This is a genomic window from Kitasatospora sp. NPDC091207, from assembly GCF_044768625.1.
In the GTDB taxonomy this organism is placed as follows: Bacteria; Actinomycetota; Actinomycetes; order Streptomycetales; family Streptomycetaceae; genus Kitasatospora.
Window position 1 is genome coordinate 113,276 of sequence record NZ_JBIVVS010000013.1, and the last position, 57,671, is coordinate 170,946.

The 57,671-nt window shown below is 72.6% G+C and carries 49 protein-coding genes and 1 pseudogene (2 of these 50 running past the window's edge); 32 read left to right on the forward strand and 18 right to left on the reverse strand.

Going from position 1 to position 57,671, the window contains the following annotated elements:
* Together dxs and ACIQTO_RS21980 are read left to right on the forward strand one after the other, a co-directional pair.
* Positions 1–1,709: the 3' portion of a 1-deoxy-D-xylulose-5-phosphate synthase gene (gene dxs / locus ACIQTO_RS21975; RefSeq protein WP_402390488.1), read on the forward strand. The gene continues 199 nt to the left of window position 1, outside the view; 1,709 of the gene's 1,908 nt are visible here — the last part of the coding sequence; the start codon falls outside the window, past its left edge; its stop codon occupies positions 1,707–1,709.
* A gap of 158 nt (positions 1,710–1,867) precedes the next feature.
* The gene (locus tag ACIQTO_RS21980; RefSeq protein WP_402390491.1) at positions 1,868–3,382 is read left to right on the forward strand and encodes an ArnT family glycosyltransferase; all 1,515 of its coding nucleotides are present in this window, start codon (positions 1,868–1,870) and stop codon (positions 3,380–3,382) included.
* Positions 3,383–3,489: 107 nt separating this feature from the next.
* Here the strand turns inward: ACIQTO_RS21980 and ACIQTO_RS21985 are convergent, their stop codons facing one another.
* The 5 genes from ACIQTO_RS21985 to ACIQTO_RS22005 all read right to left on the reverse strand — a co-directional run bounded on the left by ACIQTO_RS21985 (position 3,490) and on the right by ACIQTO_RS22005 (position 10,346).
* A complete protein-coding gene (locus tag ACIQTO_RS21985) occupies positions 3,490–5,619 on the reverse strand; it encodes a 3-hydroxyacyl-CoA dehydrogenase NAD-binding domain-containing protein (RefSeq protein ID WP_402390494.1) in 2,130 nt (709 codons plus the stop codon).
* 2 nt (positions 5,620–5,621) lie between these two features.
* Positions 5,622–6,866: a thiolase family protein gene (locus ACIQTO_RS21990; RefSeq protein WP_402390497.1), complete on the reverse strand. Its 1,245-nt coding sequence runs from the start codon at positions 6,864–6,866 to the stop codon at positions 5,622–5,624.
* A gap of 334 nt (positions 6,867–7,200) precedes the next feature.
* Positions 7,201–8,451, reverse strand: a complete 1,251-nt coding sequence (locus ACIQTO_RS21995; protein WP_402390499.1) for an HRDC domain-containing protein — start codon at positions 8,449–8,451, stop codon at positions 7,201–7,203.
* 185 nt (positions 8,452–8,636) lie between these two features.
* Positions 8,637–9,362: a LuxR C-terminal-related transcriptional regulator gene (locus tag ACIQTO_RS22000; protein ID WP_402390501.1), complete on the reverse strand. Its 726-nt coding sequence runs from the start codon at positions 9,360–9,362 to the stop codon at positions 8,637–8,639.
* Between the two features lie 321 nt (positions 9,363–9,683).
* A complete protein-coding gene (locus ACIQTO_RS22005; RefSeq protein ID WP_402390503.1) occupies positions 9,684–10,346 on the reverse strand; it encodes a DUF3000 domain-containing protein in 663 nt (220 codons plus the stop codon).
* Positions 10,347–10,491: 145 nt separating this feature from the next.
* Between ACIQTO_RS22005 and hemE the strand changes: the two genes are divergently transcribed.
* The gene (hemE, locus tag ACIQTO_RS22010) at positions 10,492–11,595 is read left to right on the forward strand and encodes a uroporphyrinogen decarboxylase (protein WP_402390506.1); all 1,104 of its coding nucleotides are present in this window, start codon (positions 10,492–10,494) and stop codon (positions 11,593–11,595) included.
* A 63-nt stretch (positions 11,596–11,658) separates the two neighbouring features.
* Here the strand turns inward: hemE and ACIQTO_RS22015 are convergent, their stop codons facing one another.
* A complete protein-coding gene (locus ACIQTO_RS22015; RefSeq protein ID WP_402390509.1) occupies positions 11,659–12,726 on the reverse strand; it encodes a DUF4349 domain-containing protein in 1,068 nt (355 codons plus the stop codon).
* Between the two features lie 136 nt (positions 12,727–12,862).
* On the reverse strand, positions 12,863–13,303 hold the full coding sequence (locus tag ACIQTO_RS22020) for a DUF523 domain-containing protein (protein WP_402390512.1): 441 nt from the start codon (positions 13,301–13,303) through the stop codon (positions 12,863–12,865).
* Positions 13,304–13,392: 89 nt separating this feature from the next.
* Here ACIQTO_RS22020 and ACIQTO_RS22025 point away from each other — a divergent pair, with 89 nt between their 5' ends.
* From ACIQTO_RS22025 to hemQ, 3 genes are all read left to right on the forward strand, one after another.
* Positions 13,393–15,765 carry a hypothetical protein gene (locus ACIQTO_RS22025; RefSeq protein WP_402390515.1) on the forward strand — a complete coding sequence of 791 codons (2,373 nt, stop codon included), beginning with the start codon at positions 13,393–13,395 and terminating at the stop codon, positions 15,763–15,765.
* A gap of 90 nt (positions 15,766–15,855) precedes the next feature.
* Complete coding sequence (hemG, locus tag ACIQTO_RS22030; protein WP_402390518.1) at positions 15,856–17,289, forward strand: protoporphyrinogen oxidase; 1,434 nt, start codon at positions 15,856–15,858, stop codon at positions 17,287–17,289.
* Entirely contained in the window at positions 17,286–18,011 is a 726-nt protein-coding gene (gene hemQ, locus ACIQTO_RS22035) for a hydrogen peroxide-dependent heme synthase (RefSeq protein ID WP_380578597.1), read from the forward strand. Before hemG ends, hemQ begins: the two co-directional genes overlap by 4 nt.
* A gap of 115 nt (positions 18,012–18,126) precedes the next feature.
* Here the strand turns inward: hemQ and ACIQTO_RS22040 are convergent, their stop codons facing one another.
* The 4 genes from ACIQTO_RS22040 to ACIQTO_RS22055 all read right to left on the reverse strand — a co-directional run bounded on the left by ACIQTO_RS22040 (position 18,127) and on the right by ACIQTO_RS22055 (position 21,397).
* Positions 18,127–18,909 (reverse strand): TIGR04222 domain-containing membrane protein, encoded by a 783-nt coding sequence (locus ACIQTO_RS22040; RefSeq protein WP_402390522.1) that lies wholly within the window; start codon positions 18,907–18,909, stop codon positions 18,127–18,129.
* An 86-nt stretch (positions 18,910–18,995) separates the two neighbouring features.
* Positions 18,996–20,060, reverse strand: coding sequence for a TIGR04222 domain-containing membrane protein (locus ACIQTO_RS22045; RefSeq protein ID WP_402390525.1), 1,065 nt, complete (start codon positions 20,058–20,060; stop codon positions 18,996–18,998).
* A gap of 36 nt (positions 20,061–20,096) precedes the next feature.
* Positions 20,097–20,573, reverse strand: a complete 477-nt coding sequence (locus tag ACIQTO_RS22050) for a hypothetical protein (protein WP_402390527.1) — start codon at positions 20,571–20,573, stop codon at positions 20,097–20,099.
* Positions 20,570–21,397 carry a DUF692 domain-containing protein gene (locus tag ACIQTO_RS22055; RefSeq protein ID WP_402390529.1) on the reverse strand — a complete coding sequence of 276 codons (828 nt, stop codon included), beginning with the start codon at positions 21,395–21,397 and terminating at the stop codon, positions 20,570–20,572. The genes ACIQTO_RS22050 and ACIQTO_RS22055 overlap by 4 nt, the downstream gene beginning before the upstream one ends.
* Positions 21,398–21,777: 380 nt before the next feature.
* Between ACIQTO_RS22055 and ACIQTO_RS22060 the strand changes: the two genes are divergently transcribed.
* The 8 genes from ACIQTO_RS22060 to ACIQTO_RS22095 all read left to right on the forward strand — a co-directional run bounded on the left by ACIQTO_RS22060 (position 21,778) and on the right by ACIQTO_RS22095 (position 29,653).
* On the forward strand, positions 21,778–22,698 hold the full coding sequence (locus tag ACIQTO_RS22060; protein WP_402390532.1) for a GNAT family N-acetyltransferase: 921 nt from the start codon (positions 21,778–21,780) through the stop codon (positions 22,696–22,698).
* 165 nt (positions 22,699–22,863) lie between these two features.
* Positions 22,864–23,610 (forward strand): hypothetical protein, encoded by a 747-nt coding sequence (locus ACIQTO_RS22065; protein WP_402390535.1) that lies wholly within the window; start codon positions 22,864–22,866, stop codon positions 23,608–23,610.
* A gap of 180 nt (positions 23,611–23,790) precedes the next feature.
* Positions 23,791–24,816: an MBL fold metallo-hydrolase gene (locus ACIQTO_RS22070; RefSeq protein ID WP_402390537.1), complete on the forward strand. Its 1,026-nt coding sequence runs from the start codon at positions 23,791–23,793 to the stop codon at positions 24,814–24,816.
* Between the two features lie 141 nt (positions 24,817–24,957).
* Positions 24,958–26,964: an ATP-binding protein gene (locus ACIQTO_RS22075; RefSeq protein ID WP_402390540.1), complete on the forward strand. Its 2,007-nt coding sequence runs from the start codon at positions 24,958–24,960 to the stop codon at positions 26,962–26,964.
* Positions 26,961–27,389 carry a roadblock/LC7 domain-containing protein gene (locus ACIQTO_RS22080; RefSeq protein WP_402390543.1) on the forward strand — a complete coding sequence of 143 codons (429 nt, stop codon included), beginning with the start codon at positions 26,961–26,963 and terminating at the stop codon, positions 27,387–27,389. The genes ACIQTO_RS22075 and ACIQTO_RS22080 overlap by 4 nt, the downstream gene beginning before the upstream one ends.
* On the forward strand, positions 27,386–27,739 hold the full coding sequence (locus tag ACIQTO_RS22085) for a DUF742 domain-containing protein (protein WP_402390545.1): 354 nt from the start codon (positions 27,386–27,388) through the stop codon (positions 27,737–27,739). The genes ACIQTO_RS22080 and ACIQTO_RS22085 overlap by 4 nt, the downstream gene beginning before the upstream one ends.
* Positions 27,717–28,406 (forward strand): GTP-binding protein, encoded by a 690-nt coding sequence (locus ACIQTO_RS22090; protein WP_402390548.1) that lies wholly within the window; start codon positions 27,717–27,719, stop codon positions 28,404–28,406. Before ACIQTO_RS22085 ends, ACIQTO_RS22090 begins: the two co-directional genes overlap by 23 nt.
* Positions 28,403–29,653, forward strand: coding sequence for a cytochrome P450 (locus tag ACIQTO_RS22095; protein WP_402390551.1), 1,251 nt, complete (start codon positions 28,403–28,405; stop codon positions 29,651–29,653). Before ACIQTO_RS22090 ends, ACIQTO_RS22095 begins: the two co-directional genes overlap by 4 nt.
* Positions 29,654–29,702: 49 nt before the next feature.
* Here ACIQTO_RS22095 and ACIQTO_RS22100 read toward each other — a convergent pair.
* A pseudogene (locus tag ACIQTO_RS22100) lies at positions 29,703–29,855 on the reverse strand (peptide-methionine (R)-S-oxide reductase); the annotation flags it as partial.
* 15 nt (positions 29,856–29,870) lie between these two features.
* Here ACIQTO_RS22100 and ACIQTO_RS22105 point away from each other — a divergent pair.
* From ACIQTO_RS22105 to ACIQTO_RS22125, 5 genes are all read left to right on the forward strand, one after another.
* A complete protein-coding gene (locus ACIQTO_RS22105) occupies positions 29,871–30,212 on the forward strand; it encodes a hypothetical protein (protein ID WP_402390749.1) in 342 nt (113 codons plus the stop codon).
* Positions 30,213–30,240: 28 nt separating this feature from the next.
* Entirely contained in the window at positions 30,241–31,455 is a 1,215-nt protein-coding gene (locus ACIQTO_RS22110; protein ID WP_402390553.1) for a multiprotein-bridging factor 1 family protein, read from the forward strand.
* Positions 31,456–32,173: 718 nt separating this feature from the next.
* Entirely contained in the window at positions 32,174–32,350 is a 177-nt protein-coding gene (locus ACIQTO_RS22115) for a hypothetical protein (protein ID WP_402390555.1), read from the forward strand.
* Positions 32,351–32,996: 646 nt separating this feature from the next.
* On the forward strand, positions 32,997–33,938 hold the full coding sequence (locus ACIQTO_RS22120; RefSeq protein ID WP_402390557.1) for a radical SAM protein: 942 nt from the start codon (positions 32,997–32,999) through the stop codon (positions 33,936–33,938).
* A gap of 12 nt (positions 33,939–33,950) precedes the next feature.
* A complete protein-coding gene (locus ACIQTO_RS22125) occupies positions 33,951–35,084 on the forward strand; it encodes a 50S ribosomal protein L11 methyltransferase (RefSeq protein WP_402390558.1) in 1,134 nt (377 codons plus the stop codon).
* Positions 35,085–35,240: 156 nt separating this feature from the next.
* Here the strand turns inward: ACIQTO_RS22125 and msrB are convergent, their stop codons facing one another.
* The 4 genes from msrB to ACIQTO_RS22145 all read right to left on the reverse strand — a co-directional run bounded on the left by msrB (position 35,241) and on the right by ACIQTO_RS22145 (position 38,598).
* Positions 35,241–35,648 carry a peptide-methionine (R)-S-oxide reductase MsrB gene (gene msrB, locus ACIQTO_RS22130; protein WP_402390561.1) on the reverse strand — a complete coding sequence of 136 codons (408 nt, stop codon included), beginning with the start codon at positions 35,646–35,648 and terminating at the stop codon, positions 35,241–35,243.
* A complete protein-coding gene (murC, locus tag ACIQTO_RS22135; RefSeq protein WP_402390564.1) occupies positions 35,645–37,081 on the reverse strand; it encodes a UDP-N-acetylmuramate--L-alanine ligase in 1,437 nt (478 codons plus the stop codon). Before murC ends, msrB begins: the two co-directional genes overlap by 4 nt.
* Before the next feature lie 127 nt (positions 37,082–37,208).
* Complete coding sequence (locus ACIQTO_RS22140; protein WP_380578573.1) at positions 37,209–37,670, reverse strand: indole-3-glycerol phosphate synthase; 462 nt, start codon at positions 37,668–37,670, stop codon at positions 37,209–37,211.
* Positions 37,671–37,812: 142 nt separating this feature from the next.
* Entirely contained in the window at positions 37,813–38,598 is a 786-nt protein-coding gene (locus ACIQTO_RS22145) for a pyrimidine reductase family protein (RefSeq protein ID WP_402390568.1), read from the reverse strand.
* A gap of 87 nt (positions 38,599–38,685) precedes the next feature.
* On the opposite strand from ACIQTO_RS22145, the gene zapE reads away from it, so the two are divergent.
* From zapE to ACIQTO_RS22165, 4 genes are all read left to right on the forward strand, one after another.
* Positions 38,686–39,795: a cell division protein ZapE gene (zapE, locus tag ACIQTO_RS22150; protein WP_402390570.1), complete on the forward strand. Its 1,110-nt coding sequence runs from the start codon at positions 38,686–38,688 to the stop codon at positions 39,793–39,795.
* Positions 39,796–39,836: 41 nt separating this feature from the next.
* On the forward strand, positions 39,837–41,930 hold the full coding sequence (uvrB, locus tag ACIQTO_RS22155) for an excinuclease ABC subunit UvrB (protein WP_402390574.1): 2,094 nt from the start codon (positions 39,837–39,839) through the stop codon (positions 41,928–41,930).
* 260 nt (positions 41,931–42,190) lie between these two features.
* Complete coding sequence (locus ACIQTO_RS22160) at positions 42,191–42,772, forward strand: TerD family protein (RefSeq protein ID WP_402390577.1); 582 nt, start codon at positions 42,191–42,193, stop codon at positions 42,770–42,772.
* 274 nt (positions 42,773–43,046) lie between these two features.
* Entirely contained in the window at positions 43,047–44,027 is a 981-nt protein-coding gene (locus ACIQTO_RS22165; RefSeq protein ID WP_402390580.1) for a TerC family protein, read from the forward strand.
* A 101-nt stretch (positions 44,028–44,128) separates the two neighbouring features.
* Here ACIQTO_RS22165 and ACIQTO_RS22170 read toward each other — a convergent pair whose 3' ends face one another.
* On the reverse strand, positions 44,129–44,782 hold the full coding sequence (locus ACIQTO_RS22170) for an MBL fold metallo-hydrolase (RefSeq protein ID WP_402390583.1): 654 nt from the start codon (positions 44,780–44,782) through the stop codon (positions 44,129–44,131).
* Positions 44,783–44,904: 122 nt separating this feature from the next.
* Positions 44,905–45,681 carry a maleylpyruvate isomerase family mycothiol-dependent enzyme gene (locus ACIQTO_RS22175; RefSeq protein WP_402390586.1) on the reverse strand — a complete coding sequence of 259 codons (777 nt, stop codon included), beginning with the start codon at positions 45,679–45,681 and terminating at the stop codon, positions 44,905–44,907.
* A gap of 295 nt (positions 45,682–45,976) precedes the next feature.
* Between ACIQTO_RS22175 and uvrA the strand changes: the two genes are divergently transcribed.
* The 9 genes from uvrA to tpiA all read left to right on the forward strand — a co-directional run.
* Complete coding sequence (uvrA, locus tag ACIQTO_RS22180; RefSeq protein ID WP_402390589.1) at positions 45,977–48,880, forward strand: excinuclease ABC subunit UvrA; 2,904 nt, start codon at positions 45,977–45,979, stop codon at positions 48,878–48,880.
* A gap of 128 nt (positions 48,881–49,008) precedes the next feature.
* Positions 49,009–49,461: a Rieske (2Fe-2S) protein gene (locus ACIQTO_RS22185; protein WP_402390592.1), complete on the forward strand. Its 453-nt coding sequence runs from the start codon at positions 49,009–49,011 to the stop codon at positions 49,459–49,461.
* Between the two features lie 66 nt (positions 49,462–49,527).
* The gene (uvrC, locus tag ACIQTO_RS22190; protein WP_402390595.1) at positions 49,528–51,642 is read left to right on the forward strand and encodes an excinuclease ABC subunit UvrC; all 2,115 of its coding nucleotides are present in this window, start codon (positions 49,528–49,530) and stop codon (positions 51,640–51,642) included.
* Positions 51,643–51,766: 124 nt separating this feature from the next.
* Complete coding sequence (gene rapZ / locus ACIQTO_RS22195; protein WP_402390598.1) at positions 51,767–52,672, forward strand: RNase adapter RapZ; 906 nt, start codon at positions 51,767–51,769, stop codon at positions 52,670–52,672.
* 64 nt (positions 52,673–52,736) lie between these two features.
* Entirely contained in the window at positions 52,737–53,867 is a 1,131-nt protein-coding gene (gene yvcK, locus ACIQTO_RS22200; RefSeq protein WP_402390738.1) for a uridine diphosphate-N-acetylglucosamine-binding protein YvcK, read from the forward strand.
* Complete coding sequence (gene whiA / locus ACIQTO_RS22205) at positions 53,858–54,838, forward strand: DNA-binding protein WhiA (RefSeq protein ID WP_329490008.1); 981 nt, start codon at positions 53,858–53,860, stop codon at positions 54,836–54,838. The genes yvcK and whiA overlap by 10 nt, the downstream gene beginning before the upstream one ends.
* Positions 54,839–55,136: 298 nt before the next feature.
* Positions 55,137–56,141 (forward strand): type I glyceraldehyde-3-phosphate dehydrogenase, encoded by a 1,005-nt coding sequence (gap, locus tag ACIQTO_RS22210; protein ID WP_380576967.1) that lies wholly within the window; start codon positions 55,137–55,139, stop codon positions 56,139–56,141.
* 155 nt (positions 56,142–56,296) lie between these two features.
* The gene (locus tag ACIQTO_RS22215; RefSeq protein ID WP_402390601.1) at positions 56,297–57,502 is read left to right on the forward strand and encodes a phosphoglycerate kinase; all 1,206 of its coding nucleotides are present in this window, start codon (positions 56,297–56,299) and stop codon (positions 57,500–57,502) included.
* A gap of 4 nt (positions 57,503–57,506) precedes the next feature.
* Positions 57,507–57,671, forward strand: partial view of a triose-phosphate isomerase gene (tpiA, locus tag ACIQTO_RS22220; protein WP_402390604.1) — the start only. Its footprint extends 621 nt past the window's final position; 165 of the gene's 786 nt are visible here — the first part of the coding sequence; it begins with the start codon at positions 57,507–57,509; its stop codon lies beyond the right edge, outside the window.

A 57,671-nucleotide genomic window follows, 5' to 3' on the forward strand; every position in this document is an offset into this window, starting at 1 on the left:
TCCTCTTCGACACCGGCCACCAGAGCTACGTCCACAAGCTGCTCACCGGCCGCCAGGACTTCTCCCGGCTGCGGATGAAGGACGGCCTCTCCGGCTACCCCTCCCGCGCCGAGTCCGAGCACGACGTGATCGAGAACTCGCACGCCTCCACCGTGCTCTCGTACGCCGACGGCCTGGCCAAGGCCAACCAGCTCCAGGGCCACCTCGACCGCCCGGTCGTCGCCGTGATCGGCGACGGCGCGCTCACCGGCGGCATGGCCTGGGAGGCGCTCAACAACATCGCCGACGCCGGGGACCGCCCGCTGGTCATCGTCGTCAACGACAACGAGCGCTCCTACTCCCCGACCATCGGCGGCATGGCGAACCACCTGGCCACGCTGCGCACCACCCAGGGCTACGAGCGCTTCCTCTCCTGGGGCAAGGACGCCCTGCAGCGCACCCCGGTGGTCGGCCAGCAGCTCTTCGAGACGCTGCACGGCGCCAAGAAGGGCCTCAAGGACTTCATCGCCCCGCAGGGCATGTTCGAGGACCTCGGCCTCAAGTACATCGGCCCGATCGACGGCCACGACCTCACCGCCCTGGAGTCCGCGCTCACCAAGGCGCGCGGCTTCGGCGGCCCGGTGATCGTGCACTGCCTCACCGAGAAGGGCCGCGGCTACCACGCCGCCGAGAACAACGACGAGGACCGCTTCCACGCGGTCGGCGTGATCCACCCGGAGACCGGCCTGCCGATCAAGAGCGCGGGCAAGGACTGGACGTCCGTCTTCGGCGAGGAGATGGTCGCGCTCGGCCGCGAGCGCGAGGACATCGTCGGCATCACCGCCGCGATGCTCCACCCGGTGGGCCTGGCCCCCTTCGCGAAGGCCTTCCCGAACCGGATCTTCGACGTCGGCATCGCCGAGCAGCACGCCGTGACCAGCGCGGCCGGCATGGCCACCAACGGTCTGCACCCGGTGTTCGCGGTCTACGCGACCTTCCTCAACCGGGCCTTCGACCAGGTCCTGATGGACGTGGCCCTGCACAAGCTCGGGGTCACCTTCGTGCTGGACCGGGCCGGCGTCACCGGGACCGACGGCGCCTCGCACAACGGCATGTGGGACATGTCGATCCTGCAGGTCGTCCCCGGTCTGCGGCTGGCCGCCCCGCGCGACGCCGACCAGCTGCGCGCCCAGCTGCGCGAGGCGGTCGAGGTCGACGACGCCCCCACGGTGGTCCGCTACTCCAAGGGCACGGTCGGTCCGGCCGTCCCCGCGGTCGGCCGGATCGGCGGCATGGACGTGCTGCGCGCCCCGGAGGCCCCGGCCGACGAGCGCCGCGCCGACGTCCTGATCGTCTCGGTCGGCGCGATGGCCCCCACCAGCCTGGAGGTCGCCGACCTGCTGGCCGCCCAGGGCATCACCGCCACCGTGGTCGACCCGCGCTGGGTCAAGCCGGTGGACCGGGCCCTGCCCGGCCTGGCGGCCGAGCACCGCGCGGTCGTCACGATCGAGGACAACGGCCGGGTCGGCGGGGTGGGCGCCGCCGTGGCGCAGGCGCTGCGCGACGCCGAGGTGGACGTCCCGGTGCGCGACTTCGGCATCCCGCAGGAGTTCCTGGACCACGCCTCGCGGCCGGAGATCCTCGCCGAGATCGGCCTCACCGCCCCGGACATCGCCCGCAGGGTGACGGCGCTGGTCTCCCGGCTGGACGTGGCGACCGTCCAGGCCTGAGCCGGCCGGCCCGGGTCCGCCCGAGCCGGCCCGCCGCCGCCCGGCTCTCGGCCGTTTGCCACAACCGCGCAACAGTTCACCGCAATACAGGCTGATAATCGCACCGAAAGGCGGGACCGGCGCTGCCCGCGCCGATCCCGCCCGGTAGGTTGTCATCCGTGCCGACCCCCACCCGCCCCCGCCTCGCCGGGCTTGCCGAGCGCCTGCCCGACCGCGTCCGCCAGGGTTACTGGACGAGGCTGGTGCCGGTGCTGGCCCTGGTCGCGCTCGCCACCCACATCCCCTCCTTCGTCCGGCCGGTCTGGAGCCCCGACGAGGGCTTCCTGGCCACCCAGGCCCGGATGCTGGCGGACGGCGGTGTGCTCTACGACACCGTGGTCGACCGCAAGCCGCCCCTGCTGCCCTGGCTCTACCAGGCGTGCTTCGCCGTCTTCGGCTCCGCCTCGCTCTGGCCGCTGCGCACCCTGGCGGTGGTCGCCCACCTGGTCACCGCGATCCTGCTGGCCTCGATCGCCCGCGGCCGCTGGGGCAACCGGGCGGGCGCCGGGGCGGGCCTGCTCTACCTGCTGGTCTCCATCGGCCTCTCCCCGGAGGACACCCAGGCGGCGACCTTCGAGGTCTTCATGCTGCCCGCCATGGTGGCCGCCTTCCGGTACGCCGAGCGGCGCCGCTGGCTGGCCGCGGGCATCGCGGTGGCGCTCTGCTCGCTGACCAAGCAGACCGGCGGCGCGGTCCTGCTGCCGGTGCTCTGGATGCTGTTCCAGGACGCCCGCCGGCGCGGGGTCCGCTGGCCGCCCGCCCTGTTCAAGATCGGGTTCGGCTTCACCCTGCCGATAGCGCTGGTCGCGGTGATCCTCACCAAGCCCAAGGGCTTCCTGTTCTGGGTGGTCACCGGCAGCGGCGACTACGCCTCGGTGGGCGGCGCCTGGCTGCAGATGACCGGCCGCGCGCTCGGCAACTCGGCGATCCTGATCGGCGCCGGCCTGGGCTTCCTGCTGCCGGTCGGCCGCCGGCTCTGGCTGAAGCACCGCCACCGCCCGCTGCCGGTCGCGGGGGAGGAGCACGGCTCCACCACCGACCTCTGGGTCTGGCTGCTCTCCTCGGTGATCGCGGTCAGCGTCGGCTTCCACTTCTTCGGCCACTACTACCTGCAGCTGATGCCCCCGCTGGTGCTGCTGGGCACCGGCGCGGTGGCCACCTCGGCGATCCGCTGGAAGCCCGTCCTGGTGTACACCACGGCCGCCGCCACGGTGTTCTGGGGGCTCGCGCTGGCCTGGCCGGGGGAGCGGCTCAACCGCACCACCGAGGTGGCCACCGCGGTCGCCGCGCAGAGCAAGCCGCAGGACACCGTGCTGGTCTGGGGCATGCACCCGGAGCTGTACTGGCTGGCCGACCGCAAGCCGGCCACCCGCTACCTGACCGCGGGCTTCCTGACCAACTTCAGCGGCGGCAAGGACGGCAACGCCAACGTCGGCGAGCAGTTCAGCGTCAGCGAAGCCTGGCAGACCTTCGACCAGGAGATCGCCAAGGGCCTGCCGGAGATCGTCGTGGACGACTCCGGTCTGGCGCCCTACCAGCCCGGCATGATCCCGAAGATCGAGAACCTGCTGGACACCCACTACGAGATGGTCGGCGTCTTCGCCGACACCGTGGTCTACCGCCTCAAGCGCTGACGGCGCCGGCCCGAGGGGCCGGCGCCCCGCCGCCCCCGGCACGACGCACCGGAGCCCCGGTGACCTTCCGAGGTCACCGGGGCTCCCGCACGTGGTACCGCTACGCCTCAGGCGGGCACCGAGGCCACACCCGGGGCGAGGAACCGCTTGCCGTTCACCCGCTCCGAGACGCCCTCACGGTCCAGGTACGGGGTGATCCCGCCCAGGTGGAAGGGCCAGCCGGCGCCGGTGATCATGCAGAGGTCGATGTCCTGCGCCTCGGCGACGACACCCTCCTCCAGCATCAGGCCGATCTCCTGCGCGACGGCCTCCAGAGCGCGGTTCAGCACCTGCTCCTCGGTCAGCACGGTGTCGCCGAAGGAGAGCAGCTCCAGCACCTCGGGGTCGAGCACCTGCTTGCCGTCGACCCAGGTGTAGAAGCCGCGCTTGCCGGCCTTGACCACCTTGCCGAGGTTCTCGGAGACGGTGAACCGCTCCGGGAACGCGCCGCGCAGGGTCTCCGAGACGTGCAGCGCGATGGCCGGGCCGACCAGCTCCAGCAGCACGATCGGGGACATCGGCAGGCCGAGCGGCTCGACGCCCTTCTCGACCGTGGCGATCGGGGTGCCCTCGTCGATGATGTCCTGGATCTCGCCCATGAAGCGGGTCAGGATCCGGTTCACCACGAACGCCGGGGCGTCCTTGACCAGCACCGAGGTCTTCTTCAGCTTCCGCGAGACGCCGAAGGCGGTGGCCAGCGCGGCGTCGTCGGTCCGCTCGCCGCGGACGATCTCCAGCAGCGGCAGGATCGCGACCGGGTTGAAGAAGTGGAAGCCGACGACCCGCTCGGGGTGCTTCAGCTTCGAGGCCATCTCGGTGACCGAGAGCGAGGAGGTGTTGGTCGCCAGCACACAGGTCGGCGAGACCACGTTCTCCAGGTCCGCGAAGACGGTCTGCTTGACGCCCATCTCCTCGAACACGGCCTCGATCACGAAGTCCGCGTCGCCGAAGCCGGCGGCCTTGTCGAGCGAGCCGGTGACCAGGCCCTTGAGCCGGTTGGCCTTGTCCTGGCCGATCCGGCCCTTGCCGAGCAGCTTCTCGATCTCGGCGTGGACGTAGCCGACGCCCTTGTCGATGCGCTCCTGGTCGATGTCGGTGAGGACCACCGGCACCTCCAGACGGCGGGCGAACAGCAGCGCCAGCTGCGAGGCCATCAGACCGGCGCCGACGACGCCGACCTTGGTGACCGGGCGGGCCAGCGACTTGTCCGGCGCGCCGAACGGGCGCTTGGCCCGGCGCTGCACCAGGTTGAAGGCGTAGATGCCGCTGCGCAGCTCGCCGGTCATGATGAGGTCGGCCAGCGCCGCGTCCTCGGCGTCGAAGCCGGCCTGCAGGTCGGCGTCCTTGACCTGCTGGATGATGTCCAGCGCCTGGTAGGCGGCGGGGGCCGCGCCGTGCACCTTGGCGTCCGCGATCAGGCGGCCCCAGGCGACGGCGTCGTCCCAGGCCTTGCCGCGGTCGATCGCCTCGCGCTCGACGGCGACGTCGCCCTTGAGCACCTTGGCGGCCCACAGCAGCGACTGCTCCAGGAAGTCGGCCGGCTCGAAGATCGCGTCCGCGATCCCCAGCTCGAACACGTCCTTGCCCCTGAGCTGCTTGTTCTGGCTCATCGAGTTCTCGACGATGACCTTGATCGCCTTCGAGGGGCCGATCAGGTTCGGCAGGAGGGTGCAGCCACCCCAGCCGGGGACGAGGCCCAGGAAGACCTCCGGCAGCGAGAACGCCGGCACGCCCGCGCTGACGGTGCGGTAGGTGGCGTGCAGGCCGACCTCGACGCCGCCGCCCATCGCCGCGCCGTTGTAGAAGGCGAAGGAGGGGACGGACAGCGCGGCGATCCGCTTGAAGACCTCGTGGCCGCCCTTGCCGATGGCCAGCGCGTCCGCGTGCTCCTTGAGGATCTCGACGCCCTTGAGGTCGGCGCCGACCGCGAAGATGAACGGCTTGCCGGTGATCGCGACACCGACGATCGTGCCCTCGGCGGCCTCGGCCTCGACCTGGTCCAGCGCGGCGGACAGCTTCAGCAGCGAGCCCGGGCCGAAGGTGGTCGGCTTGGTGTGGTCGAAGCCGTTGTCCAGGGTGATCAGGGCCAGCCGGCCGGCCTGCAGCGGCAGGTCCAGGTGGCGGACGTGCGCGGTCGTGACGACCTCGCCCGGGAACAGCTCGGCGCCCTGGCGCAGCAGCTCGGTCGTGGTGCTCATGCTCACTTACCACCCTCGGACTCGGACGACTCTTCCGCGCCGCTCCAGTGCGGGTTCTCCCAGATGATCGTGCCGCCCATGCCGAACCCGATGCACATCGTGGTGAGGCCGTAGCGGACGTCCGGGCGCTGCTCGAAGCGGTGGGCCAGCTGGTTCATCAGGCGCACGCCCGAGGAGGCCAGCGGGTGGCCGAAGGCGATCGCGCCGCCGAACGGGTTGACCCGCTCGTCGTCGTCCGCGATGCCGTAGTGGTCCAGGAAGGCCAGCACCTGGACGGCGAAGGCCTCGTTGACCTCGAAGGCCTGGATGTCGTCGATGGTCAGACCGGCCTTGGCCAGCGCCTTCTCGGTGGCCGGCACCGGGCCGATGCCCATCACCTCGGGCTCGACGCCCGCGAAGGCGAACGAGACCAGGCGCATCTTGACCGGGAGGCCGAGCTCCTCGGCGACGTCCTCGGCGGCCAGCAGCGAGGCGGTGGCACCGTCGTTCAGACCGGCCGAGTTGCCCGCGGTGATGTTGCCGTGCGGGCGGAACGGGGTCTTCAGCCCGGCCAGCGACTCCATCGTGGTGCCCGGGCGCATCGGCTCGTCCGTGGTCGCCAGGCCCCAGCCGGTCTCGCCGACCTCGGGGTTGGTGTTGCGGACGGTGATCGGCACCAGGTCCGGCTGGATGTCGCCGTTGGCGTACGCCTTGGCGGCCTTCTCCTGCGAGCGCACGGCGTAGGCGTCGCAGCGCTCCTTGGTGATGTGCGGGAACCGGTCGTGCAGGTTCTCCGCGGTCATCCCCATGAACAGGGCGGACTCGTCGACGAGCTTCTCGGACACGAAGCGCGGGTTCGGGTCGACGCCCTCGCCCATCGGGTGGCGGCCCATGTGCTCGACGCCGCCGGCCACGACCACGTCGTACGCGCCGAAGGCGATGCCGCCGGCGGTGGTGGTCACGGCGGTCAGCGCGCCCGCGCACATGCGGTCGATGGCGTAACCGGGGACGGACTTCGGCAGGCCGGACAGCAGGGCCGCGGTGCGGCCGATCGTCAGACCCTGGTCGCCGATCTGCGTGGTGGCCGCGATGGCGACCTCGTCGATCCGCTCGACGGGCAGGTTCGGGTTACGGCGCACGAGTTCCCGGATGCACTTGACGACCAGGTCGTCGGCGCGCGTCTCGTGGTAGATGCCCTTCGGGCCGGCCTTGCCGAACGGGGTGCGGACGCCATCGACGAAGACGACGTCCCTCGCGGTACGAGGCACGGGGGCTCTCCTCCCAGGGACCAACAGATTGAGGTGGGCAGGCTGCCGCCGTCCGTCGCACGGGGGCACGTGAGCGGCGCTGCCTCACCGTCATGCTACCCGCCGGTAACCAACCTGCCCAGGCCCGACGGCCGGTTCTCCCGGTGTGTCCCCCGACACGTCCCCGCGCCCGGGGCCGGGAGGGGTGCGCGGCGGGTGCGGAGCGGCGGCCCGGAGGCTGTGGAGCGGGGGCGACGGCCCGGGGACGACAGAGGGGATGCCGTCCGGTGACGGCATCCCCTCTGTCCCGGCGGCGGCGCCCCGCCGCGGCGGTACCCGGCCCGGTCCCGCGCTCCTACGGCTGAGGCTCGGCCTCCGCCGCCTTGACGAAGGCCGCGGCCACCACCGGCGCCACCAGGTCGACCTGCCACTGCCGCGCGCCGAGGCGGCGCAGCGCGGCGGCCACGCCGGCGGCGCTCGGATCGGCCGGCGGCTCCCAGGAGACCCGGCGGACCAGATCCGGCGTGATCAGGTTCTCGGCCGGCAGGTTGCGCGCCTCGGCCAGCTCGCTCACCGCGGCCCGCGCCCCGGACAGCCGGGCGGCCGCGACCGGGTCCTTCTCGGCCCAGGCGCGCGGCGGCGGCGGCCCGTCGTGCGGGGCGGCGGCCGGCGGCAGCTGGTTCTCCGGGATCTCCCGGCCCCGCTGCACGGCTGCCAGCCACTGTTCCAACTGGCGCCGGTGCACCCGCGGCCCGAAGCCCTGGACGGCCTGCAGGGCGGGGATGTTCAGCGGCACGGCCAGCGCGGCGTTGACGATCGCGGCGTCCGAGAGGACCCGGCCGGGCGAGACGTCGCGCTCCTGCGCCAGCCGGTCCCGGGTCAGCCAGAGCTCGCGCACCACGGCCAGCTGACGGCGCCGGCGGATCTTGTGCAGCTGCGAGGTGCGGCGCCAGGGGTCGGTGCGCGGTGCCGGGCGGGGCGCGGCGGCGATCGCGGCGAACTCCTCCAGGGCCCAGTCCAGCTTGCCCTGGGCGTCCAGCTCCTGTTCGAGTGCGTTCCGCAGCTCGACCAGCACCTCGACGTCCAGAGCGGCGTAGCGCAGCCACGGCTCGGGCAGTGGGCGGGTGGACCAGTCGACCGCCGAGTGCTCCTTGGCCAGGCTCAGCCCGAGCACGCTCTCGGTCATCGGTCCGAGTCCGACCCGGGCGAAGCCGGCGATCCGGCCGGCCAGCTCGGTGTCGAAGAGTCGTCGGGGCCGCATCCCGACCTCGGCCAGGCAGGGCAGGTCCTGGGTGGCGGCGTGCACCACCCATTCGGTGTCCGCGAGGGCCGCGCCGAGCCCGCTGAGGTCGGGGCAGGCGATCGGGTCGATCAGCGCGGTGCCGGCGCCCGCGCGGCGCAGCTGGATCAGGTACGCCCGCTGGCCGTAGCGGTAGCCGGAGGCCCGCTCGGCGTCGACGGCGACCGGTCCGGTCCCCGCGGCGAAGGCGGCGACGGTGGCGGCCAGCGCCTGCTCGTCCGCCACGACTGGCGGGATCCCCTCCTTCGGTTCGAGGAGCGGGACCGGGGCTGCTTCTTCTTGGGTGGCTGCTACGGCGTCGGTCACTCACCAAGGGTACGACGGTCCTCGGGGCCGGGAGTGTTGTCGGACTGGTCAGACCGGGTTCGTGACTATGCCACCGTGCGGCTCCGGCCGTTCCGTCCCCTTCGGTCCGGAGGGGATCGAGCGCCAATGCGGCGGTTCCGGAGGAAACGTTCCTCCAGAACCGCCGCAGCGGCCCTACCGATCGCTCAGTGGATGATGCCGGTGCGCAACGCGACCGCGACCATCCCGGCCCGGTCGCCGGTGCCCAGCTTGCGGGCGATCCGGGCGAGGTGGCTCTTCACGGTGAGGGCGGACAGGCCCATCGCCACGCCGATGGCCTTGTTGGACTGGCCCTCGGCGACCAGCCGCAGCACCTCGACCTCGCGGCCGGAGAGTTCGCGGTAGGCGGCCTGCTGCGTGCCCGGGGCGCCCGGCGCTCCGGGAGCCCCGGGGGCGCCCGGAGCACCGGCCGCGCCCGGCATGCCCGGCATGCCGGGACGGCGCATCCGGCCGGCCAGACCGGCCGCGCCGAGCGGCATGCCGGGGCGGCCCGGCATCGCCACATTGGTGCGGGTGCCGGTGACCACGTAGCCCTTGACGCCGCCGGCCAGCGCGCTGCGGACCGCGCCGATGTCGTCGGCGGCGGAGAGCGCCAGGCCGTTGGGCCAGCCCGCGGCACGGGTCTCGGCCAGGATGGTCAGCCCGGAGCCGTCCGGGAGGTGGACGTCGGCGACGCAGATGTCGCGCGGGGTGGACACCCGGGGGCGGGCCTCGGCGATCGAGGACACCTCGATCACGTCCCGGACGCCGAGCGCCCAGAGGTGGCGGGTGACGGTGTTTCGGACACGGGGGTCAGCGATGACCACCATGGCGGTGGGCTTGGTCGGCCGGTAGGCGACCACGTTTGCGGGGTGCTCAAGAAGGACCGACACCAGGCCTCCTGCGGGGAGTGGCGGACGGAACCCCGATGGGGGCGGTCGGAGTGTTCCGCGTTTGGAAAGGGTCACAGTCTGCTTCGGCAGCTACCGTGCCCGGCTTTAGCGAAAGATCACGATCTAGTGAGTAACAATACGGACAAATCGCGCATATGACTGATGCGACATGCCTCGGATTCGTACAAAATCGATCAGACTCGGCATGGGTCGGTCGCGCTGGGCCGGACAATTGACGCAGAGCGGGTGTGAAGTCACACTCCGTCAGCCCTGGGGGTGGTGGTGGGGCAGGTGCCGCGACCGCGGCGCCCGGACCACTCGTCAGTGCGAACGCGGGCGTCGACGGGCGGGCATCGGGACCACCCCACCGAGTGAGGGCACGTCGGCGGTCGGCTGCGGCGCGGGCGCGGCCGGCGGCAGGCCCGCGCTGATGCACAGCAGATCCCCCCAGGCGGCCAGGTGCCGCTCGAAGCGGCCGTCGGCCGGCGTCCAGGAGGCCCGGATCTCGATCTCGGTGGAGGACTCACGGTCCGCCAGGGCGCCGAAGTACTGCGAGGCGCACCTGGTCACCGTGCCGGACGGCTCCGCGTACCCGGCGCCGTGCGCCTGCAGGGCGTCCAGCAGCCAGGCCCAGCCGACCTCGGAGAGCATCGGGTCGCCGGCCATCTCCGGCTCCAGCTCCGCCCGGGTCATGGTCACCACGCGGAAGTCGCCGTTCCAGGCCTCCTGCCCGGCCGGGTCGTACAGCAGCACCAGCCGGCCGTCGGCCAGCTCGTCGCCGTCCACCTCGACCGAGGCGGTCAGGGCGAACGCGTGGGGGGCGAGCCGGCGCGGCGCCGGGGCGGGGGAGAGTTCGAGCTCGGGGCGCAGCCGCGCACCCGTCAGAGCCTCGATCGCGGCCCGGAACTCGCTCGGCGCCGCCTCCCGACCCGTTCCGCCACCTGTTCCGCCACCCTGTGCGGGGTGCCCGCCGACCGCTGCCATGTCCCGAAGACTAGGTCGAAGACCGGGGTAATCGCCGCAACTTCTGCTCGCGCGGCGTGCCGGGACGGCAAACCGGCCAGATCTTGGAGGAACCCACGAGACCGGGCGGGGAGTCGGGTCCGGAGCGCGTGCGAAGATTTGAACCGTGAGCGAGACAACGGCAGACACCACGGCAGCCACCCCCACCGGTCAGCAGTCCTCCGTGCGACGCGGCGCCGCGCACGACTCCGCGTTCCTGCGCGCCTGCCGGCACGAGCCGGTGCCGCACACCCCGGTGTGGTTCATGCGCCAGGCCGGCCGCTCGCTGCCCGAGTACCTGAAGGTCCGCGAGGGCATCCCCATGCTGGAGTCCTGCATGCGGCCCGAGCTGGTCAAGGAGATCACCCTGCAGCCGGTGCGCCGGCACAAGGTCGACGCGGCGATCTTCTTCAGCGACATCGTGGTGCCGCTCAAGGCCGTCGGCATCGACGTCGACATCAAGCCCGGCATCGGCCCGGTGATCGCCGACCCGATCCGCACCGCCGAGGACCTGCGGCGGCTGCGCCCGCTGGAGCCGGACGACGTCTCCTACATCACCGAGGCGGTCGGCCTGCTCGTCGACGAGCTCGGCACCACCCCGCTGATCGGTTTCGCCGGCGCCCCCTACACCCTCGCCAGCTACCTGATCGAGGGCGGGCCCTCCAAGAACCACGAGAACACCAAGGCCATGATGTACGGGCAGCCCGAGCTGTGGGCCGCCCTGCTCGACCGGCTGGCGGACATCACCGCCGCGTTCCTGAAGGTGCAGATCGAGGCCGGCGCCTCCGCCGTCCAGCTCTTCGACTCCTGGGTGGGCGCGCTCGCCCCGGCCGACTACCGCCGCTCGGTGATGCCGGCCAGCACCAAGGTCTTCGACGCGGTGGCCGGGTACGGCGTGCCGCGGATCCACTTCGGCGTCGGCACCGGTGAGCTGCTCGGGCTGATGGGCGAGGCCGGCGCGGACATCGTCGGTGTGGACTGGCGGGTACCGCTGGACGTCGCCGCCGAGCGGGTCGGCCCCGGCAAGGCCCTGCAGGGCAACCTCGACCCGGCCGTCCTCTTCGCGCCCACCGGGGCGGTCGAGGCCAAGGCCCGCGAGGTGCTGGACGCCGCCCGGGCGCTCGGCACCAGCGGCCACATCTTCAACCTCGGCCACGGCGTGCTGCCCAGCATGGACCCGGACGCGCTCAGCCGGCTGGTCGCGTTCGTGCACGAGGCCAGCGCGCGCTGACCGGCCGCCGCGACGGCGTCGACCCGGCGGGCCCCGTTCGAACGGGGCCCGCCGTCGTCGTTCTCACGGCTCCTGTCGCTCCCGGGCCGGCTCGTCCTCGTTCTCGCCCTGCCGCTGGTGCGGCGGGTGGGCGGGGACGGGCGGCAGCGCGGGCCGCCGGCGCCGGCGGACGAGCCAGAAGGCGAGTGCGGCCGGCACCAGCACCAGCAGGAACGGCGTCACCGCCGCGACCGCCACCGCGATGCCGCGCACGATCGCCGTCAGGACGTCCCAGCCGCCGCCCAGCGCCGAGCCGACCGAGTCCCAGAAGCCGTCGTGCTCCTTCGCGTCGGGCCGGTCCGGCACCGGGGTGTCCGCCCGCTGCCGCACGTCGAGCGTGATGGTGGAGAGCGAGGTCTTCGCCGACAGCTCCTTCAGCTGCTTCTGCAGCGACTCCAGATCCGCCTCGCGGCGGCTCAACTCGCCCTCCAGGCTGGTGATCTCGGCCAGCGTCTTGGCCTGGGCCATCAGCGCCCGGACCCGGTCCACGCTGGCCTGCTGGGTCTGCGTCCGGCTGGAGACGTCCGCGACCTGCTGGGTGAGGTCGTCCGCCTGGCTCTTGCGGGACAGCACCTCGCCGAGCCCCGCGAGCTGGTCCAGGGTCTGCTGGTAGGCCGCCGACGGCACCTTCACCGTGAGCTGCCCGCTCTGCGGGCCGGGCGCGGGGCGGTCCTCCGGGCGCCTGCCGGTGCCCGTGTCGCCGGGCTGCCCGCCGCCGCTCACCGTCTCGCTCGCCACGTAGCCGCCCGCGCCGACCGCCAGCTCGCGGGCCCTCGCCAGCGCGGTGTCCGTCCTCGCCACCCGCACCGACAGCTGCGCGCTGTACGCGATCTGCCGGGTGTCCACCACCGGCACCACGTCTGACTGCCCGGTGCTCGTCTGTCCGGTGCCCGACTCCGGCGCGGCCTTCGGCGCGGCCGGGGCCGCCACCCCCGGGGCCGCCACCCCCGGGGCCGCCGGCGCGGCCGCGTCACCGGCCGCCGCTGCTCCGCGCGCCGAGTCCCCCCGGTCGGACGCGCCGCACCCGCCGGCCAGGACCGCCGACACGACCACCGCCGCCAGCACCCCCGCTCTGTGCCGTCCTCGTTCCACGATCGAGCCCTCCCCGCCTCACGGTTCGGTGCCGCTTCCGTCCGGCACCCGAACCATTCGACGGGACCGGGCCCCGATCGGACCCGCTCCGGAGGTCGCGGCTCGATCACGGCTCGGCTGCGGAGCGGACAAGGTGTCAGACCGCCTCCACCGCGATCCCCGCCCGCCGCAACAGCGCCGCCGTCACCCCGTCACCCGGCCGCGACTCCCCGGTGAACGTGCCGTCGTAGACCCGGCCGCACCCGCAGGAGGGGCTGCGTGCCATCAGCAGCGCCCGCCGCGCCCCGGCGGCCTCGGCGGCGGCCAACGCCTGCCGGGCGCCGTCCAGGAACGCCTCGGTGCGGTCCGCCCCCGTCGCGTCCACCACCCGGGCCCGCCCGTCCAGCACGTCCGCGCCGTCGCCGCCGACGATCTCGGCCGGCGGCCGCGGCGTCGGCAACCCGCCCGCCCCCTCCGGGCAGACCACCACGCCCAGGCCCTCCGCCACGAGCCCGGCCACCGCCTCCGCCGTCTTCGCCCGCCCGTCGTACCGGCACGGCACACCGGCCAGACACGCGCTCACCAGGATCTTCTCCACACCCGGGAGCCTACGGGCCCGTTCGCCGGCGCCCTGCCCGTCGGCCGGGCGTATGCTGCCGCCGTTCAGCACACAGGAGTGGGGGCCGGGTGGGTGCCGACGACGGGGCAGCGGGCCGTGGTGGCGGGCCGCGCAACGAACTGACCGGGTCCACCGTGCACGGTCACGTCGTCCAGGCGGCCGACGCCCACATCACCGTGAACCTCCCGGGCCCACCGGGCGGCGCGGCGGCCCGCAGGCCCCGCGGACGGCCGATCGGCGCCTGGGACCCGCACGACCTGGAGGTCCACCCCGCCGGCGCCGTCGCGACGGTGCGGGTGCTGCCCGGCTACGTCCGCCGCCGCCACGACCGGGTGCTCGCCGGGGTGGTCCGGGACGCCTCGGCGGGCCGCAGCGGGCTGTTGGTCCTGGTCGGTTCGTCGTCCACGGGCAAGACCCGGGCCTGCTGGGAGGCCGTTCAGCCGCTGGCCGCCGAGGGCTGGCGCCTGTGGCACCCCTTCGACCCGACGCGCGCCGAGGCCGCTCTCGCCGACCTGGAGCACGTCGCGCCGAAGACGGTGGTGTGGCTGAACGAGGCCCAGCACTACCTCGGCCACCCCGAGGCCGGCGAGCGGATCGGGGCCGCCCTGCACACCCTGCTCACCCGGCCCGACCGCGGCCCGGTGCTGATCCTGGGCACCCTGTGGCCGGAGTACGAGGCGCGGTACACCGCGGTGCCCCGCCCCGGCGAACCGGATCCGCACAGCCGGGTGCGCGAACTCCTGGCCGGGCGCACCGCCACCGTTCCGGACGCCTTCGACGAGGAGGCGTTGCGCGGCGCCGACGCCCTGGCGAGGTCCGGTGACCGACTGCTGGCCGACGCGCTCGTCCGGGCCCGTTCCCACGGGAGGGTCGCCCAGGACCTCGCGGGCGGCCTCGAACTGCTGCGCCGCTACGAGCGCGGCACCCCGGCCGTCCGCGCGCTGCTGGAGGCGGCGATGGACGCCCGCCGCCTCGGCGTCGGGCTCCACCTTCCGCAGGCCTTCCTCACCGCGGCCGCCGCCGACTACCTCGGCGACCAGGACTGGGACCAGCTCGGCGACGACTGGGCCGAGGCCGCCTTCGCCGACCTCGGCCGCCCGGTCCACGGAAAGCAGGCCCCCCTGGGCCGGACCACCCCGCGACCCGTCCGCCGGCCGCCGGGCGCCCCGCCGGCGGCCGCCCCGCTCATGACGGCGCCGGGGCCGCTGTTCCGCCTCGCCGACTACCTCGAACAGCACGGTCGCGCGCTGCGCCGCAGGCTCTGCCCGCCCGGCTCCTTCTGGCACGCCGCGCTCGCCCACCTCACCGGCACCGACGACCTCAAGGCCCTCGCGGACGCGGCCGAGTGCAGGCACCGCCTGCAGTGGGCCCACCACCTCTGGCTCCGGGCCGCGGACGCCGGCGACGCCGCCGCCCTGATGCACCTGGGGCGCGGGCGCGAGGAGGCCGGGGACCGGGCCGGCGCCGAAGCCCTCGCCTGGCGGGCGGTCGACGCGGGCTATCCCCACGCCGTGATCGAGCTCGCGCACTTCCGGGACGAGGGCGGGGACACGGCGGGGGCCGCGGCGCTCTGCCGGCAGGCGGCCGACGCCGGTCACCCGGTCGGTCTGATGGACCTGGCGTGGCTGCGGGAGGAGGCCGGGGACACGGCGGGGGCGGAGGCCCTCTACTGGCAGGGCGTCGCCGAGGGCAACGGCTACGCCGCGGCCGAACTCGCGAAGTCGCGGGCGGCGGCGGGGGATCACGCGGCCGCCGAGGCCCTCGCCTGGCGGGCGGCGGTCACCGGCGACCCCGACGCCCTGACGGAGCTGGGGCATGCGTGGGAGGAGGCCGGGGACTCGGCGGCGGCCGAGGCCCTCTACCGCCGGGCGGTCGACACCGGTCACAGCTCCCTCCTGGTCAGCCTGGGGCAGCTCCGGGAGGCGGCGGGGGACCAGGAGGGAGCGGCGGCGCTCTACCACCAGGCCGTTGACGCGGGGCACACCTTCGGCTTCACCGCGCTGGCCCGGATGCGGGAGGCGGCGGGGGAGCACGGGGCCGCCGAAGCCTTCGTCTGGCGGTCGGCCGCCGCCGGCAACATCTACTCCGTACTGGACCTGGGGCGGTTGCGGGAGGAGGCCGGGGACCGGGCCGGGGCCGAGGCCCTCTTCCGCCGGGCCGTCGGCGCGGGCCATGCCGAGGTCCTCTCCGACCTGATCCGGATGCGCGAGGAGGCCGGGGACCGGGCCGGGGCCGAGGCCTTCGCCTGGCAGGCCGCGGACACCGGCCGCTTCTACGCCACGGCCATGCTGGCGCACCTGCGGGCGAAGGCCGGGGACCAGGACGGGGCCGAGGCCCTCCGCCGCCGCTTCGCGGACGCCGGTGGGGCGGACTCCGGCGACGTGCGGTGGTGGCCGCACGGGCTGGACCCGGACGGGTCGCCCACCCCCGCTTGGTCCTGAACGGACCGCGGCGGCCGGCCCGGGGCCCCGTCCCTGTCCGGAAGCGGGCGGATTGAGGCATTGGTGTAAGGACCTGCGAGACTGCGGGGCATGTCGCAAGCACAGGTCGTCGTGATCGGTGGCGGTATCGCGGGGCTGGCCGCGGCCGCTTTTCTCAGCGGGGCGGCCGGTGGGGCCGCGCGGGCGCGGGTGACGCTGCTGGAGGCGTCCGACCGGTTCGGCGGGAAGCTGTCCGGGGGAGAGGTCGGCGGGGTCCGGGTGGACCTCGGGGCCGAGTCGATGCTGGCGCGGCGGCCGGAGGCGGTCGAGCTGGCGCGGGCGGTCGGGCTGGGCGACGCGCTGGAGCCGCCGACCACCGCGAAGGCCGCGATCTGGACCAGGGGCGCGCTGCGTCCGCTGCCCGGCGGCCAGGTGATGGGCGTCCCCGGTGACCTCGCGGCGCTCGCCGCCTCCGGGGTGCTCAGCGCCGAGGGCCTGGAGCGGGCCCGGCACGAGGGCGCCACCGAGGTCACGGACGATGTCGCGATCGGGCGCTACGTCGCGGACCGGTTGGGCCGCGAGGTGGTGGACCGGCTGGTCGAGCCGCTGCTCGGCGGCGTCTACGCCGGGCACGCCGACGAGATCTCGCTGCGCGCGGCCGTACCGCAGTTGCTGGAGATCGCGCGGGGCGGGGGCTCACTGGTCGAGGGCGTGCACGAGCTGGCCACCCGGCCGCGGATCGTGGGCACCCCCGTCTTCCAGGGGCTGCGCGGCGGCATCGGCACGCTGCCGGAGGCGGTCGCCGCGGCCTGCGCCCGGGCCGGCGTCGAGCTGCGCACCCGCACCGCGGTGGACGGGCTGCACCGGACCCCGGGGGGCTGGCGGGTGGTGACCGCCGGCGGCGAGGTGCTGGACGCGGACGCCGTCGTGCTCGCGGTACCCGCGCCCGCCGCCGCCCGGCTGCTGCGCCCGGACGCGCCGGGGGCGGCCGCCGAGCTGGCCGCCGTCGAGTACGCGGGGATGGCACTGGTCACCCTGGCGTTCCGGCGGGCCGACCTCCCGGAGCCGCCGACCGGCAGCGGCTTCCTGGTGCCGCCGGTCGACGGCCGGGGAATCAAGGCCTCCACCTTCTCCTCCAACAAGTGGGGCTGGCTGGAGCGTTCGGCCCCCGACGCGTTCGTGCTGCGCACCTCGCTCGGCCGGCTGCGCGAGGAGCAGCCGCTGGAGCTGTCGGACGAGGAGCTGGTGGCGCGGTCGCTGTCCGACCTGGGCGAGGCGATCGGTCTGACCGCCCGCCCCTACGACACCGCGGTCACCCGCTGGCGGTCCGGCCTGCCGCAGTACCCCGTCGGTCACCTGGACCGGGTGGCCCGGATCCGGGCGGCCGTCGGCCGGGCGGGCGCGCTGGCCGTCTGCGGGGCCGCCTACGACGGCGTGGGCATCCCGGCCTGCGTCGCGAGCGCGCGGGCGGCCGTCGCCGCGCTCGGCGAAGTGCTGACCCCGACGACCGGGGAGAACGTCACGGAGAGGACAATGGGCGCATGACTGAGACCGTTGAGCAGCAGCCGGAGCAGCAGCCCGAGAAGAAGAAGGCGCGCGACCTGAACCAGGTCATCCGCTACACCATGTGGTCGGTGTTCAAGCTCAAGGGCGAGCTGCCCGAGGACCGGGCCGCCCTGGCCGCCGAGGTGGACGAGCTGTTCGCGCAGCTCGACGCGAAGGACGTCACGGTGCGCGGCACCTACGACGTGTCCGGTCTGCGGGCGGACGCCGACATCCTGGTCTGGTGGCACGCGGCGGACTCGGACGACCTCCAGGAGGCGTACAACCGCTTCCGCCGTACCGGCCTCGGCCGGGTGCTGGAGCCGGTCTGGTCCAACATGGCGCTGCACCGCCCGGCCGAGTTCAACAAGTCGCACATCCCGGCCTTCCTGGCCGACGAGCGCGCGCGCGACTACGTCTGCGTCTACCCCTTCGTCCGCTCCTACGAGTGGTACCTGCTGCCGGACGCCGAGCGGCGCGCGATGCTCGCCGAGCACGGCCAGATGGCGCGCGGCTACCCGGACGTGCGGGCCAACACGGTGGCCTCGTTCGCGCTCGGCGACTACGAGTGGCTGCTCGCCTTCGAGGCGGACGAGCTGCACCGGATCGTCGACCTGATGCGCGACCTGCGCCCGTCCCGGGCCCGGCTGCACGTCCGCGAGGAGGTCCCGTTCTTCACCGGCCGCCGCAAGCCGGTCAGTGAGCTGCTGGCCGGTCTGGTCTGACGAGCCCGCCCGCCGAGAGGCCGGCTCCTCCCCGCGACGGGGAGGAGCCGGCCTCTCGGCGTCCGCTGCTCAGGGGCGCGCCGTGGGCGGGGGCCCCGGGTCCGCTGCCGGCCGGTCAGCTCCGGTGCGGGCGCAGGGCCGCGCGGAGCCGGGCGTCCGGGAGCGCGGCGGGGCCGATCATGGCGACGGCGGTGAGCAGTTCGCGCTCGTCGTCGTCGGTGAGACCGTGCTGGCGCGGCGGACGGACCTCGCGCAGCACCTCCTGGCCGACCGGGGAGGCCCACCGGGTGTAGGGGTAGACGTCGACCCGGGCCATCAGCAGCGTGCCCGAGGTCAGCACCAGCGGCAGGGAGAACCAGGCGAGCGGCGCCAGGGCGTCACCGCCGGAGAACCCGCCGACGGCCAGTGCGGCGGCCAGCAGCACCAGCGAGAACAGCAGCGCCTGCCGGACCTGCCGGATCACCAGGACGGTCTGCCGCTGCACCGGGGCCGGGGTGGCCAGGCCGGCCAGCGCGAGGCGGCCGCCGATCTCCAGCACGGTGGGGTGGGCGGACATCACGTGGCGCAGGTCGTCCGTCCGGCACTGGCCCCCGGGCCCGACGGCGGCGACCACCGCCCGCTCCAGGCGGCTGCGGCCCCTGGGGTCGACGACGGTGGTCCAGCCGGTGTGCGCGAGGTGCAGCCGCCCCCGGGAGGCCATCAGGACCAGGGCCAGTTCGACCACGCGGTCCGGGCCGCCGGCCAGGTAGGCGGTCTCGTAGAGCCCGATCCCGACCGCCTCCGGTGGCCGGAGGCGGTCCTGCCCGGCGAGCGCGTCGGCGGTCGCGGTCATCCGGACCAGCCGGATGCAGGAGAGCACCGCGGTGACACAGGCCGGGATCAGGAAGAGCAACCACATGGGCTTGTTGTAGACCTGCCCCGGCTCCGGGCGGAACGAATTTCCGGTCCGCGATACCGAACTGTGACTCGGGAGGACACCGGGCCTCACGATCCGCAGCTGCTGCCGCCACCGCAGCTGGAGGAGGAGCCGCAGCTGCTGGAGCCGGACCCGCAGCTCGACGAGGACGAGGAACCGCAGCTCGACGAGGAGGATCCGCAGCTGCTGCCGCCGCAGCTCGACCCCGAGGAGCCCGAGTCGGAGCCGCTGCCGCTGCCGCACCACGTGACGCCGCCGCAGGAAGTGCCGGCGGAGGAGCACGAGGTGGCGCTGGAGGTCGCGGAGGAGGACGAGGACCCGCCCGCCATCGCGGACCTGGCCGTCACCAGGTCGGCCGCCGCCGCGGCGAGCAGTGCCTCCTGCAGCTCCGCGTCGTCCAGCCCGGAGGCGGCCAGCCCGCCGAGCGCGATCGCGCCGATCAGGGCGCCGCCGGCCGCCCGCGGGGCCAGACCGGCGCTGGGCGTCCACGGCTTGCCGACGGACATCAGGGCGAGCTGACGCCGGCCGGCCGGGGTGATCCGGCCCTTGAACGGCCAGGTCACCAGCAGCGACACCAGGCCGAAGAGCACCAGCACCGGCGGGAGCCAGAGCGACGGGCGGTCGGCCTCGCCGCGGTCGACCAGGTAGGCGGCCGCGATGGTCACCACCGTGAGCAGCAGGGCCAGCCAGAGCAGTCGCCGGGCCACCTTGGCCCGGCGCAGCAGGGTGGGGTTGCGCAGCAGCCCGCGGTTGGCGAGCCCGTCGCCGAGCTCCTGGACGGCGGGGGCGCGCATCACCGCGCGCCGCAGGGAGGTGAGGTCCCGCTGTCCGGTCGGCCCGACGGCCTCGATGATCGCCAGGTCGACGGCGTCGTAGGCCCGCTCGGTGGTCAGCGTGACCAGGCCGGCCCGGTTGACGACGACCCGGCCGGCCTGGTGCATCCGGACCAGGGCGGTGTCGAAGACCCGGCCGGGGCCTCCGGAGAGGAACGCGGTGTCCAGCAGCGGCAGGCCGCGCCCGGGCAGGCCCTTGACCTGCGGGACCCGCTTGACCAGGTTCTTGGTGTGCGAGGCGTACGACGCGGCCGCGAACAGCAGGATCGCCGGGACGGCGAAGTAGACGTTGTGCCACATGGGCGGTTCCCCCGGAATGGTGTGGGTGGTTCTGGTTCAGTGCCGCGGGCCGGGCCGCAGGGCCCGGCGCAGGCGGGTGAGCGGGCCGGCCGGGCGCTCGGCGGCGGGGCCGTGGAGCCACCGCTCCAGGGCGTGCCGCTGTTCGGCGTCGAGCCGCCCGGCGCCCGGCCGGGCCGGGTCGGGCCCCGGGCCCGGTTCGTCGGCGAGTGCCCATACGGCGAAGGCGCGGGCGTCGGCGCGGTAGCCGCCGGTCTGCGGGTGCGTCCCCGCGTAGCGGAGGAACAGCGGCCCGTACCGACGGCCGAGCAGACGGGGCAGCTCCGGGGCCACCTTGGCGGTGGTGTCCCGGCGCTTGGCGGCCAGGCCGGCCGACTGGGCGCGCACCTGGGCCGGGTCGAAGCCGGGCGGGACGGGTCCGCCGGCCACCAGGGCGGTCAGCAGCTCCTCCTGGCGCCGGGCCAGCGCGGCGCGGGCGGCGGTGAGGTCGCCGGCCTCGTCCGTCGGGGCGGTCATCCGGCGCTGCCCCCTTGCAGCACCCGGCGGATGGCGTCCAGTTCGGCGGCGAGCTCGGCGGGCGGCGGGAAGTTGGCATCCCGCTCCAGCAGGACGCCGGGCGGTGCGACCCGGGCGCAGAGCTCGGCCAGCACCTCCAGCACCGGCTCGGTGACGGGGTGGGCGTGGGTGTCGTGCCAGACGCCGTCGATCATGGTGCCCCCGGCGACATGGACGTAGGCCAGCGCCTCCAGCGGCAGGCGGTCGAGTTCGGCGGCCGGGTCCAGGCCGAGGTTGACCCGGTTGGTGTGCAGGTTGGCGACGTCGATCAGCAGTCGGCAGCCGGTGCGCTCGACCAGCTCCGCGAGGAACTGTCCCTCGGTCAGCTCGTCGTCCGGCCAGGCCAGCTGGGCCGCGATGTTCTCCAGGGCCAGCGGCACCGGGAGCCGGTCCTGCGCGATCCTGACGTTCTCGGCGATCACCTTGAGGGAATCGCGGGAGCGGGGGACCGGCAGCAGGTGCCCGGCCTCCAGGCCGCCGGCCCGGACGAACGCGAGGTGCTCGGTCACCAGCGGGGATCCGAGCGCCCCGGCCGCCTCGGCGAGCCGGTCGAGCCGGGCCGGGTCGGGCCGGTCGGCGCCGCCGAGACCGAGCGAGACGCCGTGCGGGACCACGGTGACGCCGCGGGCCCGCAGGATCCGCAGTGACTCGGGGAGGTGGTCGGCGCAGATGTTCTCCGCGACCACCTCGACCCAGTCCAGGCCGGGCTGCCGCTCCACGACGGTGTCGATCTCCGCGCGCCAGCCGAGGCCGACACCGAGCGCGGTACCCGGAGTGCCGGTCACGGTCGTCGTGGCAGTCGTGGCAGTCGCGGTCGTGGGGCCGGTCGAAACGGTCGGGCCCGTCGTCCGCCCGGTGTCCCGGGCCGGAGCGGTGGGTGTCCCGCGCCGGATGGCAGGAGAGGTCATCGGTTCGCCCCCTTCGGAGGGCTGGGTGGGAAGCCGTCGGCCGACGCGGGCATCGTCGCCGGGATCGGGCCGGGCTGTGCTGCTGAGGATGTCCCCGGCCGGGGCGGTTGCCAAGCCCCAGCCGGTCTTCTCAGAGCATTATTTGAGCTTGTCGGACCGGTGATGAGGGACTTTGGTCCCGTCCCTGCCGCGGACCCGTCGGCGGGGCGGGAATTCGGAGGCGGGACGGTTGTGGACGCGGCTACGGTGGCCCGCCTATGGCAACGCTGACCGTTCGTGACTTCCGTCCCGTCGACGCCGCCGCCGCGGCCGCCCACCGGGCCGGCCGTGAGCACCTGCTGCTCACCCCCGAGGTCCTGACCTGGCTGAACGCCCGGCAGGCCAAGGGCGAGCACTTCCGCACCTTCGTCGCGGCGCTGGACGGCGAGGTGGTCGGCTCGGTCCGGTGCGGGGTGGTCGTCGGCACGACCACCCGGGGCATCGGGTACGCCAACGGCAGTGTGCTGCCGGCGTTCCGGCGGCGCGGCGTGTTCACCGCCCTGCTGGCGGCGGCCGAGCGGCACCTGACCGCGCACGGTGTGGTGGAGCTGCACAGCTGGGTGGACGAGGAGCCGGCGTCGCGCGCCTTCGCCGTCGCCCGCGGCTTCACCGAGGGGCGGTTGGCCCACTTCGCCGGCCGGGACCTCACCTTGCCGCTGCCCGGCGTGCCGGTGCCGGCGCCAGGCGTCGAGCTGCGCCCGGCCGGTGACTGGGCGGACGACCCGTACCCGGTCTTCGTGATCGAGGCGGACGCGCTCCGGGACGAGCCGGGCGAGGTCGCGATGGACGCCGCCGACGACGAGGAGTTCCTCGCCGGCGAGTGGGCCCGCCCCGACTTCGACCGCGACCTGACCGTGGTGGCGGTGGTGGACGGCGAGCCGGCCGCGTTCAGCGCGGTGCAGACGGACGGGGCCCGGCGCTACTGGTCGGCGTTCACCGCCTGCCGCCGGGCCTTCCGCGGCCGGGGGTTGAGCAAGCTGGCGAAGGCGGAGTCCCTGCGCCGGGCCCAGGAGGCCGGCTACCGGTGGGCCTACACCAGCAACGACGCGACCAACGCGCCGATGCTCGCGATCAACGCGTGGCTCGGGTACGAGCGGTGTGCGAGCGAGCGGAAGTTCACCAAGCGGTTGGACGGCTGACCGGCGGGGAACGGGCGGCCGGTTTCGTTCACTCGAAGGGGTGAACCAGGCGCGCATTCCGCACCTGGCGCCGGGTGGGCTGCCGTGTCGGGAGTTCCTGGTGTTCTACGGGGCATCACCTCACGGCAGACAGTTCGTGCCCGAGTCTTCCTCGCGGGGGATGCTATGGAGATCCTGCTTCAGGTCCTGGTCGGGTTCGTTCCGGCGGTGATCGGCTTTCTGGCGGCCCGTTCCCTCGCCCGGGCCCGGCTGTTCCTGCGGTACGGCTTCCTGCGCGTGCTGCTCGCCCCGTACAGCCGGGTGCAGATCGTCACCCCCAGTATCGAGGCGGCGGAGTTCGCCTTCGCGAAGGACGGCCGGCGGCTGACCAGCCGGGGGCCGAAGAACGTCCTCTTCATGCCGATGGCCGAGGCCCGTGCGATAGCCCAACTCACGGATCTGCTGCGGAAGATCAATCGGAAGGCGACGATCGAACTGGTCGCGGCCGGGGCGCAGGACCCGAGGATGCCGACCTTCTCGATCGGCGGACCGAGCGTCAATCGGTACTCGGCGACCGTGCTCGGCGCGGGATTTCCGGATTTCTGCATCGAGTACCCGGAGGCGGCCCGGGCCCGCTGGGGCGGGATGACCTTCGAGGCGCAGTACAACGCGGCCGACGAACTGATCCGCGACCACGGCTTCGTCTTCGTGACCCGCACCTCGCGGCAGGCGCCCTGCATCGTGCTCTGCGGGGTCTTCGCCTTCGGCTCGGCGATGGCCGTGGAGGCGCTGGCGGCCGCCACCCGGAAGTCGCCACTGGCGGCGATGTTCCGCGCCGGGGAGAAAGGATTCGCCGCCGTCGAGGGCCGGGTGATCGGTCTCGACACGGTCGATGTCACGGTCGAGGTCTGCCGGTTGCTGCCGGCGGTGTGAGCGGGCGGCCCCCGGGGGGCCGGTGCCACGGTCCGGACCGCTCGTCCTGCCCCTTGAGACGATGTGGTCCAGACCGCACTGGTGCGAATTGGGACAGGTCGGGAGGGTCTGGGGCAGGAATTGGCTTGAATCGCAAGGGTTTTGCTTCACTGTCGTCATATCATCGGCATAATCGCGCCCATGACGATCAGCCGCGCGAACGTGAGCGCGATTGCCGAAGACCTGTACGTGTGGCTTCCGCCGAAGCGGGGCTGGGGCCTGGCCAACTGCGGGCTGCTGGCCTCGCCGCGGACCGCACTGTGGATCGACACGCCCTATGACCCCTCCCTCGCCGCGGAGTTCCTCGCGCAGAGCCGGCAGCGGCTGGCCGACGGGGTCGGCATCGACCGGGTGGTCGTCACCCACGCCAACGGTGACCACCTCTGGGGTGCCGGGGTGCTTCCGGACGCCGAGGTGATCGCCACCCGGGAGGCGCTGGAGCACATCCACTACGAGCCGACCCCCAAGCAGCAGCACGCGCTGGTGGTGGGCAGCGACCCGGCCTCGCCGCTCGGCGACTACCTCCGCGAGCACTTCGGCCCGTTCGACTGGTCGCAGACCGACCCCGTCCACCCGCACACCGTCTTCAGCGGCGAACTGGAGCTGCGGGTGGGGGAGTACCCCGTGCGGATCACCGCGCTGCCCGCCGCGCACACCGGCGGTGACCTGATCGTCCATCTGCCGCACCAGCGCGTGGTGTTCACCGGCGACGTGATCTTCGGGTCCACCCGCGAGCAGCCGGGCGACCACCCCTCGCACTGGGCCGGCCCGCTGGAGAACATCATCGGCGCCTGCGAGCAGGCGCTGGCCACCGGTGCCGAGATCTTCGTCCCCGGCCACGGTCCGGTGCTCGACCGGTCCGGCGTCGAGGCCCACATCGGCTACCTCGGGTACGTCCGTGAGCGCGCGCACGCGCTGCACCGCGCCGGGATACCGGCCCTGGACGCGGCCCGGCGGATCATCGCCGAGCAGCGGCACCCCGAACTCGGCCTGCCCGAGCGGCTGGTGCTGACCGTCGCGGCCGAGTACCGGCACCTGGACGGCAGCGCGGTGCCCAACGTCCTGGAGGCGATGACCCAGGTCGCCGTGGTGGCACGGGAGCTGGCCCAGGACGCCGTCCGGGCGCCGCGGTCCCGGCCCGGGCGCTTCCCCTCCTCGCCGGCCTGACCCGCCGGCCGCCGCCCGCACCCCGGGTGCCATGCCTCCGCCCGCACCCCGGGCGGGTGGCCCGCGGCCGACGCCCTCCGGCCGGGCCCGCCACCTCCGGCGATTCCGAACCCCTTCGATCGAGGACTTCCGAGGACTTCGATGACCCAGATCGCGCTGCTCGCCCTCGCGGTGACCGCGGTCGCCGCGCTCGCGGTGGCCGCTGTCCTGGCCCGCGGGCGCGCCCGGGCACTCGCCCGGGCCACCGCCGCCGAGGCGGCCACCGCCCACAGCGAGGAGCGCGCCCGCGCCGCCGAGGGCCGGTCGGCCCGGGGCGAGCAGCAGCAGCGCGAGGCCCGGGCGGCCGCCCGGCGGGCGGACGAGGAGGCCCAGCGGGTCGAGACCAGGGCGCTCGCCGCCGAGGGCCGGGTCCGCGAGGCGGAGCAGCGCACCGCCGCCGCGGACCACCGCGCGGCGGAGGCGGAGCTGCACGCCCGCGCGGCCGAGGACCGCACCACCGAGGCCGGGGAGCGGCTGGCGGCCGCCGAGCAGCGGGCCGCGGCCCTGCTGGCCGAGGTCGACCACCTGGCCGGGGAGCGGGTGGCGGCCGCCGCACTGCGGCTCAGCCACCCCAACGCGCCCGTCGCCGGGCCGCTGGACGCACGGGCCGTGGGCCCGGAGGCGGTCCGGGCCCTGCAGGCGGTGCTGGACGCCTCGGCCGCCGCCGTCACCGACGAGCGCGAGCGGGTCGACGCCGCCGCCCGGTCCGCGATGCGCGGTGCCACCTCCAAGATCCAGACCCTGCTGTACCAGATCCAGAGCCTCGTCCAGCAGCTCCAGCACGACAACGACGACCCGCGCCTGCTGGAGGTCGACTTCCGCAACGAGGTCGCGCTGCGCCGGATCCAGACCATCGCGGTGCTCTGCGAGGCGTGGCCCGGCCTGGCCCGGACCGACTCGCCGCTGGCCGAGGTGGTGGTCGGCGCGCTCTCCCGGGTGCCCGGCTACGCCCGGATCAAGGTGGCCAACCATCTGCGCGAGAGCCGGCTGGCCGTGGTGGCCCGGGCCGCCGAGCCGCTCGCCATCACCGTCGCCGAGCTGCTCGCCAACGCCACGTCGTACTCGCACCCGGAGACCGACGTCCCGGTCACCGTCCAGCAGGGCGGCCGCGGCGCGCTGGTGATCATCGACGACAGCGGCATCGGGATGGAGGAGGACCAGCTGCGCCGGGCCCGGCGGCTGGTGGCCGGCCCGGCGGAGGTGCTGCTCACCGAGCTGGGCAACCCGCCGAAGACCGGCTTCGCGGTGGTCGGCAAGCTCGCCCGGCAGTACGGGTTCTCCTGCCACATCGAGCCCTCGCCCTACGGCGGCATGCGGACCATCGTGCGGATCCCGGCCGCCCTGCTGACGGTCGTGGACGAGGAGCAGCCGCTCTCGGTGCTCACCCCGTTGCCGCTGCGGGCCGGCGCCGGCCCGGCTCCCGCACCCACCGTCCAGGCGGTGCCGGACCCGCGTGGAGAATCCGACGATCAGAACAGGCACGACGTGCCGGACCGGCACGATCTGTCGGGCAGGCACGATCTGCCGACCCGGCACACCGTGCCGGCCATGCATGTCGTGCCACCGGTGCGGGCGGTGGACTCCGACGACAGCGGCCTGCCCAGCCGGCGCCGGCGCCAGCCGCTCACCCAGCAGGCGCCGGCGGGCCGGCCGTCCGGCGAGGCGTCCGGGCGGGCCACCCGCCTGCCGGGCGGAACACCGGCGGACGCTTCGACGACCCCGGAGCCCCCGGGCCCCGGGGCGGACACCACGCCCACCGGCCGGGCCACCCGGACGCCCGAGCAGGCCGCCGCCCGCTGGGAGGCCCTGCAGCAGGGCACCGACTCCGGCCGGGCCGAGGTCGCCAGGGCGGCCGCGCCGGACGTCCCCGACACCCCCGACGTGCCGGACGTCCCCGACACCCCCGACGCGCCGGCCGAGCCGGTCGACGGGGTCGTGGCCACGGTCGCCGCGACCGCCGGTCCGAGCGCCGACGCCGGCACGAGCACCACGAGCACCACCAGCGCCGGGGTCACCGGAGCGGAGGCAGCCGACCACACCGGCTTCGCCGACCGCACGGACCGGACCGGCCACCGCCCCGCCCAGACCTCCGAAGGAGCCGAGCAGTGAGCACGCCCAGCCCTACCGCCACCGACGAGATCTCGTGGGTGCTGACCCCGCTGCTGGAGCTGCCGGGTGTCCTGCACGCCGTGATCGCGACCGGGGACGGCCTCGTCGAGGGCGCCTCGGACGGCCTCGGCCGAGCCTCGGCGGAGCGGGTCGCGGCGATGACCGCCACCGTGCACGCCGCCGCCCGCGCGTTCACCACGGCCTTCACCGACGTCGAGCAGCCCCGGCTGGCGCAGACCGTGGTCGAGTCCGAGCTGGGCTTCGCCGTCGTCGTCCCGGCCGGTGAGAACACCTCGCTGGCGGTGTTCACCACGCCGGAGGCCCAACTCGGCAACGTGGCCTACCAGATGCAGGTGCAGGTCGCCGCTCTGGGCCGCGCACTGGCGAGCCCGGCCAGGCAGCAGGACACCACCGCCCGGTCATGACCGGCGTACCCCGCAGGCGGATGGTCCCCGCCTACCTCGCCACCGGCGGCCGGACCAGGCCCGGTACGGCGGGCTTCGAACGGCTCACCGTCCTGTACGCGGCCGGCGCGGAACCGCCGCAGGAGGTGGAGGACGAGCACCGGCGGCTCTGGGAGCTGCTGCGGCCCGGCGCGCTGACCGTGGTGGAGGCCGCCGCCCACCTGCGCCTGCCGGTCAGCGCCACCGTCTTCCTCGCGGCCGACCTGGTCGAGACGGGTTGCTTACGGGCCCGGGCCCCGATCCCCCGCGCACAGCAGACCGACCGCTCCATCGTTGAGAGGCTCCTCGTTGGACTCCGTACGCTCCGGTAGCCCGACCGGCCGGACCGACCGGGTGGGCTACCTGCCCGACCGGGACCAGACGCTGATGAAGCTGGTGGTCGCCGGTCCGTTCGGCGTCGGCAAGACCACGCTGATCCGCACCCTGTCGGAGATCCCCACGCTGCACACCGAGGAGGCGATGACCGAGACCGGCGCGCCCGTCGACGACGCGCAGGGGTTGCCGCCGGGCAAGACCACCACCACGGTGGCGGTCGACTTCGGCCGCCTCACGCTGCCCGGGCAGGTGGTGCTCTACATGTTCGGCACCCCCGGCCAGCGCCGGTTCTTCCCGCTCTGGCAGGACATCGCCCGCGGCGCCGTCGGCGCCCTGGTGCTGGCCGACACCCGCCGGCTCGCCGACTCCTTCGAGATCATGGACATGGTGGAGGAGCAGGGGCTGCCCTACGCGGTCGCCGTCAACTGCTTCCCGGGCGCGCCCGCGCACCCGATCGAGGTGCTCCGGTCCCACCTGGACCTGCACGCCGCCACCCCGCTGGTGCTCTGCGACGCCCGTGAGCGCGGCTCCAGCCTCGACGCGCTGATCGCGCTGGCCGAGCACGTCCTGCACGGTCTGCCCGCCTCCCCCGACGTCCCGGCCGACGTCCCGCCCGACGCGCCGTCCGACGCCGCCCCCGACGCCGCCCCGGAGCACCCGTGACCAGCACCGACGCAGCCGCGCCCGCCACCGACGAGGCGCCCGGCACCGACGCCACCGCGCCCGGCACCCGTCCGGTCCCGATCTACGGCCCGGCCTTCGCCGCCGACCCGCAGCCCGTCTACGACCGGCTGCGCCGCTACGGCGCCGTCGCCCCGGTGGAGATCGCCCCCGGCGTGGAGGCCCTGCTGGTCACCGACTACCAGGCCGCGCTGGACCTGCTGCGCGACACCGACACCTTCTCCAAGGACTCCCGGGCCTGGCAGCGCACGGTGTCGCCGACCTCGCCGCTGCTGCCGGTGCTCGGCTACCGCCCCACCGCCTTCTTCAGCGACGGCGAGATCCACGCCCGCTACCGCCAGGTCATCACCGACGGGCTGGCCCTGCTCGAACCGCATCTGCTCCAGCGCCGGGTCGCCGAGGTCGCGCACCAGCTGATCGACGCCTTCGCGGCCACCGGTTCGGCCGATCTGATCGCCGAGTACGCCCGTCAGCTGCCGGTGTTCGTGTTCAACACCTGGTTCGGCGTGCCCGAGGAGCACAGTGCCCGGCTGGTGGCCGGCATCGCCGGCATGATGGAGTCCACCGAGAAGGCCGTCGCCGCCTACGGGGACCTCGTCTCGGTGGTCACCGGCATGGTCGCCGAGCGACGCGAACGCCCCCGGCACGACCTCACCTCGTGGTTCCTCACCCACCCGGTCGGGCTGGACAACGACGAGGTGGTCCGGCAGATCACCCTCACCATGATCGCCGGGCACCAGCCGACCACCAATCTGATCGGCAACGCGCTGCTGCGGCTGCTCACCGACGCCCGGTACGCGGGCTCACTGTTCGGCGGCGCCATGACGGCGTACCAGGCGATCGACGAGGTGCTCTGGCACGAGCCGCCGATGGCCAACCTCTCCGCCCACTACCCGCGCTACGACATCACCTTCCACGGCCGGGAGATCGCCGCCGGCTCGCTGGTCCTGGTGTCCTACGCGGCGGCCAACTCGCAGGCCGCGCCGGCCACCGACGGCGCCGAACTGCGCAGCGGCGAGTCCGCCCATCTGGCCTGGGCGGCCGGTCCGCACGCCTGTCCGGCCCGGGACCCGGCGCTGCTGATCGCGATCACCGCGATCGAGCAGCTCACCAGCCGGCTGAGCGACCTCGAACTGAGCACCCCCGCCGAGGAGCTCCTCTGGCGCCCGGGGCCCTTCCACCGCGCCCTGGTCCACCTGCCGGTCCACTTCCACCCGGTCGGCGGATAGCCCGCGGGCCCGGGAGCCGCCTCGGCTCCCGGGCCCGCGGGCGTCGCGGTCAGCTCCCGTCGGCCGGCCGGAGCGTCAGCGAGACGCTGTTGATGCAGTAGCGCTGGTCGGTCGGGGTGCCGTAGCCCTCGCCCTCGAAGACGTGGCCCAGGTGCCCGCCGCAGCGGGCGCAGCGGACCTCCATCAGGCTCCCGTGCCGACGCGCATGTCTGAGGGTATGGAGCTGGGCCGGCGCGAGCCGCGCATGGCGCTCGCCGGGAAGCCGCTCATCGATCAGGCCGCCATGGTGGAGGGGCTGCTGGCCGGGGGATGGGCGCAGGGTGCGCTGATGTCGATCGTGTCGGCCCCGCTCCCGGAGAAGATCACGAAGAGTGTGGCCGCGATCATCTCCGCACGGCTGTCGAAGGTCCCGCCGTACCCGCCGGTCCGCGAGATCAAGGGAACTGCCGGCAGCGTGCCGTCCCCGCGACCCGCAGCGCACGAGTGCCAGGGTCGCGAGGGACTGTGTGGCCGGCACGTCTCGAAGGCTGACGGTTTGTGCACGGCGTGCCGAGACTAGGGGCGGGTCGCGGCCTTACGCTGACCGCATGGCCCTTGACCCTGCCCTGCCCATCGGCCGGCGCATTCAGTACTACCGAGTGCGGTCCGGGAAGTCGCGTTCCGTGCTGGCTGGCCTGCTGGGCCGGTCTGCCAGCTGGCTGAAGCAAATCGAGAACGGCGTGATGCTGCCTCCGCGCCTACCGATGCTGATGAAGATCGCCCAGCATCTGGAGATCGATGATCTCTCCCAACTGACTGGTGACGTCAGCATGCCTCGGGAACTGTACTCGGGGGTTGAACACTCGGCGCTGGCGTCCGTCCGACGTGCGGTCGACGGGGCACCATTGGGTGCCGCTGGTGGGCCGGCGCCGAATCTCGACCACATCGCCGTCCAGCTGGCCACCGCCTGGCAGACGCGAATGACTCGGGGAGATCACCGAACGGCGCTGGCAGAATTGCTGCCGCCGTTGGTCTCTTCGGCGTCGGTAGCCGCCTCACACCCGGCATGCGCCGACCGTCGCCGAGCGGAGGTGATGTACGCGAGTGCGCTGAACTTGACGCAGATGTACGCCGCTTTCCAGGGAGACGGGAATCTCGTGTGGCGCGTCGCGGAGCGTGCGCTGGCCACCGCGCGAGCATCAGGAGACCCTGCGGCCGTGGCGCAAGCCTGCTGGTTCCTGGTGGAGGCGTTCCGCAAGAGTGGGCAGTGGGATAGTGCACAGTCGCTCACTGAGGACGCCTTGAGGCTGCTGGACCCTGTACGCACAGAGTCGCCGGAACTGGCCTCCGCGTGGGCGGACATGGCGTTTCACGCCGCGATCACACATGCGGTGGCGGGGGAGCAGGGTGATGCGTGGCGGTGGGTCGACCGGGCGTCCGTCGTCTCTGCCGCGCTGCCGGCGGACTTCTGGAGCCCGTCCACATCCGGGTCCCGTCAGGCCGTGGCCCTGCACTCCGTGACCGTAGCGGTCGAACTACGGCAGGCAGGTACGGCGCTGCGCTGGGCGCGCCGATTGCCTACCGCGGACGTCAAGGCGGTTCCTCGTCGCGGGCGTCATCTCATTGAGGTGGCTCGCGCTCACGCGCTCCGGGGTGATGGGGAACGGGTGGCAGAGCTTCTGGCTGGCGCGGTGGCGGTGGCTCCCGAGACCGCGCGGTGGAACGCGGAAACACGAGCGATGGTGCGCACGCTCGTCAACGGCCCTCCTGCGGTTCAGCAGTCCGGCCGGCGCCTGGCCGACGCAATCGGCATGGCGGCCTGATCTACGCCGAAACCTAGGGGCAGAGACTCTGCCCCTCCGCTCCGCAATCGGCCCGTAGCGTTTAGTCACGTTACGGGTCCTTGGCGTTAGGGAGCGATGATGGCAGTGCGCAGGAAGGCATTCGGCGACCCGGCTCGACCGTTCGCGAGGCGTGGGCCCTCCAAGTCCAGCGCTCCGCCGAAGGGCTGGAGCCCCCTGAACGACTACCGGACGGCCGTACCGAAGGCCCCGAGCGCGGCGGACGGCCTGAATCGGGATGCCACACTCGCGCACTGCTCCTGCGCCGACTGCGAGGCGCGCAGAGCGTCGGAGGCGGAACGGTGAGCGCGGGCGGTGGGCTGGAGCCCACGAACCCCCTGAGCAGCCTCCTCCACACCCCCCGTCGCGGCCTCGCACGTACCGTCAGGGCGGGACTGGACTCGCGGGCGATCGAGCGGGCGGAAGAGGCGATGTGGCCCGCGCGAAGGCTGCTGCGTGCCGTGGCCTGGACCCTCCAACTCGACCTTGCCCCCGACCGCCCTCAAGTGATGCACCGCTACCAGTGCGTGAGCGAGGACGAGGACGGACGACAGTGCGGGGCGACGGGCCCTGTCGTCGCGCACTTCGAGACCGCGCAGCTCTGGGCGTTGGAGCACGCAACCGACCATCGGGGCCACCGAAGCTTTGAGCACGCCGTCACGACGCCGTGGGTCATGGTACCGGCGGAGGAACCCGGCTAATGACGCCGCCCGTGCCGACGTTCGACGACGGCCAGGCCGACTATCGGGACGCTGTCGAGCGTCGGCGGCGGGGCATTCAGGATTCACAGCGCCGCACAGCCGCCTTCGCGGTGTCGATGGCGGGGCTTGTCGTGCTTGCCGCCATGCTGCTGACGGTCTGTCGGCCGCACAACTGACCGCTCTCATCAAGGAACTGAGCATGCCGATGCCCGAGACTGCCCCCGACAAGGGCTCATCGCACGACCATCAGAGGTCATGGCTGGATCTGCTGGCCCCGTGGTGGAGGACGATGTTCGGCCCCTGCTAGCCACGCCCTGAACTCCCGCCCCCGTGTCATGGAGCGTGTCCGGCAGTACGGGGGCGGGCATCAACCCCGGCGCTTCAGCGTCGGGACAAGCCCGGCTCGTCACGTGACAGTGCCCGCCGGGCGACCCTTGCCGGCTCGGCTGAAGTGGCAGGTAGGGGGAGGGCTCCGTCCGTCATTGGGACACCCCCCTGGGTGGCGGGCGGGGCCAACCACAAGACCATCCTTCGGGGGGACCGTTGACCACCTGCGAAGGGTCGACGGGTGCACAATCCCTGCCCCGGTGACCGCCAGGGACGGACCGGGACGACCGTTCTCCTCCGCCACCTGGAAGCCAATCAGCCGACCTTCAGGACCGTCCGGTGTGCCAGCGCGCCCGTGACTGAGAGCAAGTACGAGGCGACCCGCGTCGGCCGTCCCCCAGAACACGTGAGACTCCCGTTCCAGTCGGCTACCCCCGTGGACCGCTAGCCGGCTGGAGCGGGCCGACGCTAACCCACTCATGGAAGGAACACCACATGACATCGATCCTGGAGGTACCTGCCTCGGGCACGGTGACCGTGCCCGGCACGGTCGAGCTGGAACTGACAGGCAAGTGCCAGCTTCGGTGCGGTCATTGCCTCTCCGACTCCGGGCCCGAAGTTCCGCACGGGGTCATGACCCTGGATGACTGGAAGGCGGTGATCGACGAGTGCGCCACGCTGGGCGTCAAGCTGGTGCAGCTGATCGGAGGCGAGCCGACCGTGTTCCCGGGCTGGGACAAGCTCGTCGACCACGCGCTGAGCCTGTCGCTTGGCGTTGAGGTCTTCTCGAACCTCTACCACGTCACGGCCAAGGGCTGGCGGGTGCTCTCCCAGCCCGGCGTCACACTCGGTACCTCGTACTACTCCGTCAACGCGGGGGAGCACGACAAGGTGACCACCAAGCCGGGCAGTCACGAGCGGACCCGAGCCAACATCTTGGAGGCCGTCCGACGAGGGATCCCGATCCGCGCCGGAGTCGTGGGCGTCCATGACGGACAACTCGGCCGACTCGCGGTTACCGAATTGCTCGCCCTCGGTGTAGGACACGTGACGCTCGACTACGCCCGTGGTGTCGGACGGGCAGCAAGGTCGACGCCCACCATGGACGCGCTGTGCGGAAACTGTGCCCGCGGACGGCTCGCCATCCTGCCGGACGGCAGCGTGGTGCCGTGCGTGATCGGGCGCTTCCTCCCGACAGGCAACGTCCGAGATGGCGGTCTCGCCCCGATCCTGGCTAGCCCGGAGTGGGCGAAGATGGCTGCCAGCATCCCGCCCCGCACGACGAGCCGTCACGGCTGCCCGCCGAACGACAGCGACGAGTGTGGCCCGTCGGACAACGTGTGCGTCCCGCAGGTCACGACGATGGGCGGTTGCCCGCCGAACGACAGCAACGACTGCAATCCTGCAAACACCGAAGCTTGCGGACCGTCGTACTGAGAGGATCTGCCGGTGAGATGGGAAGAGCACGCAGCGGACCTGGCCGCGAGAGCGACCGACCCCGATTCGCGTTGGCGAACTCCGGTTGCCGGCGTCGCACGCCACGAGCTGATCCCCCGATGGTGGGAGCCCGACGAAGGGGGCTGGAAGCTCCAAGTCGGCTCGGAGAATCAGGAACTGTGGTTCCGCCGGGCCTACGGCAGCGCGTCCGTCGTGACCTCTGTGGGCGGTTTCCACGCTGACCACGCGGGACCGGGCGACCGACCGATCGGACGCCCCACGAGCAGCGCCACGCTGACAGCTCTGCTCGTGAAGATGTTGCGACACGGCCGGATCAACGCCGGACACGACGTGTTGGATATCGGCACCGGTGCCGGCGGACTGACTGCCATTGCCTCTCGGCGCTTGGGGGCCGAGCACGTCACGAGCGTCGACGTGGACGAGTACCTGACGGACGCCGCGAAGGCCCGTCTCGACGGCATGGGCCTACGGCCGGAGTTCCTCACCCTGGATGCCACCGGGTCTATTCCTGGCGACTACGACCGCATTGTGGCCACGGTGGCAGCTCGACCCGTACCGGTCTCGTGGCTCCAGGCTCTACGCCGTGGTGGACGGCTTGTCACCACCATCGCCGATACGGCGCTGATCCTGACTGCCTGGAAGGACGCGGACGGCGGGGCAAGCGGCGTGATCGAAAGAGACTGGGCGGGATTCATGGTCACCCGTAATGGCCCGACCTACCCGCCGGTCCTGGACGGCCTCTTCAAGACCGCCCGGGAATCCGACGGTGATGAGGTCAAGCTGGGCCGCTACCCGGCCGCGGATATCCGCGACAGTTGGGAGATCTGGTCGATGCTCACGATTTCGGTGCCTGGCATCGAAATCGACTTCGACGACAGCGCGGGGCAACGGACGGCGTTGCTCGTGCACCCTGATGGCTCCTGGGCACGGGCGGAGGCGGAACGCTTCGAGCCGCCGACGGTCCACCAGAGCGGCCCGCGTCGACTGTGGGACGACCTGGAGCGGATTCGCACATGGCGAGAGGTGGAGGGCGGGCTGCCCTTGTACGGCAGCAATGCCCGCATCAGCCCTGAAGACGGCACGATCCACCTGTCTCGGGGTCGGTGGTCGGCCACCATCGGCTAGCCCCTAAGCCGGCCCGACCGTCATACGTCCCCCGCGGGGCGGTCGGGCCCCTGGACACCCTCGTAGCACTGCCGGATTCGTCCCCGGCACACCGGTGGAGGGTGAGCAGAGCCCCCGGCTTGCATCTGGCGATGTGAGTCCGGGGGCTCTGTGCTGTCAGCTCTCAGAGGGCTTGAGCGTCAGCGAGATGCTGTTGATGCAGTACCGCTGGTCGGTCGGAGTCCCGTAGCCTTCTCCTTCGAAGACGTGACCGAGGTGCCCGCCGCACCGCTTGCAGCGGACCTCGACACGTCGCATGCCAAGGCTGGTGTCTTCGATCAACTCCACAGCGTCGGAGTTGCGTGCATCAAAGAAGGACGGCCAGCCGCAGTGGCTGTCGAACTTGGTCTCCGAGCTGAACAGCTCGGCCCCGCAGGCACGGCAGCCGTACACGCCGACCGTCTTGGTGTCGGTGTACTCACCCGTGAACGGGCGCTCGGTGCCGGCCTCGCGGAGCACGTGGTACTCGTCGGGGCTCAGCTCGGCACGCCACTCGGCGTCGCTCTTCTCGATCTCGTAGCTCATCGCAGACTCCCGGTCGGCAGGTCGTGGACGTCGGTGGCAACGCTCGCGAGGTGCCGAAGGATTTCCGGGCCGAGATTGGTGACGTCACCGGCACCCATGGTGAGCAGCAGGTCGCCCGGGCGGGCCAGGCCCGCGAGCAGGGCGGGGGCGGCGTCGAAGGCGTGCTCGGCCGTGACGTCGGCGCCGGCCCGCTCGGCCGCGTCGATGATCAGCCGGCTGGTGACGCCGGGGATCGGGTCCTCGCGGGCCGGGTAGATGTCGAGCACCACCGAGGCGTCGGCGAGGGCGAGGGCCGCGCCCATCTCCTCGGCGAGCTGCTGGGTGCGGCTGAACAGGTGCGGCTGGAAGACCACGAGCACCCGCCCGGCGCCGTTCAGGCCCTCCCGGATCGCCTCCAGGTCGGCGGTCATCTCGGTCGGGTGGTGGGCGTAGGAGTCGATCACCTGGACGCCGGCCGCCTCGCCCTTCAGCTGGAGCCGGCGCCGCACGCCGGTGTAGGCGCCGAGCGCCTTGGCGAGGTCGGCGGCCGGCACGCCCAGCGCGACGCCGGCGGCCAGCGCCGAGACCGCGTTGTGGGCGTAGTGCCGGCCGGGCACCGAGACGGTGAAGGACAGCTCGGCGCCGTCCAGCTCCACGGTGACCTCGCTGGTCATGCCGTGCGCGACCACCGACAGGACGCGGACGTCGGCGTCCTCGGCGGCGCCGACGGTGACGACGTGGAGGCCCTCCCGGCCGGCCACCCGGGAGGTCAGTTCGCGGGCGCCGTCGTGGTCGGCGGAGACCACCAGGGTGCCGCCGGGGGTGATCCGGCCGACGAAGGTCTCGAAGGACTCGTAGATCTCCTCGATCGACGCGTAGTTCGCGTGGTGGTCGAGCTCCACGTTGAGCACGATCGCCACCTCGGGCGCGTACTTGTGGAAGCTGCGGTCGCTCTCGTCGGCCTCGGCGACGAAGATCTCGCCGGTGCCGTGGTGGGCGTTGGAGCCGGGCGCGTCGAGGTCGCCGCCGATCGCGTACGAGGGGTCGAGGCCCAGCTCGCCGAGGGCGACGGCGAGCATGCTGGTGGTGGTGGTCTTGCCGTGGGTGCCGGCCACGGCCAGCGCCCGGCGGCCGCCCATCAGCGCGGCCAGCGCGTCGGAGCGGTGGACCACCGGCACGCCGCGCTCGCGGGCGGCGGCCAGCTCCGGGTTGTCCGCGCGGATGGCGCTGGAGACGACCACGCTGCTGACGCCGTCCGGCACGTGCTCGGCGGCGTGGCCGATGTGCACGCTGGCGCCGAGCGCGCGCAGCGCCAGGACGGTCTCGGACTCCTTGGAGTCGCTGCCGGAGACGCTGGCGCCGCGCACCGCGAGGATCTTCGCCAGGCCGGACATCCCGGCGCCGCCGATACCGATGAAGTGCGGGGCGTGCAGGTCGTGCGCGGCGTCGTTCAAGGCAAGGCTCCGTACGGGCGGGGGCAGACAAGGGGGACAGCGGGTACAGCGGGCCGTGTGGGTACAACGGGCGAATCGTCCTCGCGGACGGGCCGCAAGGACGATTCTGCACCACCGGCGGGTCCGGTCAGGAGTCGCTGGCGAACAGTCGCAGGACCGGGACACCCACCTTGTGCCGGGCCTGGGAGGCCCAGTCGCGGTGGAAGAACTCCTCCACGAAGTGCGGCGAGGTGAGCACCACGACCTCGTCGGCGCGGTGCTCCTCGACCACCGCGCGCAGCCGCTCCAGCGGCTTCTCCTCGACCAGCTCGCCGACCGCCTCGGCACCGGCCCGGCGCAGGTGGCGCAGGCTGTGTTCGAGCGATTCGCTGGCCACCGTCGGCCCGCTCTCGGACTCGTCGTGCTCGCGCACCACCTTGTCGAGGTGGCCGAGCGCGACGTCGTCCAGCGCCCGCAGCAGCTCGTCCTGCTTGCCGCGCGGCTGCATCAGGACGACGAAGGACACCTTCTCGTCGCTGTGCAGCGTGGTGACCAGCTCCACATCGGCGTCGGAGAGCGCCTTTTCGATCATCAGTACCGTCTTGAACACGTGAGTCCCTTCCAGTGACCGGCCCCCGGGCCCCGGCATCGCATCCCATACTGCCCGGCGGGAAGCTTTCCGCACGCTGCCCACCGGGTCCGCGGGCCACGCGGGCGGCGGTCCCGAAGAGAGCGGGATCACTGTCCGGCGGTCACGGGGCCGGTGACGCGGCTTGCGGGTGAAGACGCAGGTAGCGGGTGAAGAGGAATCCTTTCTGCTCGATCAATGAGACCAGTCGCATCCGCTGCACGTCAGGCATTTCCGCATCGTGGATGATGCGCGGCGCGTCGCCGGCCGTGATCAGCGGCGCCGTCGACAGGCACAGCTCGTCCAGCAGGTCCGCGGCGGCCAGCTGCCCCAGCAGCCGCGGGCCGCCCTCGCTCAGCAGTCTCGTCCAGCCCCGCCCGGCCAACTGCGCGACCGCCGCCGGCAGGTCCACCGAGCCCCGGCCGGCCACCACCACGTCGGCCACCTCGGCCACCGCCCGGAGGCCGCGCGCGGGCGCGTCCTCGGTGGTGATCACCACCGTCCGCACCAGCGGCTCGGTGAACAGCGGCGCCGCCAGGTCCAGCGCCAGCGAGCGGCTGACGATCGCGATCACCGGTGCCGGGGCCTGCCCGGCCGCCCGGCGCGCCCCGGCGAACTCGGCCCGTGCCCGGCCCGGGCGGTACCCCTCGGCGCGGACCGTCTCGGCACCCACCAGCACCACGTCCGACAGCGCCCGCAGCACCCCGAAGATCCGCTTGTCGGCGTCCCCGGAGAGCCCCTCGGACAGGCCCGCCAGCCTCGCCCCGCCGTCCAGGCCGGCCACCATGTTGGCCCGCAGCCACGGCCGGCCGTGATTCACCTGGTCGGGGTACGCGTAGACGGCCGCCAGCGACTCCAGCGACGCCGGATCGGCGAACGGTCGGGACAGCGGACTGATCAACTGTTGCATGCCGTCCAGTCTCGTCGGCGGCGGACCGACAATCCACCGGCAGCCCTCCGCCCGACCGGCGCGGCGGCAGGCGTACCCTCTAGTACCGTGCCCGCAGCCCCACTCCCCGACGCGCCGACCGAGCCGATAGCGACCGCAGACGTGGCCACCGCTCCCCTCGCGCTCACCGACCGGCGTCCCGTCGTCCCCGCCGAGCGCCTGGTCGCCGAAATGGTCCCGCCACCGCGCTTCTCCGTCGTCAGCTTCGGAACGTACCTCCCGGACCCGAACCAGCCCAGCCAGTACGAGGCGGTCCAGGTCCTGGAGCAGTTCGCGGGGACGCTCAACGGCGCCGACGCCGCCCCCAAGCGCAGCTGGTTCCGCCGCGGCGCCCCCGCCCCCACCGGCCCGGCCGGGGTCTACCTGGACGGCGGGTACGGCGTCGGCAAGACCCACCTGCTGGCCTCGCTCTGGCACGCCGCTCCCGGCCCGAAGGCGTTCGGCACCTTCGTCGAGCTGACCAACCTGGTCGGCGCGCTCGGCTTCCAGCAGGCCGTCCGGACGCTGTCCGGGCACCGCCTGCTCTGCATCGACGAGTTCGAGCTGGACGACCCGGGCGACACCGTGCTGGTCTCCACCCTGCTCGGCCGCCTGGTCGACAACGGCGTCAAGCTCTGCGCGACCTCCAACACCCTGCCGGAGAAGCTCGGCGAGGGCCGGTTCGCCGCCGCCGACTTCCTGCGCGAGATCCAGGGTCTCTCCGCGCACTTCCGCCCGATGCGGATCGACGGCCAGGACTACCGCCACCGCGGCCTGCCGGACGCCCCGCCGCCGTACGACGACCGGACCGTGGAGGCCGTCGCCGCCCGCACCCCGGGCGCCTCGCTGGACGACTTCCCCGCGCTGCTCGGCCACCTCTCCGCCGTCCACCCCAGCCGCTACGGCGCGCTGCTGGACGACGTGCAGGCGGTCTGCCTGCGCGGCGTGCGCCAGGTCGACGACCAGTCCACCGCGCTGCGCCTGGTCGTCCTCGCCGACCGGATGTACGACCGCGAGCTGCCGATCACCGCCTCCGGGATCCCCTTCGACCGGGTCTTCCCCGAGGAGATGCTGCGCGGCGGCTACCGCAAGAAGTACCTGCGGGCGGTCTCCCGCCTGGTCGCCCTGGCCCGCGACAGTGCCCGCGAGGCGCCCCGGGACGGCGGCCGGGAGGGCTGAGGGCCGCTCGCGTTGTCAGTGAGGGGTCGTACGGTGGACTGGTGCGACCCATCACGAGTATTGAGCGGTCAGTGGCGCCCTTCGAGGTCGTCAGCCCCTTCCAGCCCAACGGCGACCAGCCCGCGGCCATCGCCGAGCTGGAGCGCCGGATCCGCGCCGGCGAGAAGGACGTCGTCCTGCTCGGCGCCACCGGCACCGGCAAGTCGGCCACCACGGCCTGGATGATCGAGAAGCTGCAGCGCCCCACCCTGGTGATGGCGCCGAACAAGACCCTGGCCGCCCAGCTGGCCAACGAGTTCCGCGAACTGCTGCCGAACAACGCGGTCGAGTACTTCGTCTCGTACTACGACTACTACCAGCCCGAGGCCTACGTCCCGCAGACGGACACCTACATCGAGAAGGACTCCTCGATCAACGAGGAGGTCGAGCGGCTGCGCCACTCCGCCACCAACTCGCTGCTCACCCGCCGGGACGTGATCGTGGTCGCGTCCGTCTCCTGCATCTACGGTCTCGGCACCCCGCAGGAGTACGTCGACCGGATGGTCCGGCTCAAGGTGGGCGAGGAGATCGACCGCGACGTGCTGCTGCGCCGCTTCGTCGACATCCAGTACACCCGCAACGACGTCGCCTTCACCCGCGGCACCTTCCGGGTCCGCGGCGACACCATCGAGATCTTCCCGGTCTACGAGGAGCTCGCCCTGCGGATCGAGATGTTCGGCGACGAGATCGAGGCGCTGTACACCCTGCACCCGCTGACCGGCGAGATCATCAGCCAGGACGACTCCGTCCACGTCTTCCCCGCCTCGCACTACGTGGCCGGCCCGGAGCGGATGGAGCGGGCGGTCAACGGCATCGAGAAGGAGCTGGAGGAGACGCTCGCCCGGCTGGAGAAGCAGGGCAAGCTGCTGGAGGCCCAGCGGCTGCGGATGCGCACCACCTACGACATCGAGATGCTCCGTCAGATCGGCACCTGCTCGGGGGTGGAGAACTACTCGATGCACTTCGACGGCCGCGAGCCCGGCTCCCCGCCGAACACCCTGCTCGACTACTTCCCGGACGACTTCCTCCTGGTCATCGACGAGTCGCACGTGACCGTCCCGCAGATCGGCGCGATGTACGAGGGCGACGCCTCCCGCAAGCGCACCCTGGTGGAGCACGGCTTCCGGCTGCCCTCCGCGATGGACAACCGCCCGCTGAAGTGGGAGGAGTTCCTGGAGCGGATCGACCAGACCGTCTACCTCTCGGCGACCCCCGGCCCGTACGAGCTGTCCCGCGGCGACGGCCAGGTCGAGCAGATCATCCGCCCGACCGGCCTGATCGACCCCGAGGTGATCGTCAAGCCGACCGAGGGCCAGATCGACGACCTGGTGCACGAGGTCCGCAAGCGGGTGGAGCGGGACGAGCGCGTCCTGGTCACCACCCTCACCAAGAAGATGGCCGAGGACCTCACCGACTACATGCTCGGCCTGGACATCCGGGTCCGGTACCTGCACAGCGACGTCGACACGCTGCGCCGGGTCGAGCTGCTGCGGGAGCTGCGGGCCGGCCGGTACGACGTGCTGGTCGGCATCAACCTGCTCCGTGAGGGCCTGGACCTGCCCGAGGTCTCCCTGGTGGCGATCCTGGACGCGGACAAGGAGGGCTTCCTGCGGTCCGGGACGTCGCTGATCCAGACCATCGGCCGGGCCGCCCGTAACGTCTCCGGCCAGGTCCACATGTACGCGGACCGGATCACCCCCTCGATGGAGAAGGCGATCGACGAGACCAACCGCCGCCGGGTCGTGCAGCAGGCCTACAACAAGGAACACGGGATCGACCCCCAGCCGCTCCGCAAGAAGATCGGCGACATCCTGGACACCCTCGCCCGCGAGGACGTGGACACCGACGAGCTGCTCTCCTCCGGCTACCGGGGCGCGGCCGGCAAGGGCAAGGCCCCGGGGCCGGCGCTGGGCGCGGACCGCAAGCCCGCCAAGAGCCTGCCGGCGGCCGAGCTGGCCGAGCTGATCCAGTCGATGACCGACCGGATGCACGCGGCCGCGACGGACCTCCAGTTCGAGGTCGCGGCCCGGCTGCGCGACGAGGTCAAGGAGCTGAAGAAGGAGCTCCGCCAGATGCGCGAGGCGGGGATCGCGTAGGGGCGGCCGCCCGCCCCGGCGGCGCCCGCCTGCGGGGCTTGGCCGGTTCCGGTACCGGTCAAGCCCGGCGGTGTCTCAGCCTTGCCACAAACGGGTAGACGCTGACCGGTGGGTCCGGCCGCAGGCCCTAGGCTGGCCTGCGGTGCCGCCCGGGACGGGCGGTCGCACCAGGGGGCCTCAGCCGGGGGACGGCAAGGGGGTGTTCCACCGTGAAGCCGGCGCGGAGACCGACCGCGTGGCTGGGCAGAGAGGACAACGCCGTGTCGGTGAACCTTGCCAAGGGGCAGCAGGTGCGCCTGCAGAAGGGCTCGGGCGAGTCGCTGACGATCGTCCGGATGGGGCTCGGCTGGAAGGCGGCGCCGAAGCGGGGCCTCTTCGGCAGCCGGACACGGCAGATCGACCTGGACGCCTCGGCGCTGCTGTACGCCGAGCAGACCCCGTCCGACGTGGTCTTCTTCCAGCACCTGGAGAGCAACGACGGCTCGGTCCGGCACACCGGGGACAACCTGGTCGGCGGCACCGGAGCGGGCGAGGACGACGAGTCGATCCTGGTCGACCTGGCCCATGTGCCGCCGCACATCACCCAGGTGGTGTTCACGGTCAGCTCGTACACCGGGCAGACCTTCGCCGAGGTGCAGAACGCGTACTGCCGGCTGGTGGACGACTCGACCGGGCTGGAGCTGGCCCGGTACGAGCTGGCCGGCGGGGGCCCGCACACCGGGCAGATCATGGCGAAGGTGTTCCGCGAGCCCTCCGGCGGCTGGGGGATGCAGGCGATCGGCGCACCCGCCCGCGGCCGGACCTTCCAGGACCTGCTGCCGGCCATCGAGCCCTTCCTCTAGCCGGCCGGCGGAGCCCTTTCCGGGGGCGGGCGCGGCGGCTCCCGGCGGTGGGGGCGCGGAGTGGTTCTTTACCTTCTTTACCTTCTCTTGGTTCTTCTGTTAGCCTCGTGGGAGCGGAGGGGAGTATTCCCTCGCAGTTGTCCCGTCATCACGGACGCCCCCGAAGCGGCGTCCCGGGGCGCTGGTCCGCGGGCGCCTCGCAGTGCGCCCGACGGGCGGAAGAGACCTCCGGCAGTGACGATGACTGTCTCGCCTACCTGCCGGAGGAGCAGTAGTGGACGTTTCCGTAAGCATGTGGGTCGGCACGATCGGTGTGCTGTTGGCCCTGATCGTGGCCGACTTCTTCATCGGCGGCCGCAAGCCGCACGAGGTGTCGGTCAAGGAAGCCGGTATCTGGACCACGGTCTGGGTCGTGCTCGCCGTGATCTTCGGCGGGTTCCTCTGGTGGCACTCCGGTTCGAAGCCGGCCGGTGAGTTCTTCGCCGGGTACATCACCGAGAAGTCGCTCAGTGTCGACAACCTGTTCGTGTTCATTCTGATCATGGGCAAGTTCGCGGTGCCGAGGATCTACCAGCAGCGCGTGCTGATGTTCGGTGTGATCATCGCGCTGGTGCTGCGCGCGGTCTTCATCGCCGGCGGCGCGGCGCTGGTGGCCCAGTTCTCCTGGGTGTTCTTCATCTTCGGCGGCTTCCTGATCTGGACGGCCTGGAAGCTGATCAAGGAGGCGCGGGCCGACGAGGAGGACGAGGAGTTCGAGGAGAACCGCCTGCTCAAGTCGATCGAGCAGCGCTTCCCGTCGACCGACAAGTACCACGGCACCAAGCTCTTCATCCGGGAGAACGGCCGTCGGCTGATGACGCCGATGCTGATCGTGATGCTGGCGATCGGCACCACGGACGTCCTGTTCGCCCTGGACTCGATCCCCGCGATCTTCGGCCTCACCCAGGACCCGTACATCGTCTTCACCGCCAACGCCTTCGCCCTGATGGGTCTGCGCCAGCTGTACTTCCTGATCGGCGGGCTGCTGAAGAAGCTGGTCCACCTCTCGTACGGCCTGTCGGTGATCCTCGGCTTCATCGGCGTGAAGCTGGTGCTGCACGCGCTGCACGAGCAGGGCGTGCACGTCCCCGAGATCGGCATCCCGTTCTCGCTGGGCTTCATCGTGGTGGTGCTGGCCGTCACCACGGTGACCAGCCTGATCGCCGCCAAGAAGCAGGAGCGGGCCGGCGAGTCCGCGGAGAAGATCGACGCCTGAGCCCCGGGCGGCCCGGCTCCGGGCCGCCCGGGCCCCGGGGCCCCGACGACGGCGGGCCCGCGACCGAGCAGTGGTCGCGGGCCCGCCGTCGTCGTGCCGGGCTACCAGCCGCGCTCGCGCCACTCCCGCAGGTGCGGGCGCTCGGCGCCGAGCGTGGTGTCCTTGCCGTGGCCGGGGTAGACCCAGGCCTCGTCCGGGAGGACGTCGAAGATCTTCTCGTTGACGTCCCGGTAGAGGCTCTCGAAGGCCGCGTCGTCGCCCCAGGTGTTGCCCACGCCGCCCGGGAAGAGGCAGTCGCCGGTGAAGACGTGCGGGTGGCCCTGCGGGTCGTCGTAGACCAGGACGACGGCGCCGGGGGTGTGGCCGACCAGGTGCCGGACGGTCAGCTCGATCTGCCCGAAGCGCAGCGTCCCGCCGTCCTCCAGCGCCAGGTCGGTGGGCACGTCGATGCCCTCGGCGTCGAACCGCCCGGCGGCGGTGCGGGCGCCGGTGGCCGCGACCACCTCGGCGAGTGCGCCCCAGTGGTCGTGGTGGCGGTGCGTGGTGACCACGGTGGCCAGCCGGTCGCCGACCGTCTCCAGCAGTACCGGCGCGTCGGCGGCGGCGTCGATCAGCAGCTGCTCGTCGGTGGCCCGGCAGCGCAGCAGGTAGGCGTTGTTGTCGTACGGGCCGACGGCCGCCTTGGTGATGATCAGGTGGGCCAGCTCGCGCACGTCCGGCGGCCCGCCGACCTTGACCGCTCCGTGGTACGTCATCCGTCCGCTCCTCGTCGTGTCGGGGCTGCCGACGGCATCGCCCCATCTCACAGCATCGTCGCGCGGCCGGGCCGCGTCTTGTGGATCTTCTCGCGGCCGGGCCCCGACCGGGGCCGGCCGCGCTAGCCCAGCGGCGGCAGCGCGGGCAGCGCGGCGCGGCCGTCGGTGAGCTGGACGCCGCCGCGGTGGACCTGCAGGCCGTCGCCGTCGGAGCGGCCGGAGAGCCAGGCGGTGAGCGCCCGCACCGGGCCCTCGACGGTCAGCCCGGGCCCGCCGTCGGCCGTGCCGATCACGGCGCGGTCCTCGGTGTCGTCGGCCACCAGCTCCACCGCCGGCAGGCCCTCGGCGCCGGCCAGCCGGGCGGACAGGCGGCCGAACTCGGCCACCGCGAAGACCTCCGGCCAGTGCGCGGGGGAGTAGCCGGCGTCCAGGTCGACGTGGTGGTACTCGACCTCCATCAGCCGCTTCCACGGGATGTCGAAGGCGGGGAAGACATAGCCGCTGCGGTGGCGCACCTCGGCCGTCCAGGCCTCCTCGGGCAGCAGCGCGGCGGCCTCGGTGAAGCCCCGGTCGGTGGTCACCAGGTCGTCGAGCTGGACGCCCGGCGGGCGCCCGGCGCCGTCCTCGATGCCCTGGTCGCGGGCCTCGTCACTGGCGTACTGGGGGATGTCGGTACCGGTCCGGGCGCCGTTCAGCAGGTTGACCAGGGAGTCGGCGTTGCGGGCGAGGTGCGCGAGGACGTGGCCCCTGGTCCAGCCCGGGAGGGCGGAGGGCGCGGCGACGGCCTTCTCGTCGAGCGTCCCCGCGGTGTGCAGCAGGTGCCCGGTGGAGACGGCGACCAGGCGGAGCCGCTCGTCCGCGAGTGTGCCGGGGGCGGCGGGGTTCTGCGGGTCGGTCATCGGATGCGGCCTCCGTCGGAGTGGTCGGCAGCGTTGCCCGGGTGGGCGTTCGCTCGTTGACGAGGGTGACGCTATCTCCGATGTCACGGCTGAGCAGGCCTTTTCTCGAACAGCTCCGGTCAGCTCGGCAGGAGCTCGTCACTCGTTCGGGTGGACTCCACTGGACAAGGTCGATAATCGAACGCGTGAGCTATAGGCTGGCTGCCGCATCCTGGAAGAAGCACACGAAGCTGCCGCACCGAGCAGCCTCCTCTCACCGCAAGCCATCTCGACCCGGAGAAAGGCGCCAGAAGCAGTGGCCGACCGCCTCATCGTCCGCGGTGCTCGCGAGCACAATCTCAAGAACGTCTCGCTCGACCTGCCCCGCGATTCCCTCATCGTCTTCACGGGCCTCTCCGGGTCCGGCAAGTCCTCGCTGGCCTTCGACACCATCTTCGCGGAGGGACAGCGCCGCTACGTCGAGTCGCTGTCCTCCTACGCCCGGCAGTTCCTCGGGCAGATGGACAAGCCCGACGTCGACTTCATCGAGGGCCTCTCCCCGGCCGTCTCGATCGACCAGAAGTCCACCAACCGCAACCCGCGGTCCACGGTGGGCACCATCACCGAGGTCTACGACTACCTGCGCCTGCTGTTCGCGCGGATCGGCAAGCCGCACTGCCCGCACTGCGCCCGCCCGATCGCCAAGCAGTCCCCGCAGGCCATCGTGGACAAGGTGCTGGAGCTCACCGAGGGCACCCGGTTCCAGGTGCTCAGCCCGGTGGTGCGCGAGCGCAAGGGTGAGTTCGTCGACCTCTTCGCCGACCTCCAGTCCAAGGGCTACGCCCGGGCCCGGGTGGACGGCGAGACGATCCAGCTCGCCGAGCCGCCCAAGCTCAAGAAGCAGGAGAAGCACACCGTCGAGGTGGTCATCGACCGCCTCACCGTGAAGAGCAGCGCCAAGCGCCGGCTGACCGACTCGGTGGAGACGGCCCTGCGGCTGGGCGGCGGCATGGTCGTGCTCGACTTCGTCGACCTCCCGGAGGACGACCCGGAGCGCGAGCGGATGTACTCCGAGCACCTCTACTGCCCGTACGACGACGTGTCGTTCGAGGAGCTGGAGCCGCGCTCGTTCTCCTTCAACTCGCCGTTCGGCGCCTGCCCGGACTGCTCCGGTCTGGGCAACCGGATGGAGGTCGACCCGGAGCTGGTCGTCCCCGACGAGGAGAAGTCGCTGGACGAGGGGGCGATCCACCCCTGGTCCGGCGGCCACACCAAGGAGTACTTCCAGCGTCTGATCGACGCGCTCGCCGGCGAGCTGGGCTTCCGGACCGACCTCCCCTGGGCCGGGCTGCCGGCCCGCGCCAAGAAGGCGCTGCTGTACGGCCACAAGCACCAGGTCGAGGTGCGCTACCGCAACCGCTACGGGCGGGACCGCTCGTACACCACGGGCTTCGAGGGCGCGGTGCCGTTCATCCAGCGCCGGCACACCGAGGCGGAGAGCGACAGCAGCCGCGAGCGCTTCGAGGGCTACATGCGGGAGGTGCCCTGCCCGACCTGCCGGGGCACCCGGCTCAAGCCGGTGGTGCTGGCGGTCACCGTCGAGGGCCGGTCCATCGCGGACGTCTCGGCGATGTCGATCAGCGACTGCTCGGACTTCCTCGGCGCGATGAAGCTCAACGCCCGGGACAAGCAGATCGCCGAGCGGGTGCTGAAGGAGGTCAACGAGCGGCTGCGGTTCCTGGTCGACGTCGGCCTGGACTACCTCTCGCTCAACCGCGCGGCCGGCACCCTCTCCGGTGGCGAGGCCCAGCGGATCCGGCTCGCCACCCAGATCGGCTCCGGCCTGGTCGGCGTGCTCTACGTGCTGGACGAGCCCTCGATCGGCCTGCACCAGCGTGACAACCACCGGCTGATCGAGACCCTGGTCCGGCTGCGGGACATCGGCAACACCCTGATCGTCGTCGAGCACGACGAGGACACCATCAAGATGGCCGACTGGGTGGTCGACATCGGCCCGGGCGCCGGCGAGCACGGCGGCAAGGTGGTGCACTCCGGTTCGCTGAAGCAGCTGCTCGCCAACAAGGAGTCGCTGACCGGCCAGTACCTCTCCGGCAAGCGCTCCATCCCGATCCCGGCCACCCGCCGCGAGCGGGACAAGAAGCGGCAGCTGACCGTCCACGGCGCCCGCGAGCACAACCTCAAGGACGTCACGGTCGGCTTCCCGCTCGGCACCTTCACCGCGATCACCGGTGTCTCCGGCTCCGGCAAGTCGACGCTGGTCAACGACATCCTCTACACCCACCTCGCCCGGGAGCTGAACGGCGCCCGCAGCGTGCCGGGCCGGCACACCCGGATCACCGGCACCGACCAGGTGGACAAGGTCGTGCACGTCGACCAGTCGCCGATCGGCCGGACCCCGCGCTCCAACCCCGCCACCTACACCGGGGTGTTCGACCACGTCCGGCGGCTCTTCGCCGAGACGCAGGAGGCCAAGGTCCGCGGCTACCTGCCCGGCCGGTTCTCGTTCAACGTCAAGGGCGGCCGCTGCGAGAACTGCTCCGGCGACGGCACCATCAAGATCGAGATGAACTTCCTGCCGGACGTCTACGTGCCGTGCGAGGTCTGCCACGGCGCCCGGTACAACCGGGAGACGCTGGAGGTCCACTACAAGGGCAAGTCCATCGCCGAGGTCCTGGACATGCCGATCGAGGAGGCCCTGCACTTCTTCGAGGCCGTCCCGGCGATCGCCCGGCACCTGCGGACGCTCAATGACGTCGGCCTCGGCTACGTCCGGCTCGGCCAGTCCGCGCCGACCCTCTCCGGTGGTGAGGCCCAGCGCGTCAAGCTCGCCTCCGAGCTGCAGAAGCGCTCCACCGGGCGGACGGTCTACGTGCTGGACGAGCCCACCACCGGTCTGCACTTCGAGGACATCAGCAAGCTGATCACGGTGCTCTCCGGGCTGGTGGAGAAGGGCAACACGGTCATCGTCATCGAGCACAACCTCGATGTGATCAAGACCGCCGACTGGGTCGTCGACATGGGCCCCGAAGGCGGCTCCGGCGGCGGCACGGTGGTGGCCGAGGGCACTCCGGAGCAGATCGCGGCCGTCTCCGAGAGCCACACCGGCAAGTTCCTGCGGGACATCCTCCCGGGCGAGTTCAACGACGCCGCGGCGCCGGTGAAGGCCCCGCGCAAGCGGGCCGTCGCCAAGAAGAAGTAGCGCGGCGCGACACCGGTCCGGCCGCCCCCGTGCGCGGGGGCGGCCGGATAAGGGGCGCATAGACTCTCCGCCGACCCGCACGGCAGCGAAGCCCGCGGCGAGCCGCAGCGAGACCAGGAGCGAATCACATGTCCGAGGCCCCCGAGAGCACCTTGGGCGAGAGCCCCGCCACCTCCCGCCGCACCCTGCTCTGCGGTGCCGCGGCCGTCCTCGCGGCCGGTGGCGGCGCCCTGGCGGTCTCCGGCTGCTCCTCCTCCTCGTCGTCCACCTCCTCCGCCGCCAAGGGCCCGGTGGACGTCGGTCCGGCGGCCGGCGTGCCGGTCGGCGGCGGCACCGTCTACCGCGACCAGAAGATCGTGGTGACCCAGCCGACCGCCGGCGAGTACAAGGCCTTCAGCGCCAAGTGCACCCACGCCGGCTGCGTCGTCGACCAGGTCAAGAACCAGAAGATCCAATGCCCCTGTCACGGCAGCATGTTCGCCATCACCGACGGCGCGGTGCTGGACGGGCCGGCCCCGACCCCGCTCCCCGCCTACTCCGTGGCGGTCGAGGGCGGCAACCTCAAGGTGACCCCGAGCTGAACCGGTTGATCCCCGCCCAGTCGATCTCCCCGCCGCGGCCCCGGCCCGAGTCGGTACGGTGGACCCATGGCTGACCCGTCCACCTACCGCCCCGCTCCGGGAGCGATCCCGACCTCGCCGGGCGTCTACAAGTTCCGCGACGCCCACGGGCGGGTCATCTACGTCGGCAAGGCCAAGAGTCTGCGGCCCCGGCTGTCGTCCTACTTCCAGGACCTCGCCGGGTTGCACCCGCGTACCGCGACGATGGTCACCACGGCCGCCTCGGTGGAGTGGACGGTGGTCGCCACCGAGGTCGAGGCGCTCCAGCTGGAGTACTCCTGGATCAAGGAGTTCGACCCCCGCTTCAACGTCAAGTACCGCGACGACAAGAGCTATCCGGAGCTGGCGGTCACCCTCGACGAGGAGTACCCGCGGGTCCAGGTGATGCGCGGGGCGCACAAGAAGGGCGTGCGCTACTTCGGCCCCTACGGGCACGCCTGGGCGATCCGGGAGACGGTCGACCTGATGCTGCGCGTGTTCCCGGTCCGCACCTGCTCCAACGGCGTCTTCAAGCGGGCCCGCCAGATCGGCCGGCCCTGCCTGCTCGGCTACATCGGCAAGTGCGCCGCGCCCTGCGTCGGCAAGGTCTCGGCCGACGAACACCGCGCACTGGCCGAGGACTTCTGCGACTTCATGGCCGGCCGCACCGGCAACTACCTGCGCCGGCTGGAAGAGCAGATGCAGGAGGCCGCCGTCGAGCTGGAGTACGAGAAGGCGGCCCGGCTGCGGGACGACATCGGGGCGCTCAAGCGCGCGATGGAGAAGAACGCCATCGTCCTCGCCGACGCCACCGACGCCGACCTGCTCGCCCTCGCCGAGGACGAGTTGGAGGCCTCCGTGCAGATCTTCCACGTCCGCGGCGGCCGGGTCCGCGGCCAGCGCGGCTGGGTCACCGACAAGGTCGAGGACGTCGACACCGCGGCCCTGGTCGAGCACGCCCTGCAGCAGCTCTACGGCGGTGGTGACGGCACCGTGCCGCGCGAGGTGCTGGTGCCCGCGCTCCCGGAGCCCGCCGGTCCGGTCCGGGAGTGGCTGGCCGGCCTGCGCGGCAGCCAGGTGGACCTGCGGATCCCGCAGCGCGGCGACAAGAAGGACCTGATGGCCACCGTGCAGCGCAACGCCCAGCAGGCGCTGGCGCTGCACAAGACCAAGCGCGCCTCCGACCTCACCACCCGCAGCCGGGCCCTCCAGGAGATCGCCGACGCGCTGGAGCTGGACTCCGTCCCGCTGCGGATCGAGTGCTTCGACATCTCCCACCTCCAGGGCGAGGACGTGGTCGCCTCGATGGTGGTCTTCGAGGACGGTCTGGCCCGCAAGAGCGAGTACCGCCGGTTCCAGATCAAGGGCTTCGAGGGCCAGGACGACGTCCGCTCGATGCACGAGGTGATCGGCCGCCGGTTCCGCCGCTACCTCCAGGAGCGCGAGCAGACCGGGGAGTGGGCCGTTCCCGAGGCCGACGACCCCGGTGCGTCCGACCAGCCCGGTGCCCCCGGCCACACCGGCACGCCCGACGGGGCCGACCCGCAGGCCCCGGCCGGCCCGGTGGACCCCGAGACCGGCCGCCCGCGCCGCTTCGCCTATCCGCCACAGCTGTTGGTCGTCGACGGCGGCCAGCCGCAGGTCGCCGCCGCCAAGCGCGCCCTGGACGAACTCGGCATCGACGACGTCGCCCTCTGCGGCCTGGCCAAGCGGCTGGAGGAGGTCTGGCTGCCCGGCGAGGACGACCCGGTGGTCCTGCCGCGCAGCAGCGAGGGCCTCTACCTGCTCCAGCGGGTCCGCGACGAGGCGCACCGGTTCGCGATCACCTACCAGCGCAGCAAGCGTTCCAAGCGACTCACCGCCGGGGAGCTGGACTCCGTCCCCGGCCTCGGCGAGACTCGCCGCCAGGCACTGCTCAAGCACTTCGGCTCGCTGAAGAAGCTCCGCGCGGCCACCGTCGACGAACTCTGTGCCGTACCCGGCATCGGACGGCGGACGGCGGAGACTGTTGCGGCAGCGTTGTCGTCCCGTCCATCCGCGACGCTCGCCGTGAACACCGCCACCGGCGAGATCATCGATGACGGCGCCGACGCCGCCGGCCCGGTGCCCGACACCGCGGCCGACGCGGCGCCCCAGACCGCACCATTCCAGGAGACGCCATGACGGCCGACGCCGCCCGTCAGCCGGCGCACCCCGCGCTCACTCGCCCGAGTGAGCCGGGGAAGCGTACCCGCGCCGCGCGCGTTCTCCACAGCAGAACCATCGAGAGCGGGGAACCGAAGTGACGATGTCCGACGATGGCGCCACCGCCCGGCCACCGGCCGGGGGAGAGAACACCCCGGAGCTGGTGATCATCTCCGGCATGTCCGGAGCCGGCCGCTCGACGGCGGCCAAGTGCCTGGAGGACCTGGGCTGGTTCGTGGTCGACAACCTGCCGCCGGCCCTGATCCCGACCATGGTCGACCTCGGCGCCCGATCCCAGGGCAACGTGGCCCGGATCGGCGCCGTGGTCGACGTCCGCGGCCGCCAGTTCTTCGACGACCTGCTCACCTCGCTGGACGAGCTGGAGAAGCGCGGCGTCCGGCTGAGCGTGGTCTTCCTGGACTCCTCCGACGACGCCCTGGTCCGTCGCTTCGAGAGCGTGCGCCGCCCGCACCCGCTCCAGGCCGACGGCCGGATCGTGGACGGCATCGCCCAGGAGCGCGACCTGCTGCGCGAGCTGCGCGGCGAGGCCGATCTGGTGATCGACACCTCCAACCTCAACGTGCACCAGCTGCGGGCCAAGCTCGACGCCCAGTTCGCCGACCACGACGAGCCCGAGCTGCGGGCCACCGTGATGTCCTTCGGCTTCAAGTACGGCCTGCCGGTCGACGCGGACCTCGTGGTGGACTGCCGCTTCCTGCCGAATCCGCACTGGGTCCCCGAGCTGCGCGCCCGTACCGGCACCGACGCCGACGTCGCCGACTACGTGTTCCAGCAGCCCGGTGCCAACGAGTTCCTCAACGGTTACGCCGAGCTGCTGCGCATCATCACCGAGGGCTACCGCCGCGAGGGGAAGCGTTATATGACGCTTGCCGTAGGCTGCACCGGTGGCAAGCACCGCAGTGTCGCGATGTCCGAGCGGCTGACGAAGCGTCTCATCGCGGACGGCGTCGAAACGGTGCTCGTCCACCGTGACATGGGACGGGAGTAGCCGCCTCACCCCTGCCGGAGCGCCGGTGGAGGCCGGCGGCGGGCAAGAGGAACGCGAGGTGGGTGTGACGGGATACGTGCCCGGGCGGCAGCTTCAGAACAAGACCGCCGACCGGACGGGGGTCCCGCCGCGCGGCGCGACGCCCAGTCGGCCGCGGACCGGCCAGGTCCGCACCAGCCCGGCCCGTACCAACCAGATACCCCGCGGTAATCAGGTGCCCCGGATCGCCGCCCTCGGCGGCGGTCAGGGGCTCTCCGCCTCGCTCTCCGCGCTGCGCCGGCTCACCACCGACCTCACGGCCGTGGTCACCGTCGCCGACGACGGCGGCTCCAGCGGCCGGCTGCGCGAGGAGCTCGGGGTGCTGCCCCCGGGGGACCTCCGCAAGGCGCTGGCCGCGCTCTGCGGTGACGACGACTGGGGCCGCACCTGGTCCGAGGTGATCCAGCAGCGCTTCACCGGCACCGGCGGGCTGGGCGGCCACGCCGTCGGCAATCTGCTGATCGTCGCGCTCTGGGAGAAGCTGGGGGACCCGGTCGCGGCGCTGGACTGGGTGGGCCGGCTGCTGAACGTCCAGGGCCGGGTGCTGCCGATGTCGGCGGTGCCGCTGGACATCGAGGCCGTCGTGCGCGGCCACGACCCGGCCAGCCCGGGCGAGCTGTCCGCGGTCCGGGGCCAGGCCAGCGTGGCGGTGACACCCGGCACCGTGCAGTCGATCCGGCTGCTGCCGGACGGGCCGCCGGCCGTCCCGGAGGCCGTCACGGCCGTCCGGGAGGCGGACTGGGTGGTGCTCGGCCCCGGCTCCTGGTTCACCAGCGTGCTGCCGCACCTCCTGGTCCCCGAACTCGCCGAGGCGCTCACCGAGACCCGCGCCCGCCGCCTGCTCACCCTGAACCTGGCCCCCCAGCCCGGCGAGACGGAGGGGTTCACCCCGCAGCGCCACCTGGAGGTCATCGCCGACCACGCACCTTCGCTCGCGGTGGATGCGATCCTGGTGGACGAGCGCGCCGTCACCGGCGGCGCCTTCGGCCAGGCGGACCTGGCCGGCCTGGAGAAGGCGGCGGAGCGGATGGGCGCGGCCCTGGTGCTCGGCCGGGTCGCCCGTACCGACGGCACGCCGCGACACGACCCGGAGCTCTTGGCAGCCGCGTACGACCGGATTTTCCGGACACATGGAAGGATCGGGCCATGGCGATGACTCCAGCGGTGAAGGACGAAATCAGCCGGCTCCCGGTCACCCGGGCCTGCTGCCGCAAGGCGGAGGTCTCGGCGATCCTGCGATTCGCGGGCGGGCTGCACATCGTGAGCGGCCGCATCGTGATCGAGGCGGAGCTGGACACCGGGGCGGCGGCGAGGCGTCTGCGCAAGGACCTCCTGGAGATCTTCGGACACTCCTCGGACCTGGTGGTGATGGCGCCCGGCGGTCTGCGGCGCGGCAGCCGCTACGTGGTGCGGGTGGTCAAGGACGGCGAGCTGCTGGCGCGGCAGACCGGCCTGGTGGACGGCCGGGGACGGCCGATCCGCGGCCTGCCGCCGGCCGTCGTCTCCGGGGCGACCTGCGACGCCGAGGCGGCCTGGCGGGGCGCGTTCCTGGCGCACGGCTCGCTCACCGAGCCCGGCCGGTCCTCCTCGCTGGAGATCACCTGCCCCGGCTCCGAGGCGGCCCTCGCCCTGGTCGGCGCGGCCCGCCGGCTCGGCATCCCGGCCAAGGCGCGCGAGGTGCGCGGCGTGGACCGCGTGGTGATCCGTGACGGTGACGCCATCGGTGCGCTGCTGACCCGCCTGGGCGCCCACGAGTCGGTGCTGGCCTGGGAGGAGCGCCGGATGCGGCGCGAGGTGCGGGCCACCGCCAACCGCCTGGCCAACTTCGACGACGCCAACCTGCGCCGCTCGGCCCGGGCCGCCGTCGCGGCCGGCGCGCGGGTGCAGCGCGCGCTGGAGATCCTCGGCGAGGAGGTCCCCGACCACCTGGCCGCGGCCGGCCAGCTGCGGATGCAGCACAAGCAGGCCTCGCTGGAGGAACTGGGCGCGCTGGCCGACCCGCCGCTCACCAAGGACGCGGTGGCCGGCCGGATCCGCCGTCTGCTGGCGATGGCCGACAAGCGCGCCTCCGAGCTGGGCCTGCCCAGCACCGAGGCCAACCTGACCGACGAGATGGCGCTCAACTAGCGATCACACCCAGTGACGGGTGAGACAGCCGGTGTCCGGATTCCGGGCACCGGCTGTCCCGTGTCCGGACGCCGGCGCGGGGTGGCTCCGACCCCCCTTCCGCGGGCCGCGACCAACTGCCGCCGACGGCAAGGACGGAAGGCCTGCTGGTGACCTCTTGACACGCCACGCCACGGCGTCCGACCCGGCCTGATGTGCCCTCTCAGGTCTGGGAGAGGTAGGGTCATAGGCGGTCGGGGACCTCCCAAATTCCACCCCGTCGGCATAGTTCCGGCGTACCTAACGAGGAGATCGGTTCGTGACGATCCGGGTAGGCATCAACGGATTCGGCCGCATCGGCCGCAACTTCTTCCGTGCGGTTAAGGCCCAGGGCGCGGACATCGAGATCGTCGGTGTCAACGACCTGACCGACACCAAGACCCTGGCGCACCTGCTCAAGTACGACTCCATCCTGGGCACCTTCCCGGGCGAGGTCTCGCACACCGAGAACAGCATCACCGTCGACGGCAAGACCTTCAAGGTCATCGCCGAGCGTGACCCGGCCAGCCTGCCCTGGGGCGAGCTGGGCGTGGACATCGTGATCGAGTCCACCGGCATCTTCACCAAGGCCGAGGCGGCCAAGAAGCACGTCACCGCCGGTGCCAAGAAGGTCATCATCTCGGCGCCCGCCACCGACGAGGACGTCACCATCGTGATGGGCGTCAACGACGAGAAGTACGACGCCGCGAAGCACACCGTCATCTCCAACGCCTCCTGCACCACGAACTGCGTGGCCCCGCTGGCGAAGGTGCTGAACGAGAACTTCGGCATCGTCAAGGGTCTGATGACCACGGTGCACGCGTACACCAACGACCAGGTCACCCTGGACTTCCCGCACAAGGACCTGCGTCGCGCCCGCGCCGCGGCCCTGAACATCATCCCGACCTCCACCGGTGCCGCCAAGGCCACCGCGCTGGTCCTGCCGGAGCTGAAGGGCAAGCTGGACGGCACCTCGCTGCGCGTCCCGGTCCCGACCGGTTCGATCACCGACCTGGTCGTCACCCTTGAGCGCGATGTCACCGTCGAGGAGGTCAACGCGGCCTTCCAGAAGGCCTCCGAGGGCTCCCTCAAGGGCATCCTGCAGTACACCGAGGACCCGATCGTCTCCTCCGACATCGTGAACTCGCCGTTCTCCACGATCTTCGACTCGCTGATGACCATGGTCCAGGGCAACCAGGTCAAGGTCTTCGGCTGGTACGACAACGAGTGGGGCTACTCGAACCGCCTCGTCAACCTGACCACCCTCGTCGGCGGCCAGCTCTGACGCAGCGGGAGCTGACGTGAAGTAGGGGGGAGGGCCCGGACACTGTGCACCACCGTCCGGGCCCTCCGTCTGCGCACCCTCGAACTCAACTCCCAGGCGGCCCGCCGTTGTGCCGCTGCCAATAGCGCAACCATCTCCCCAGGAGACCGAAGACCGTGAAGACCATCGAAGACCTCGACGTCGCCGGCAAGCGCGTGTTCGTCCGCGCCGACCTGAACGTCCCGCTGTCCGACGGCACGATCACCGACGACGGCCGGATCCGCGCCGTCGCCCCGACCATCGCCAAGCTCGTCGAGCGCGGTGCGAAGGTCGTCGTCGCCTCCCACCTCGGCCGCCCGAACGGCGAGCCCGACCCGCAGTTCTCCCTCGCGCCGGTGGCCGTCCGCCTCGGCGAGATCCTCGGCACGCCGGTCTCGTTCGCGACCGACACCGTGGGCGAGAGCGCGAAGGCCACCGTCGCCGCCCTGGCCGACGGCGAGGTCACGCTGCTCGAGAACCTGCGCTTCAACGCCGGTGAGACCAGCAAGGACGACGCCGAGCGCGGCGCCTTCGCCGACCGGCTGGCCGAGTTGGCCGAGCTGTACGTCGGCGACGGCTTCGGTGCGGTGCACCGCAAGCACGCCTCGGTGTACGACCTGCCGGCCCGCCTGCCGCACGCCGTCGGCGACCTGATCGCCACCGAGGTGGGCGTGCTGAAGCGCCTCACCGAGGAGGTCGAGCGCCCGTACGCGGTCGTGCTCGGCGGCTCCAAGGTGTCCGACAAGGTCGGCGTGATCGACAACCTGCTCGGCAAGGCCGACCGCATCCTCATCGGCGGCGGCATGGCGTACACCTTCCTCGCGGCCCTGGGCCACGAGGTCGGCATCTCGCTGCTGCAGAAGGACCAGATCCCGGTCGTCCTGGAGTACCTGGAGCGGGCGAAGGCGAACGGCGTGGAGTTCGTGCTGCCGGTGGACATCGCGGTCTCCGGGTCGTTCCCCGACACCAAGACCCACAAGCCGGTCGAGGACTTCGCGGTCGTCGACGCCGACAAGATTCCCGCGGACCAGGAGGGCCTGGACATCGGCCCCGAGACCCGGGAGCTGTTCGCGGCGAAGCTGGCCGACGCCAAGACGGTGTTCTGGAACGGCCCGGTCGGTGTCTTCGAACACCCGGCCTTCGCCGAGGGCACCAAGGCCGTCGCGCAGGCCCTGCTCGACAGCGACGCGTTCACCGTGGTCGGTGGCGGCGACTCCGCCGCGGCCGTCCGCATCCTGGGCTTCGACGAGACGGAGTTCGGGCACATCTCGACCGGCGGTGGCGCCAGCCTTGAGTACCTGGAGGGCAAGACGCTCCCCGGTCTCGCCGCCCTGGAAGGCTGAGGCAATGACTGAGCGTCTCCCGCTGATGGCGGGCAACTGGAAGATGAACCTCAACCACCTTGAGGCCATCCAGCACACCCAGAAGCTGGCCTTCGCGCTGGCCGACAAGGACTACGAGTCGGTCGAGGTGGCGGTCCTGGTGCCGTTCACCGACCTGCGCTCGGTGCAG

Coding starts and splice junctions, on each gene's coding strand:
- ACIQTO_RS21985 (WP_402390494.1), bottom strand. CDS start 5,619: ATGAGCACCACGACCGAGCTGCTGCGCCAGGGCGCCGAGCTGTTCCCG.
- ACIQTO_RS22005 (WP_402390503.1), bottom strand. CDS start 10,346: ATGGCAGCGGTCGGCGGGCACCCCGCACAGGGTGGCGGAACAGGTGGC.
- hemG (WP_402390518.1), top strand. CDS start 15,856: ATGTCGCAAGCACAGGTCGTCGTGATCGGTGGCGGTATCGCGGGGCTG.
- hemQ (WP_380578597.1), top strand. CDS start 17,286: ATGACTGAGACCGTTGAGCAGCAGCCGGAGCAGCAGCCCGAGAAGAAG.
- ACIQTO_RS22040 (WP_402390522.1), bottom strand. CDS start 18,909: ATGTGGTTGCTCTTCCTGATCCCGGCCTGTGTCACCGCGGTGCTCTCC.
- ACIQTO_RS22045 (WP_402390525.1), bottom strand. CDS start 20,060: ATGTGGCACAACGTCTACTTCGCCGTCCCGGCGATCCTGCTGTTCGCG.
- ACIQTO_RS22050 (WP_402390527.1), bottom strand. CDS start 20,573: ATGACCGCCCCGACGGACGAGGCCGGCGACCTCACCGCCGCCCGCGCC.
- ACIQTO_RS22060 (WP_402390532.1), top strand. CDS start 21,778: ATGGCAACGCTGACCGTTCGTGACTTCCGTCCCGTCGACGCCGCCGCC.
- ACIQTO_RS22065 (WP_402390535.1), top strand. CDS start 22,864: ATGGAGATCCTGCTTCAGGTCCTGGTCGGGTTCGTTCCGGCGGTGATC.
- ACIQTO_RS22070 (WP_402390537.1), top strand. CDS start 23,791: ATGACGATCAGCCGCGCGAACGTGAGCGCGATTGCCGAAGACCTGTAC.
- ACIQTO_RS22075 (WP_402390540.1), top strand. CDS start 24,958: ATGACCCAGATCGCGCTGCTCGCCCTCGCGGTGACCGCGGTCGCCGCG.
- ACIQTO_RS22085 (WP_402390545.1), top strand. CDS start 27,386: ATGACCGGCGTACCCCGCAGGCGGATGGTCCCCGCCTACCTCGCCACC.
- ACIQTO_RS22105 (WP_402390749.1), top strand. CDS start 29,871: ATGGAGCTGGGCCGGCGCGAGCCGCGCATGGCGCTCGCCGGGAAGCCG.
- ACIQTO_RS22110 (WP_402390553.1), top strand. CDS start 30,241: ATGGCCCTTGACCCTGCCCTGCCCATCGGCCGGCGCATTCAGTACTAC.
- ACIQTO_RS22115 (WP_402390555.1), top strand. CDS start 32,174: ATGACGCCGCCCGTGCCGACGTTCGACGACGGCCAGGCCGACTATCGG.
- ACIQTO_RS22120 (WP_402390557.1), top strand. CDS start 32,997: ATGACATCGATCCTGGAGGTACCTGCCTCGGGCACGGTGACCGTGCCC.
- msrB (WP_402390561.1), bottom strand. CDS start 35,648: ATGAGCTACGAGATCGAGAAGAGCGACGCCGAGTGGCGTGCCGAGCTG.
- ACIQTO_RS22145 (WP_402390568.1), bottom strand. CDS start 38,598: ATGCAACAGTTGATCAGTCCGCTGTCCCGACCGTTCGCCGATCCGGCG.
- ACIQTO_RS22170 (WP_402390583.1), bottom strand. CDS start 44,782: ATGACGTACCACGGAGCGGTCAAGGTCGGCGGGCCGCCGGACGTGCGC.
- ACIQTO_RS22175 (WP_402390586.1), bottom strand. CDS start 45,681: ATGACCGACCCGCAGAACCCCGCCGCCCCCGGCACACTCGCGGACGAG.
- ACIQTO_RS22185 (WP_402390592.1), top strand. CDS start 49,009: ATGTCCGAGGCCCCCGAGAGCACCTTGGGCGAGAGCCCCGCCACCTCC.
- uvrC (WP_402390595.1), top strand. CDS start 49,528: ATGGCTGACCCGTCCACCTACCGCCCCGCTCCGGGAGCGATCCCGACC.
- rapZ (WP_402390598.1), top strand. CDS start 51,767: ATGTCCGACGATGGCGCCACCGCCCGGCCACCGGCCGGGGGAGAGAAC.
- whiA (WP_329490008.1), top strand. CDS start 53,858: ATGGCGATGACTCCAGCGGTGAAGGACGAAATCAGCCGGCTCCCGGTC.